The organism is Streptomyces sp. NPDC027185, assembly GCF_055567035.1.
The window spans coordinates 230687-287136 of sequence record NZ_JBVHRF010000007.1 but is presented as its reverse complement, the minus strand read 5'-3'; the positions used below and the strand labels follow the sequence as shown (position 1 = coordinate 287136).

At 73.9% G+C, this 56450-nt stretch carries 49 protein-coding genes and 1 tRNA gene (2 of these 50 running past the window's edge); 17 read left to right on the top strand and 33 right to left on the bottom strand.

All coding sequences use genetic code 11. The annotated features are described in order from the left end of the window. A protein-coding gene (locus tag ACZ4M8_RS23725; protein ID WP_467610427.1) for a cryptochrome/photolyase family protein crosses the window boundary here: on the bottom strand, window positions 1-137 show its start. It extends 1264 nt beyond the left edge of the window; the window shows 137 of its 1401 coding nt (coding positions 1-137); the start codon lies at window positions 135-137; the stop codon falls past the left edge of the window. A gap of 241 nt (window positions 138-378) precedes the next feature. Further along, complete coding sequence (locus ACZ4M8_RS23720; RefSeq protein ID WP_467610624.1) at window positions 379-1410, bottom strand: DUF1266 domain-containing protein; 1032 nt, start codon at window positions 1408-1410, stop codon at window positions 379-381. Window positions 1411-1552: 142 nt separating this feature from the next. Between ACZ4M8_RS23720 and ACZ4M8_RS23715 the strand changes: the two genes are divergently transcribed. The 3 genes from ACZ4M8_RS23715 (at window position 1553) to ACZ4M8_RS23705 (ending at window position 4547) form a co-directional block, all read left to right on the top strand. Then, window positions 1553-2536: a class I SAM-dependent methyltransferase gene (locus tag ACZ4M8_RS23715; RefSeq protein ID WP_467610426.1), complete on the top strand. Its 984-nt coding sequence runs from the start codon at window positions 1553-1555 to the stop codon at window positions 2534-2536. Window positions 2537-2793: 257 nt separating this feature from the next. After that, window positions 2794-3243: a hypothetical protein gene (locus ACZ4M8_RS23710; protein WP_467610424.1), complete on the top strand. Its 450-nt coding sequence runs from the start codon at window positions 2794-2796 to the stop codon at window positions 3241-3243. A 542-nt stretch (window positions 3244-3785) separates the two neighbouring features. Next, window positions 3786-4547, top strand: a complete 762-nt coding sequence (locus ACZ4M8_RS23705; protein ID WP_467610422.1) for a DUF2637 domain-containing protein — start codon at window positions 3786-3788, stop codon at window positions 4545-4547. 75 nt (window positions 4548-4622) lie between these two features. On the opposite strand, the gene ACZ4M8_RS23700 is transcribed toward ACZ4M8_RS23705, so the two are convergent. From ACZ4M8_RS23700 to ACZ4M8_RS23690, 3 genes are all read right to left on the bottom strand, one after another. After that, window positions 4623-5456 carry an aldo/keto reductase gene (locus tag ACZ4M8_RS23700; RefSeq protein WP_467610420.1) on the bottom strand — a complete coding sequence of 278 codons (834 nt, stop codon included), beginning with the start codon at window positions 5454-5456 and terminating at the stop codon, window positions 4623-4625. A 165-nt stretch (window positions 5457-5621) separates the two neighbouring features. Then, a complete protein-coding gene (locus ACZ4M8_RS23695) occupies window positions 5622-7448 on the bottom strand; it encodes an AMP-dependent synthetase/ligase (RefSeq protein ID WP_467610418.1) in 1827 nt (608 codons plus the stop codon). A 272-nt stretch (window positions 7449-7720) separates the two neighbouring features. Beyond that, window positions 7721-8587 (bottom strand): LysR family transcriptional regulator, encoded by an 867-nt coding sequence (locus ACZ4M8_RS23690; RefSeq protein WP_467610622.1) that lies wholly within the window; start codon window positions 8585-8587, stop codon window positions 7721-7723. 209 nt (window positions 8588-8796) lie between these two features. On the opposite strand from ACZ4M8_RS23690, the gene ACZ4M8_RS23685 reads away from it, so the two are divergent. Continuing rightward, complete coding sequence (locus ACZ4M8_RS23685) at window positions 8797-9882, top strand: bile acid:sodium symporter family protein (protein WP_467610416.1); 1086 nt, start codon at window positions 8797-8799, stop codon at window positions 9880-9882. Between the two features lie 27 nt (window positions 9883-9909). Here the strand turns inward: ACZ4M8_RS23685 and ACZ4M8_RS23680 are convergent, their stop codons facing one another. Together ACZ4M8_RS23680 and ACZ4M8_RS23675 are read right to left on the bottom strand one after the other, a co-directional pair. Continuing rightward, the gene (locus ACZ4M8_RS23680; RefSeq protein WP_467610414.1) at window positions 9910-11841 is read right to left on the bottom strand and encodes an exo-alpha-sialidase; all 1932 of its coding nucleotides are present in this window, start codon (window positions 11839-11841) and stop codon (window positions 9910-9912) included. Between the two features lie 319 nt (window positions 11842-12160). Then, a complete protein-coding gene (locus ACZ4M8_RS23675) occupies window positions 12161-13135 on the bottom strand; it encodes a quinone oxidoreductase family protein (RefSeq protein ID WP_467610412.1) in 975 nt (324 codons plus the stop codon). 132 nt (window positions 13136-13267) lie between these two features. Between ACZ4M8_RS23675 and ACZ4M8_RS23670 the strand changes: the two genes are divergently transcribed. Further along, window positions 13268-13741: a MarR family winged helix-turn-helix transcriptional regulator gene (locus ACZ4M8_RS23670; RefSeq protein WP_467610410.1), complete on the top strand. Its 474-nt coding sequence runs from the start codon at window positions 13268-13270 to the stop codon at window positions 13739-13741. A 29-nt stretch (window positions 13742-13770) separates the two neighbouring features. On the opposite strand, the gene fdhD is transcribed toward ACZ4M8_RS23670, so the two are convergent. Further along, window positions 13771-14625, bottom strand: a complete 855-nt coding sequence (gene fdhD / locus ACZ4M8_RS23665) for a formate dehydrogenase accessory sulfurtransferase FdhD (protein ID WP_467610408.1) — start codon at window positions 14623-14625, stop codon at window positions 13771-13773. Between the two features lie 202 nt (window positions 14626-14827). Between fdhD and ACZ4M8_RS23660 the strand changes: the two genes are divergently transcribed. Together ACZ4M8_RS23660 and ACZ4M8_RS23655 are read left to right on the top strand one after the other, a co-directional pair. After that, window positions 14828-15529, top strand: a complete 702-nt coding sequence (locus tag ACZ4M8_RS23660) for a GntR family transcriptional regulator (protein ID WP_467610406.1) — start codon at window positions 14828-14830, stop codon at window positions 15527-15529. Between the two features lie 256 nt (window positions 15530-15785). Continuing rightward, the gene (locus ACZ4M8_RS23655; RefSeq protein ID WP_467610404.1) at window positions 15786-16154 is read left to right on the top strand and encodes a chorismate mutase; all 369 of its coding nucleotides are present in this window, start codon (window positions 15786-15788) and stop codon (window positions 16152-16154) included. A 53-nt stretch (window positions 16155-16207) separates the two neighbouring features. Here ACZ4M8_RS23655 and ACZ4M8_RS23650 read toward each other — a convergent pair whose 3' ends face one another. The 4 genes from ACZ4M8_RS23650 to ACZ4M8_RS23635 all read right to left on the bottom strand — a co-directional run bounded on the left by ACZ4M8_RS23650 (window position 16208) and on the right by ACZ4M8_RS23635 (window position 22824). Next, window positions 16208-17578: an OFA family MFS transporter gene (locus ACZ4M8_RS23650; RefSeq protein WP_467610620.1), complete on the bottom strand. Its 1371-nt coding sequence runs from the start codon at window positions 17576-17578 to the stop codon at window positions 16208-16210. A gap of 171 nt (window positions 17579-17749) precedes the next feature. After that, window positions 17750-19900, bottom strand: a complete 2151-nt coding sequence (locus ACZ4M8_RS23645; protein ID WP_467610402.1) for an acetate--CoA ligase family protein — start codon at window positions 19898-19900, stop codon at window positions 17750-17752. Next, window positions 19900-21129: a formyl-CoA transferase gene (gene frc, locus ACZ4M8_RS23640; protein WP_467610400.1), complete on the bottom strand. Its 1230-nt coding sequence runs from the start codon at window positions 21127-21129 to the stop codon at window positions 19900-19902. The genes ACZ4M8_RS23645 and frc overlap by 1 nt, the downstream gene beginning before the upstream one ends. A 12-nt stretch (window positions 21130-21141) precedes the next feature. Next, the gene (locus ACZ4M8_RS23635; protein WP_467610398.1) at window positions 21142-22824 is read right to left on the bottom strand and encodes a thiamine pyrophosphate-binding protein; all 1683 of its coding nucleotides are present in this window, start codon (window positions 22822-22824) and stop codon (window positions 21142-21144) included. 394 nt (window positions 22825-23218) lie between these two features. Between ACZ4M8_RS23635 and ACZ4M8_RS23630 the strand changes: the two genes are divergently transcribed. Next, a tRNA-Leu gene (locus ACZ4M8_RS23630) sits at window positions 23219-23303 on the top strand. A 96-nt stretch (window positions 23304-23399) separates the two neighbouring features. On the opposite strand, the gene ACZ4M8_RS23625 is transcribed toward ACZ4M8_RS23630, so the two are convergent. Together ACZ4M8_RS23625 and ACZ4M8_RS23620 are read right to left on the bottom strand one after the other, a co-directional pair. Beyond that, entirely contained in the window at window positions 23400-24944 is a 1545-nt protein-coding gene (locus tag ACZ4M8_RS23625) for an APC family permease (RefSeq protein WP_467610618.1), read from the bottom strand. Then, window positions 24932-26401, bottom strand: a complete 1470-nt coding sequence (locus tag ACZ4M8_RS23620) for an aldehyde dehydrogenase family protein (protein ID WP_467610396.1) — start codon at window positions 26399-26401, stop codon at window positions 24932-24934. The genes ACZ4M8_RS23625 and ACZ4M8_RS23620 overlap by 13 nt, the downstream gene beginning before the upstream one ends. A 373-nt stretch (window positions 26402-26774) precedes the next feature. On the opposite strand from ACZ4M8_RS23620, the gene ACZ4M8_RS23615 reads away from it, so the two are divergent. After that, window positions 26775-27269 (top strand): DUF6314 family protein, encoded by a 495-nt coding sequence (locus tag ACZ4M8_RS23615; RefSeq protein WP_467610394.1) that lies wholly within the window; start codon window positions 26775-26777, stop codon window positions 27267-27269. A gap of 60 nt (window positions 27270-27329) precedes the next feature. Here the strand turns inward: ACZ4M8_RS23615 and ACZ4M8_RS23610 are convergent, their stop codons facing one another. Then, entirely contained in the window at window positions 27330-28208 is an 879-nt protein-coding gene (locus ACZ4M8_RS23610) for a class I SAM-dependent methyltransferase (protein WP_467610392.1), read from the bottom strand. A 175-nt stretch (window positions 28209-28383) separates the two neighbouring features. Here ACZ4M8_RS23610 and ACZ4M8_RS23605 point away from each other — a divergent pair, with 175 nt between their 5' ends. Then, window positions 28384-28845 carry an SCP2 sterol-binding domain-containing protein gene (locus tag ACZ4M8_RS23605; RefSeq protein WP_467610390.1) on the top strand — a complete coding sequence of 154 codons (462 nt, stop codon included), beginning with the start codon at window positions 28384-28386 and terminating at the stop codon, window positions 28843-28845. 510 nt (window positions 28846-29355) lie between these two features. Then, window positions 29356-30171 (top strand): SAM-dependent methyltransferase, encoded by an 816-nt coding sequence (locus tag ACZ4M8_RS23600; RefSeq protein ID WP_467610388.1) that lies wholly within the window; start codon window positions 29356-29358, stop codon window positions 30169-30171. A gap of 71 nt (window positions 30172-30242) precedes the next feature. On the opposite strand, the gene ACZ4M8_RS23595 is transcribed toward ACZ4M8_RS23600, so the two are convergent. Further along, window positions 30243-31151 (bottom strand): helix-turn-helix domain-containing protein, encoded by a 909-nt coding sequence (locus tag ACZ4M8_RS23595; RefSeq protein ID WP_399083540.1) that lies wholly within the window; start codon window positions 31149-31151, stop codon window positions 30243-30245. Window positions 31152-31241: 90 nt separating this feature from the next. Then, window positions 31242-31484 (bottom strand): DUF397 domain-containing protein, encoded by a 243-nt coding sequence (locus ACZ4M8_RS23590; protein WP_467610386.1) that lies wholly within the window; start codon window positions 31482-31484, stop codon window positions 31242-31244. Window positions 31485-31680: 196 nt separating this feature from the next. Between ACZ4M8_RS23590 and ACZ4M8_RS23585 the strand changes: the two genes are divergently transcribed. Further along, complete coding sequence (locus tag ACZ4M8_RS23585) at window positions 31681-32190, top strand: ATP-binding protein (protein ID WP_467610384.1); 510 nt, start codon at window positions 31681-31683, stop codon at window positions 32188-32190. Between the two features lie 112 nt (window positions 32191-32302). On the opposite strand, the gene meaB is transcribed toward ACZ4M8_RS23585, so the two are convergent. The 7 genes from meaB to ACZ4M8_RS23550 all read right to left on the bottom strand — a co-directional run bounded on the left by meaB (window position 32303) and on the right by ACZ4M8_RS23550 (window position 41098). Continuing rightward, entirely contained in the window at window positions 32303-33301 is a 999-nt protein-coding gene (meaB, locus tag ACZ4M8_RS23580; RefSeq protein ID WP_467610383.1) for a methylmalonyl Co-A mutase-associated GTPase MeaB, read from the bottom strand. A 7-nt stretch (window positions 33302-33308) separates the two neighbouring features. Further along, complete coding sequence (scpA, locus tag ACZ4M8_RS23575) at window positions 33309-35537, bottom strand: methylmalonyl-CoA mutase (protein ID WP_467610382.1); 2229 nt, start codon at window positions 35535-35537, stop codon at window positions 33309-33311. Continuing rightward, the gene (locus tag ACZ4M8_RS23570) at window positions 35537-37426 is read right to left on the bottom strand and encodes a methylmalonyl-CoA mutase family protein (protein WP_467610380.1); all 1890 of its coding nucleotides are present in this window, start codon (window positions 37424-37426) and stop codon (window positions 35537-35539) included. Before ACZ4M8_RS23570 ends, scpA begins: the two co-directional genes overlap by 1 nt. Before the next feature lie 244 nt (window positions 37427-37670). Further along, the gene (locus tag ACZ4M8_RS23565) at window positions 37671-38072 is read right to left on the bottom strand and encodes a DnaJ family domain-containing protein (RefSeq protein WP_467610378.1); all 402 of its coding nucleotides are present in this window, start codon (window positions 38070-38072) and stop codon (window positions 37671-37673) included. Window positions 38073-38220: 148 nt separating this feature from the next. Then, entirely contained in the window at window positions 38221-38787 is a 567-nt protein-coding gene (locus ACZ4M8_RS23560; protein WP_467610376.1) for a GerMN domain-containing protein, read from the bottom strand. Beyond that, on the bottom strand, window positions 38784-40400 hold the full coding sequence (locus ACZ4M8_RS23555; RefSeq protein ID WP_467610375.1) for an ATP-binding protein: 1617 nt from the start codon (window positions 40398-40400) through the stop codon (window positions 38784-38786). The genes ACZ4M8_RS23560 and ACZ4M8_RS23555 overlap by 4 nt, the downstream gene beginning before the upstream one ends. Further along, a complete protein-coding gene (locus tag ACZ4M8_RS23550) occupies window positions 40397-41098 on the bottom strand; it encodes a response regulator (protein WP_467610373.1) in 702 nt (233 codons plus the stop codon). The genes ACZ4M8_RS23555 and ACZ4M8_RS23550 overlap by 4 nt, the downstream gene beginning before the upstream one ends. Window positions 41099-41248: 150 nt before the next feature. Here ACZ4M8_RS23550 and ACZ4M8_RS23545 point away from each other — a divergent pair, with 150 nt between their 5' ends. Continuing rightward, window positions 41249-42016: a polysaccharide deacetylase family protein gene (locus ACZ4M8_RS23545; RefSeq protein WP_467610371.1), complete on the top strand. Its 768-nt coding sequence runs from the start codon at window positions 41249-41251 to the stop codon at window positions 42014-42016. A gap of 85 nt (window positions 42017-42101) precedes the next feature. Here the strand turns inward: ACZ4M8_RS23545 and ssgD are convergent, their stop codons facing one another. The 3 genes from ssgD to ACZ4M8_RS23530 all read right to left on the bottom strand — a co-directional run bounded on the left by ssgD (window position 42102) and on the right by ACZ4M8_RS23530 (window position 44763). Then, entirely contained in the window at window positions 42102-42515 is a 414-nt protein-coding gene (gene ssgD, locus ACZ4M8_RS23540; RefSeq protein WP_467610369.1) for a spore wall synthesis regulator SsgD, read from the bottom strand. 185 nt (window positions 42516-42700) lie between these two features. Further along, on the bottom strand, window positions 42701-44233 hold the full coding sequence (locus tag ACZ4M8_RS23535) for a PH domain-containing protein (protein WP_467610366.1): 1533 nt from the start codon (window positions 44231-44233) through the stop codon (window positions 42701-42703). Next, on the bottom strand, window positions 44230-44763 hold the full coding sequence (locus ACZ4M8_RS23530; protein ID WP_467610363.1) for a PH domain-containing protein: 534 nt from the start codon (window positions 44761-44763) through the stop codon (window positions 44230-44232). Before ACZ4M8_RS23530 ends, ACZ4M8_RS23535 begins: the two co-directional genes overlap by 4 nt. Window positions 44764-44874: 111 nt before the next feature. Between ACZ4M8_RS23530 and ACZ4M8_RS23525 the strand changes: the two genes are divergently transcribed. Both ACZ4M8_RS23525 and ACZ4M8_RS23520 read left to right on the top strand, forming a co-directional pair. After that, window positions 44875-45498, top strand: a complete 624-nt coding sequence (locus tag ACZ4M8_RS23525) for a TetR/AcrR family transcriptional regulator (RefSeq protein ID WP_467610360.1) — start codon at window positions 44875-44877, stop codon at window positions 45496-45498. 339 nt (window positions 45499-45837) lie between these two features. Then, window positions 45838-47340, top strand: a complete 1503-nt coding sequence (locus ACZ4M8_RS23520; protein WP_467610357.1) for a sigma factor — start codon at window positions 45838-45840, stop codon at window positions 47338-47340. Window positions 47341-47672: 332 nt separating this feature from the next. Here ACZ4M8_RS23520 and ACZ4M8_RS23515 read toward each other — a convergent pair whose 3' ends face one another. The 6 genes from ACZ4M8_RS23515 to ACZ4M8_RS23490 all read right to left on the bottom strand — a co-directional run bounded on the left by ACZ4M8_RS23515 (window position 47673) and on the right by ACZ4M8_RS23490 (window position 54219). Further along, window positions 47673-48179: a MarR family winged helix-turn-helix transcriptional regulator gene (locus ACZ4M8_RS23515; RefSeq protein ID WP_467610355.1), complete on the bottom strand. Its 507-nt coding sequence runs from the start codon at window positions 48177-48179 to the stop codon at window positions 47673-47675. 44 nt (window positions 48180-48223) lie between these two features. Next, complete coding sequence (locus ACZ4M8_RS23510; protein ID WP_467610352.1) at window positions 48224-50434, bottom strand: FUSC family protein; 2211 nt, start codon at window positions 50432-50434, stop codon at window positions 48224-48226. A gap of 537 nt (window positions 50435-50971) precedes the next feature. Further along, entirely contained in the window at window positions 50972-51283 is a 312-nt protein-coding gene (locus tag ACZ4M8_RS23505) for a hypothetical protein (RefSeq protein ID WP_399083487.1), read from the bottom strand. A 255-nt stretch (window positions 51284-51538) separates the two neighbouring features. Next, window positions 51539-52342, bottom strand: coding sequence for a DeoR/GlpR family DNA-binding transcription regulator (locus ACZ4M8_RS23500; RefSeq protein WP_467610350.1), 804 nt, complete (start codon window positions 52340-52342; stop codon window positions 51539-51541). Window positions 52343-52381: 39 nt separating this feature from the next. Beyond that, complete coding sequence (locus ACZ4M8_RS23495; RefSeq protein WP_467610347.1) at window positions 52382-53266, bottom strand: class II fructose-bisphosphate aldolase; 885 nt, start codon at window positions 53264-53266, stop codon at window positions 52382-52384. A 47-nt stretch (window positions 53267-53313) separates the two neighbouring features. Beyond that, window positions 53314-54219, bottom strand: coding sequence for an SIS domain-containing protein (locus tag ACZ4M8_RS23490; protein WP_467610344.1), 906 nt, complete (start codon window positions 54217-54219; stop codon window positions 53314-53316). Between the two features lie 295 nt (window positions 54220-54514). Here ACZ4M8_RS23490 and ACZ4M8_RS23485 point away from each other — a divergent pair, with 295 nt between their 5' ends. After that, complete coding sequence (locus ACZ4M8_RS23485) at window positions 54515-55951, top strand: sugar porter family MFS transporter (protein WP_467610342.1); 1437 nt, start codon at window positions 54515-54517, stop codon at window positions 55949-55951. 76 nt (window positions 55952-56027) lie between these two features. Next, on the top strand, window positions 56028-56450 hold the 5' portion of the coding sequence (locus ACZ4M8_RS23480) for an endonuclease V (protein WP_467610339.1). 294 nt of this gene lie beyond the right edge of the window; only the first 423 of its 717 coding nucleotides appear in the window; its start codon is at window positions 56028-56030; its stop codon lies off the right edge, out of view.

The following is a 56450-nucleotide window of genomic DNA, read 5'->3' as shown; positions in this document are numbered from 1 at the left end:
ACGAACCCGGCCGCCGCCACCCCCGCGTCCACGACGAACAGCGGCACCACCCGCTCCGCGGCGCGCACCGCCGCCCGCAGCACCGGCTGATCGTGGACCCGGAGGTCGGAGGTGAAGAGACATACGGCGGTATCCATACGCCCACTCTGGCCGATCCGCCGAGCGGTGCCGGAGCGCCGCCACGCCGCCCCGCGTGCCGCCGCCCCGCGTGCCGCCGGACCGCCGCCCGGCCCGCTTCCTGCCCGCCCGTCATCGGCCGGGCGGTCCGGTCCGGCCCGTCCGGTCACCGGATCCGGCCGACGCGGGCGGAGGCCGATGCCCGCCGCGTACCGCCCGCCTCACCCGCCCCGGCCGAAGTCCCCAGCTCACGCCCCGCCCTCAGCCGAACGCCAGCCCCCGCCAGGGCGACGCCGGGTCCTGGGTGAGCACCCGGTGCACATGCAGCGTCCCGGCGTACGCGGGGCCGAACCAGCCGTTGTCGAAGGCGAGCAGCCGGCCCAGCGTGTACCCGGCCGCGTACCCCTCCCAGGAGTCGTACGCCTCCCGGGCCACCGCCCCGGCCCGCCGTACCGCCTCCTCGGCCTGCGGCGGGGCGCACAGCCGCGCGCTCAGGCCCCGCCGGACGAGATCCACCGCGTGGGCGAGGTCCAGCGCCAGCACCGAGGCCACCTGCCCGTCCGCCGCCAGAACCCCCTCCGTACGCAGCCGCTCCTCGTACCGCGTCACCAGCTCGGGCACCTCGCCGCCGGCCGCCCCGCCGCCGGCGTCGCCCCGGCGGGCGCGGAGGGCCGCCTCGGTGTCCGCGGGCAGGAAGTGGCCGCCGAGCAGCTGCTCCAGCCGCTCCTGCCAGGACGCCGGATCGGTCACCGACCACTGCTCGCGCAGCGTCTGCGCGTCCGTGGCGTGGTCGAGGACGAGGGTGCCCAGCTCGTTCCACGGCACGCTGTGGTGGACCGCGAGCGGCGCCCCGCAGGCCAGGCCCTGCGCCGACGGCCCGTGCAGCGGCCCGGCGGCGAGCGTGGTCAGCAGCCCGCCGGGGCGGACGCCGACGTGGGCGCGCGCCTGGAGCCAGCCCGTACGGTGCGCGGGCGTCGCCGGGAGGTACGCGGCCGCCGGCGTCCCCGGGTTGACCGCCAGTCGCCACTTGTCGTTCGGCCAGTCCTGCGCCAGCTCTTCGACCGAGACCCGGTCGAAGAACTGCTGCGGCTGCCAGGGCGGCAGCATGCCCCGCGTCAGCACCGGCAGACACGTCCCGCCGGCCACCGGGTCGTCGTAGACCGGCAGCGGATCCTGGCCCGGCTGCGGCGCCGCCAGGTAGAGATCCTCGCCCGCCACGGCCGCGACCTGAGCCTGCAGATCGCCCCGCGCCGTCGCCTCACACAGCCGCCGCTCGGTGTCCGTCGGCGGCATCCATACCGGAGTTCCCATCCGGCCGACCCTATGGCGTCCGCCCCGGACCGCCGCCACCAGGGAGTATCTTCCCGCCACCGGCGGCCTTGCCGGACCGGCAACGAAGCTTGCCTCCCCTCGGCGACCGGTCCAGGCTCACCCCATGACGCACGACGACGCCCCCGGCACCGCCCACCCGCACACCCCCGCGCACGGCCACGGCGGGCACGCCCCCGGACACCGCCACGGCGACGCCGACATGGACTGGGAGGTGATGGGCCCGCTCCTGGAGAGCGGCGCCGAACTCCACTCCGCCGTCTTCGAACAGGCCGCCGCGTGGCTGCGCACCCTCACCCCGCAGGACGCCCCCGTCCGCCGCGTCCTCGACGTCGGCAGCGGCCCCGGCGTCGCCACCTGCCTGCTGGCCCGCGCGTTCCCGGAGGCGGAGGTCGTCGCGATCGACCCGACGCCCGCCCTGCTGGACCGCGCCCGCGCCCGAGCCGCCGCCCTCGGCCTCACCGGCCGCGTCACCACCCACCGCGCCGAACTCCCCGACGGCCTGGACGGCCCGCCCGGCGACGCGCCCGCCGACCCCGGCGGCCACCCGACCGGACCCGTGGGCGACGCCGACCTCATCTGGACCAGCCGGACCCTGCACCACGTCGGCGACCAGCGGCGCGCCGTCGCCGCTCTCGCCCGCCACCTGCGTCCCGGCGGCGTCCTCGCCGTCTCCGAAGGCGGCCTGCCGCAGCGCTTCCTGCCCCGCGACATCGGACTGGGCCGCCCGGGACTCCAGGCACGGCTGGAGGCGGCGAACGAGGAGTGGTTCGCCCGGATGCGGGCCTCGCTGCCCGGCGCCGAGAACACCGTCGAGGACTGGCCGGCCTTCCTCACCGACGCCGGACTCACCACCCCGCACAGCCGCAGCTTCCTCGTCGACCTGCCCGCCCCGCTCTCCGCCGAGGGCCGCGCGTACGTGAGCACCGGACTGGCCCGCGCCGCCGAGGCGTTCGGCGAGGACCTCGCCCCCGACGACCTCGCCGCCGTCACCCGCCTCCTCGACCCCGACGACCCGGCCGGCCTCGCCCGCCGCCCCGACGTCTTCCTCCTCGCCGCCCAGACCGTGCACGCGGCCCGCGCACGGTAGGGGCACCCCTCCGGCTCACCGGTGCCGCACCGCACGGCGGCCCGCCGCCCCGTCCGCGGACGGCCCGCACCGGACGCCACGGCCCCACGAGGAACGGAGAACCCCGGCCGCCGCCCCGCGCCCCGGAACGCCGCCCGCCCGGCGACCGGGGCGCACGGCCGCCCCCGAACGCCGCCCGGCACCGGTGGCATGGCAGCCCCGGCGGCCCCTGGTTACGCTCGACCGGGGGACCGACGACCCGATCCAGGGAGGCTTCGATGAAGCTGGTGCCCGAACCACGTGACGTCGCCCCGCGCCTGGCCACCGGCGCGTTCCTCCTCAACTCCGGCCTGGGCAAACTGAAGGCCGACGAGGAGACCGCCGCCGGGATCCACGGCATGGCCTGCACCGCGTACCCGTTCCTGGAGAAGCTCGAACCGGGCACCTTCGTCCGGCTGCTGGCCTGGACGGAGGTGGCCGTCGGCAGCGCGCTGCTGGTCCCCGCCGTCCCCAGCCGCCTCGCCGGACTCGGCCTCACCGGCTTCTCCGCCGGTCTCGTCGGCCTCTACCTCCGCACCCCCGGCATGCGCGAGCCCGGCAGCCTGCGCCCCACCCAGAACGGCATCCCGCTCGCCAAGGACAGCTGGATGCTCGGCATCGGGCTGGGCCTCCTGGGCTCCGGCGCACGCTGGGGCTGCTGCCGCCGGCGCCGCCGCTGCCGCCGCTGAACCACCCGCCGGGCACCACCCGACGGCCCCCGCGGCCGTTCGGCCGGACGACGCGCGTGCGACACGGCGCGCTCCGCCGACCGGCCGAACCCGTTCGCGATTCCGTGTGCACCCGCATCACTCGAATGCAGCATGTACGACTGGCCGGTTTGTTCGTTGGTCCGGGCGTGACGTCAGCACGCGCCAGTGACCGCGCGCGGCCGGGAGGCCCCGCCGCGCGCCGAGCCGCCGGACCCGGCGGGCCGCCCCGCCGCCGTCCCGCCGGCCGCCGCGGTGCCTGCGCGGGCCCGCCGCCCGCCCGCCGTACGTCCGCCCGGTCCCGGCGTATACGCGGGCGCCACCGAGCCGGCACACGTCCCCGGGCGTCCGGCGCCGCGGCCCGGGGGCGGCCCGGCACCGCGCTCCGCCCGTGAACGTCCCCCGCGAACCACGTCCCTCACCCGACCCGGCCCCGCCCCCGCGGGCCCGCCCCGGCGCAGGCCGCCGGAGCGGGCCCGCGGCGCACGCGCGTCCCGGCCGGGCCTTCTCCCGAAAGACATGACGTGCACGAGACCCAGACCTACATCCCGGCACAGCAGACCGATGAATTCGTGCCGAGCCACGGCGCCTTCTCCCGTACGGTCCGGGACGCCGAACCCCAGGTCGGCATCCCGCTGTTCGCACCCCAGCCGGACCCCTACGGGTTCGAGGCGGTCGCCTGGGAGAACGTCCCGGTGTGGGAGACCGACGGACCGGCGCCCCACGACCCGCACACGGGCGCCGGATATCCGGCGCCGCCACCCGCCGGGCCCGCCATCAGCCATGCGCGCACCCGGCAGCACCGGCCCGGTGTCCACCGCGCCGACGGCGCCCGGCTGCGGTCCTGGGCGCGGCGGGTGAGCGCCGCCGTCGCCGCGCTGACCGCCGTGATGATCAGCGTGCTGGGCGCCATGGTCTGCTACGCGCCGCTGCGCGCCCTCGCCTCCCAGGGCGCCTCCGGCGGCCTCGCCGACCTGTGGCCGCTGCTGATCTACGGCCCCTGGATGGTCGCGTCCATCGCCATCCTGCGCGCCTCCGTCAACGGCCGCCGCGTCGCGCACTCGTGGTGCGTGGTGATCCTCTTCTCCGCGCTCGCCGTCGTGCTGTGCGTCGCGCACGCCCCGCTGACGCTCTCCGCCATCAGCGTCGCCGGACTGCCGCCGATCACCGCGCTGCTCTCGTTCCACCAGCTGGTGCGCCAGATCGAGCCGCCCGCGCCGCCGCGCCCCGCCCCGGCGGAGGAACCGGGCAGCGGCCACCACCGCAAACCGCCGGCCTGCCCGTAGGCCACACCGTCCGCACCGCGAGCGCGCCGCCGCCCGGCAGACCGGGGCGGCGGCGCCCTCGCGCGCCCGGCGGGCTCAGACCACGTCGAACGTGGCCGGGTCCGGGCCGAGGCGGGTGCCGTTGTCGAGACCGGCGAGGGCCGCGAGGTCGGCGTCGTCCAGCGTGAAGCCGAAGACGTCGATGTTGGCGGCGATCCGCGACGGCGTGACCGACTTCGGGATGACGACGTTGCCGAGCTGGAGGTGCCAGCGCAGCACCACCTTGGCGGGCGTCACACCGTGCTTCGCCGCGATCTCTGCGAGGACCGGCTCGGACAGCAGCTCCTTGCCCTGGCCCAGCGGCGACCACGCCTCCGTCGCGATGCCGTGCCGGGCGTGCACCGCGCGGGCCTCGGCCTGCGGGAAGTACGGGTGCAGCTCGATCTGGTTGACCGCCGGGACGACGGAGGTCTCGCCCAGCAGCCGCTCCAGGTGGGCGGGGAGGAAGTTGGAGACGCCGATGGCGCGGGCGCGGCCCTCCTCGTAGATCTTCTCGAAGGCGCGGTAGGTGTCGACGTAGGTGTCCTTGGCCGGCAGCGGCCAGTGGATCAGGTAGAGGTCGACGTGGTCCAGCCCCAGCTTGTCCAGGGAGGCGTCGAAGGCGCGCAGCGTGGCGTCGTAGCCCTGCTCGGCGTTCCACAGCTTGGTGGTGACGAACAGCTCGTCACGGGGGATGCCGGAGGCGGCGAGCGCCTTGCCGGTGCCCTCTTCGTTGCCGTAGATCGCGGCGGTGTCGATGCTGCGGTAGCCCGCCTCCAGGGCGTGGCCCACGGCGACGGTCGCTTCGTCGTCCGGCACCTGCCAGACGCCGAACCCGAGCTGCGGCATCGCGACGCCGTTGTTGAGCGTGATGGTGGGGACCTGGCTCACAGGGATCGATCCTTACGTTGCGGGGGAGGTGGTGCGGAAGGAAGAACGATCTTCCGCCGCCGCGCATTCCCCACGGAGCAGAAAAATTCCGCCCGGCGGCCTCGTCCCCCCCCCGCCGGTCCGGTCACCGGCCCGCTGCCCGCCCGACCCCGCCGGGCTGGGACCTCAGCCCCGGTAGAGCGCCTCCACCTCGGCCGTGTACGCCGCCTCTATGGCCTTCCGCTTCAGCTTCAGCGACGGCGTCAGCAGCCCCTGCGCCTCGCTGAACTGATGGGCCAGTATCCGGAACGTCCGGATCGACTCGGCCTGCGACACCAGGGTGTTCGCGGCGACCACGGCGCGCCGGATCTCCGTCTCCAGATCCGGGTCCCGCACCAGCTCCACCGGGCGCATATCGGGTTTGCCGCGCATCGTCAGCCAGTGGCTCACGGCCTCCGGGTCCAGCGTCACCAGCGCCGCGACGAACGGCCGGTCGTTGCCGACGACGAGGCACTGCGCCACCAGGGGATGCGCCCGGACCCGGTCCTCCAGGACCACCGGTGAGAGGGTCTTGCCGCCGGAGGTGACCAGCACCTCCTTCTTGCGGCCGGTGATCGTCAGGTAGCCGTCCTCGTCGAGGGCGCCGAGGTCACCCGTGGCGAACCAGCCGTTGTGCAGGACGGCGCCGGAGCCCTGCGGATCACCCAGGTACCCCTGGAAGATCTGGTCACCGCGCAGCCAGATCTCCCCGTCGTCCGCCACATGGACGGTGATACCGGGGACGGGGATGCCGACGGTGCCGAACCGCGTCCGCTCGGGCGGATTGGCGATCGCGGCGGCGGTCGACTCCGTCAGGCCGTACCCCTCGAAGATGCGGACCCCGGCGCCGGCGAAGAACAGGCCGAGGCGGCGCTCCATACGGGAGCCGCCGGACATCGCGTTCCGCACCCGGCCGCCCAGCGCCTCCCGGACCTTGCTGTAGACGACCTTGTCGAAGAACTGGTGCTGCATCCGCAGGGCGGCGCCCGGCCCGGGGCCGGTGCCGAACGCCTTGCGCTCCAGGGCCTCGGCGTAGCGGACCGCGACATCGACGGCCTTGTCGAACGGCCCCTCCCGGCCCTCGGCCTCCGCCTGCCGCCGGGCCGCCGCGAAGACCTTCTCGAAGACGTACGGCACGGCCAGGATGAAGGTGGGCCGGAAGGTCCGCAGGTCGGGCAGGAGGGCGCGGGCGCTCAGCTCCGGCTGGTGGGCCAGCTTGACCTTGCCGCGCAGGGCGGCGACCTCGACCATCCGGCCGAAGACGTGCGACAGCGGCAGGAACAGCAGGGTGGACGCCTCGTCGCCGGGCCGGGAGTGGAACGCCGCCTCGTACCGCTCGATGATGTTGTCCGCCTCGGCCATGAAGTTGGCGTGGGTCAGCACGCAGCCCTTGGGGCGGCCGGTGGTGCCCGAGGTGTAGATGACGGTGGCGATGGCGTCCGGGGTGACGGCCATCCGGTGGCGGTGCACCACGTCGTCGTCGAGGTGCGCGCCGGCCGCGGTCAGTTCGGCCACCGGGTCCGCGTCCAGCTGCCACAGGCGGCGCAGCCGCGGCAGCCGGCCGATGACCGAGCCGACGGTCATCGCGTGGTCCTCGTGCTCCACCAGACAGGCGGTCACGCCCGCGTCGTGCAGCATCCAGAAGACCTGCTCGGCGGAGGACGTCGGGTACAGCGGTACGGACTGGCCGCCGATCGACCAGACGGCGAAGTCGAAGACGGTCCATTCGTAGCGGGTGCGGGACATGATGCCGACCCGGTCGCCGAAGCGGACGCCCTGGGCGAGCAGCCCCTTGGCGAGCGCCATGACCTCGTCCCGGAAGCGTGCGGCGCTGACGTCCTGCCAGCGCCCCTCGGCGTCCTTACGGGCGAGCACGATCCGCTCCGGATCGCGTGCCGCCTGGTCGAAGACGCTGTCCGCCAGCCCGCCGACCCGGGGCCCGGTCGCCAACGGCTCCACGGTGAACTCGCGCAATGACCCGCTCCTTGTGGTACTCCTCACACGGCCGCGACCGTACCCCACGGCATCGCTCCGCGACAGGGCGTTACCGTCCTCCGAGCGGGCCGGGCCGCCCGGCGGACCTCCGGAGGAATCGGACCACTCCCCGGAAGAGCGGACATGCACCGGTCGTCTCCCTGCGGAACGATCACGACCCCGGGACCGTATCTGCACCGAATCTCTGCACCGCGAGGGTGAATCCGCGGTCGCCGGACGGGCCGGAAGCCGGGGCCTTGGGTGACCGTCCGTCACGGCAGCTGCAACCGGTCGCCCCCGGCCAGGATCGCGTCGGCCAGCGCCTCGGCGGGGCCACGGGCGGCGGCGGTGGCGCGCCGCCCGTGCAGCAGGACGAAGTCCACCCCGCCCAGCTCCGGCAGGCCCGCCCGGGGTGTCATCCGCACCAGGCCCGGCGGGATCATGCCGCGGGTGTGTGCCATCACGCCGAGCCCGGCGCGGGCGGCGGCGACCAGTCCGTTGAGGCTGCCGCTGGTGCAGGTGATGCGCCAGGGGCGGCCGTGCTCCTCCAGGCGCTCCAGCGCCCGTGCGCGGGTGACCGCGGGCGGCGGGAAGACGACCAGCGGCACCGGGCGCTGCGGATCGAGCCGCAGCCGGTCGCTGCCGACCCACACCAGCCGGTCCCGCCACACCAGCCGGCCCCCGGGCCCCTCCGGGCGCCGCTTGGCCAGGACGAGGTCGAGCCGCCCGGCCGCCAGCAGTTCGTGGAGGGTGCCGGAGAGTTCGACGGTCAGCTCCAGATCGACCTCGGGGTGGTCGCGGCGGAACCCTTCCAGGACCTCCGGCAGCCGCGTCAGGACGAAGTCCTCGGACGCGCCGAACCGCAGCCGCCCGCGCAGCCGGGTGCCGGTGAAGAAGCCGGCGGCGCGCTCGTTCGCCTCCAGGATCGTGCGGGCGAAGCCGAGCATCGCCTCGCCGTCCTCGGTCAGCTCCACACCGTGGGTGTCCCGCGCGAACAGCCGCCGGCCGGCGGCCTCCTCCAGCTTCCGCACGTGCTGGCTGACGGTGGACTGCCGCAGCCCCATACGGTGCGCGGCCTGGGTGAAGCTCAGGGTCTGCGCGACGGTCAGGAACGTACGCAGCTGCGCGGGGTCGAACACGGGCACCTCGGGTGGGTGGCGATCCGGCCACCGGGGGCCGCGATGCGGGGGAGCGGTGTGGCCGGAACGGGCCGGTGGGATCATGGTAATCACGTTCCGGCATCACAGTGAGCGCGGCGAACGGGGTTCCCGATATCCGTGGGCCCCGGCACGCTGGAGAGGGCACCGTCCATGCCGCCGTCCGAATGTCACCGACCCGAAGTGAGACCATGCGCCGCCCTGCCCTCGCCCTTCCTTCCTGGCTCCCCGTGGACGGATACATCCTGGCGCTCCTCGCCACCGTCGGGATCGCCGCGCTGTGGCCGGCCACCGGCGCGGGCGCCACCGTCGCCGACTTCGCCGCCACCGGAGCCGTCTCCTTCCTCTTCTTCCTCTACGGAGCCCGGCTCTCCACCGCCGAGGCGATGGCGGGCCTGCGCCACTGGCGGCTCCATCTGACCGTCCTGGCCTGCACGTTCGTGCTCTTCCCGCTGCTCGGTCTGGCCGCCCGCGGGCTGGTGCCCTACGTGCTGCCGGGCGGGCTGTACACCGGGGTGCTCTTCCTGTGCCTGGTGCCGTCCACGATCCAGTCGTCGATCGCGTTCACCTCCATCGCGCGCGGCAACGTCGCGGCGGCGATCTGCGCCGGATCGTTCTCCAGCCTCGTCGGCATCGTCGTCACCCCGCTGCTCGCCGCGCTCGTCCTGGACGGTGAGGGGCCCGGTGTCTCCGGTGGCGCGCTGGTCTCGATCGTCTGCCAGCTGCTGCTGCCGTTCGTGGCGGGGCAGGTGCTGCGCCGCTGGATCAGCGGGTTCCTCACCCGGCACAAGAAGGTCCTCGGCTTCGTCGACCGCGGCTCGATCCTGCTGGTCGTCTACAGCGCCTTCAGCGCCGGGGTGAGCGCCGGGATCTGGCACCAGGTCTCGCCGCTGCGGCTGCTGGTCCTCCTCGGTGTCCTCGGGCTGCTGCTCGCGATCATGCTGACCCTGACGTCGTACGGCTCCCGGAAGCTGGGCTTCGGGCGGGCCGACCGGATCGCGATCACCTTCGCCGGTTCGAAGAAGAGCCTGGCCGCCGGGTTGCCGATGGCCAGCGTCCTCTTCGGCGCCCAGGCGGGCCTGGCGGTGTTGCCGCTGATGCTCTTCCACCAGATGCAGCTGATGGTCTGCGCGGTGCTGGCGAAGCGGTACGCGGCACGGGCGGAGGCGGACGGGCCGGTGGACTCCCCGGAGGGGCCGGCGGCGGACTCCCCGGGGGATTCCCCGGCGGGCGGCTCACCGGCCGGTGAGCCGGTCGGCGCCGGGGAGTCCCGGTAGGGCCGCCGCCGACGCGGCCCGCTTCCGTCAGGGCGTCGTCACCCGGTCCAGGGCGAGGCCGAGCACGAGGGGGCCGGACGGTGCGCGGCCGGTGGTGCGCAGGGCGGTCAGGTCGGCGTCGGACAGGGCCCGGCGGTACACGGCCACCGCGTCCAGGGCGCCGGTGAGGTGGGCGCGGCCGTCGAGGCGCGTGCCGAGGCGGACGCCGAAGGACGAGCCGCGGCTGACCGAACCCGGCACGTCCGGTGCGGCCGTCGTTGTGGCGTCCACCGTCAGCAGCAGCCGGCCGCCGGTGCGGCGCAGCGCCAGCAGATGCCAGCGGCCGTCGTTGTACGCGCCCGCCGTCGCCACCGTCGCGGTGGCCGGCGGCGCGGCGCCCGCGACGGCGGTCACGGTCGCCGTGATCCGGTCGCGGGCCGGGTCGCCGACAAGGGTGACCTGCGGGGACCGGCCGCCCGAACCGCCCATCCACAGCAGCGGCTGCTCCCCGCCGCTCGCCTCGTAGCGGAACCACAAGGCGCAGGTGAACGCCGCGTCGTCCAGCGGCAGTGAGGTGCGGAAGGGGACGCGGACCGCGTCGTCGGCGCCGTCGAAGGCCAGCGCCCGGCCGAGGACGCCCGGTGTGGTACGGGCCCCGCCGAGGACGGTGGCCGGGCGGGCGCCGGGGGCGCGGTCCTCGGTGGTGGGGCCGGGCGGGCGGCGTGGCCCGAGCCAGGCGTCGGTGAAGCGGGCGAACCGCATCTCGTCGCGGGCGTCGGCGGTGCCCGCCTCGTAGAACAGCCCGGTCAGGCCGGGGGCGACGGGGACCAGGTCGGAGTAGCCGGACCAGTCGCCGGTGATGCGGACGCCCTCGTCGGCCTCCTCCCAGGTGCGGCCCTCGTCGTACGAGGAGCGGAGCGTCATGGCGCGGCGGCGGTCCGGGTCGGCGGGGGCGGCGAGGAGGGTGCGGCGGCTGCCGCCGGGGGCGGGCAGCCGGAGCACCGACGCCTGCACCATCGGCGCGAGGAAGCCGGGCAGCGTCCGGAACGGGTGCGTGAAGGACGCGCCGCCGTCGCGGCTGACCGCCTCGGTGCGGTTGCCGAGGTCCGTGCCGTCCTGTTCGCGGGCGTTGACGTAGACCGCGCCGTCGGCGCGCTCCAGCAGCGTCATCTCGGACGGTTTCTGGCGGAATGTGCCGTCGGCGGCGACCGGCCAGGTGTCGGTGGCGCCGACGCGCCAGGTGGTGCCGCCGTCGTCGCTGTGGACCAGCGCGGCGTGGTTGGCGGTGATCCGGCCGTCGGCGTAGCTCTCGGCGTTGACCCCCAGGACGAGCCGTCCGGCGTGGCGGCCCCGGGTGAGCTGGATGCCGTGCACCGGGCCCGTCGCGTACCAGGCGTTCCAGCGTGCGGGGCGCAGGGAGCGGCTCAGGTCGCGCGGCGCCGACCAGGTGGCGCCGTCGTCGTCGCTGTACTGCAGGTGCGGGGTGCGTTCGCACGGCATCGTGCAGTTCAGGCCGTCGGTGCGGCCCTTGTTGTACGTCTCGGCGAGGACGATGCGGCCGGTACGGCGGTCCACGACCGGCGCCGGATTGCCGTGGGTGTCGCCGCCGCCTTCGTTGACCACCTGGAGCGGGCCCCAGGTGCGGCCGCCGTCGGCGGAGCGTTTGAGGACGAGGTCGATGTCCCCGGCGTCGCCGCAGTCGTGCACCCGGCCCTCGGCGAAGGCGAGCAGGGTGCCCCGGACGGAGCGGACGACCGCCGGGATACGGAAGCAGGCGTAGCCCGGGTCCTGGGCCGCGCTGAAGAGGGTCCGCTGGTCGAAGCCGCCGGGCGGGGGCGCGGCCCGGTCGGTGGCGGCGCCCGCGGGGGCGGCGGGGAGCAGCGCGAGCGCGAGGACCGCCAGCGTGGTGAGGGCGGCGAGGGCGCGGCGCCGCCGGGGTCTGCGGTGGGGGATGGAGTGTGCGCGCAGGAGTGACGTCATGATCCGGCCTGCCCTTCGAGGCATCGGCGTCATCCACAGGACATCCCACGTCCCATGTCGTGTGACGGAACGTACTGCCGTCGCTACAGAGCGACAAGGAGGGTGCGGTCGTTCCTTCGCGGGCCCGGCGAATTCACCCGTACGGGCCGACGATCGCCGCGTCGCCCGGGGCTCATGCGGCTCCCGCGCCGGGCGGTGCCGGGGCCGGAGTCCCGGCCGGTGTGCCGCCGTGCCGGAGGGCGGGAGCCGGCCCCGCCTCCCGGCGCCGGGCCTGACGGGCTCCACGTCCCGGCGTCCGGCAGTCCCTCTCCCCGGGCTGTCACCCCGCCGCGCCGGAGTCCCCCGCCGTGTCGAAGCCCCGCGCCGCGTCGGGCCGGAGCACGACCTTCCCCAGGTTCGCGCGCGCTTCGATCAGGCGGTGGGCCGCCGCCGCTTCGCCCAGTGGCAGTTCGGTGTGGATCGCGGCCCGCAGGCGGCCGGACGCCGCCAGCTCCCAGAGCCGCGCGCGGTGCTCCGCGTACCGCTCCGGCCGGGTGGTGGCGAAGTGATGCATCGTCATCCCGGTCACGGTCTTCGCCCCGGCCAGCAGGTCATGCGCGGGGAGGGTGCCGCCGCCGGAGCTGAAGTAGATCAGGCGGCCGCCCGGTGCCAGTGCGCCGAGCGCGCGCGGCAGCAACTCGCCGCCGGCGCCGTCCAGGACGACATCGACCGGCGGGCCCCAGGACTCCCGGTCGTAGGTGACGGCCTCGTCGGCGCCGAGCGCCCGGACGAACGCCGCCTTCTCGGGGGTGCCGACGGCGGCGACGACGCGGGAGGCGCCCTGGAGCTTGGCGAGTTGGACGGCGAGGTGGCCGGTGGCGCCCGCCGCGGCGGTGATCAGCACCGACTCGCCGCCCCGGAGCGCCGCGGTGTCGAGCGCGGCCAGTGCCACATGTCCGCCCCGGATCAGCGCGACGGCCTGTGCGGCGTCCACCCCGTCGGGGACGCGGGAGGCCATCCGGGCCGGGGCGAGGGCGAGTTCGGCGTACGCGCCGGGGTGGCCGAGGGCGGCGACGCGGTCCCCGACGGCGAAGCCGGAGGTTTCCGGGCCGAGCGCGACGACCTCCCCGGCCAACTCGTCGCCGGGCAGTCCGGGCAGCGGCCCGCCGCCGCGCACCCGGCGCACCATCGGCAGGGTCACGCCGATCGCCTCGGGTCGGACCAGCAGGTCGCCGGGGCCCGGCACCGGAGGCTCGGCCTCCTCGACGCGCAGGACCTCGGGGCCGCCGTGGGAGTGGAAGCGGACGCGGCGCATACGGGTACCTCCAGGAAGGCGGAAGGGGCGGAAGGGGAGCGCAACGTTGGGTGGCCCAACAGTAGGCGAAATCGTGGGTAGCGCCAACGGTTTTCCGTTGGGGAGCCCACGGAACGGCGCTACCGTGGAGGCATGGCCGACACTCCGTACGTCCCACGTCGCATCCGCGCGCTGCCGAGCTGGCTGCTGGGCCGGGCCGCCGCCCGCGGGCACCGGCTGGTCGCCGAGGCGCTCGCCGCCGAGGGCATGCGGATGATGCACCACGCCGTGCTCAGCGCCGTCGCCGAACTGGGCCCGGTCTCCCAGGCGGAGCTGGGGCGCACCCTGGGCATCGACCCGAAGGACATGGTCACGGCCGTCGGCGACCTGCAACGCGACGGGTTGGTCACCCGCACGCCCGACCCCCGCGACCGGCGGAAGAACGCCGTCGAGGTCTCCGCGGAGGGGCTGCGCCGACTGCGCCGCACTCAGCGGCTCGGTGACCGGGCCAACGCCGAACTGACCGCCGCCCTGACCCCGGCCGAACGCGAGCAGCTGATCGACCTGCTCACCCGGATCGTCCGCCCGGCCGACGGCGCCGCCGCGGAAGGAAAGGGCAGCGGCTGACGGTCCGCCGCTGGCGGACCCGCCCCGCCTCAGCCCCCGGCGACCGCCTCGCCGAGGCCGAGCCGGTGGGCGCCCGCGTAGACGTTCATCGAGCTGCCGCGGAGGAAGCCGACCAGCGTCAGGTCCGTCTCAGTGGCCAGATCGACGGCGAGGGACGACGGCGCGGAGACGGCGGCGAGGACGGGGATCCCGGCCATCACCGCCTTCTGCGCCAGCTCGAAGGAGGCCCGGCCGGAGACCATCAGCACACACGACGACAGCGGCAGCCGGTCGTCCTGGAGCGCCCGCCCGACGACCTTGTCCACCGCGTTGTGCCGCCCGACGTCCTCGCGTACGTCCAGCAGTTCGCCGTCCGCGGTGAACAGCGCCGCCGCGTGCAGCCCGCCCGTGCGGTCGAAGACCCGCTGGGCGGCGCGCAACCGGTCGGGGAAGGTGCTCAGTGTCGCCGGAGTGAGGCGGACCCCGGGGCCCGGGAGGCTGTCCGGCGCCCAGCGCGCGGTGGTCCGCACCGACTCCAGGCTCGCCTTGCCGCACAGTCCGCACGACGACGAGGTGTAGACATTCCGCTCCAGGGAGATGTCCGGCACCGGGACACCGGGCGCGAGGCGGACGTCGACGACGTTGTAGGTGTTCGCGCCGTCGTCGGTGGCGCCCGCGCAGTAGACGATGTTCGCCAGCTCCGCGGCGGAGGCCAGGACGCCCTCGCTGACCAGGAAACCGGCCGCGAGCGCGAAGTCGTCGCCCGGGGTGCGCATGGTGATCGCCAGCGGGTTGCCGTTCAGCCGGATCTCCAGCGGCTCCTCGACGACCAGGGTGTCCGGCCGGGTGCCGGTGGCCCCCTCCCGTACGCGGATGACGCGGCGCCGTTCGGTGACCCGTCCCATGTCTGCCTCCACCCGTCGTGCTGCGGCCCGGCCGTACGTCCCGCGCCCCGTGCCCGGGGGCGCTCCCCGGGGCGGGCCGCCGGTTGCCGGTACGGCGGGACGGGTACAACCGGGCAACGTACTCGGTAAACTGTAGACGATAGCCAATAGGCCGTCAGGCGCCTCCCGGAGGCACGCCCGGCCACCACACCAAGGGGGACCGATGCTGTCCAGCGGACTGCCGCACGGAGCCGTCCCGAAGCTCGAACGGCCCGGCCCGCTGCGCGAGCGGGTCTACGAGACGCTGCTCGAACTCATCACCACCCGCGCCCTGCGCCCCGGGGCCCACCTGGTGGAGAGCGAACTCGCCGGGCACCTCGGCGTCTCCCGGCAGCCGGTCCGGGAGGCGCTCCAGCGGCTCAACACCGACGGCTGGGTCGATCTGCGGCCCGCCCAGGGCGCGTTCGTCCACGAGCCGACCGAGGAGGAGGCCGACCAGCTGCTGACGGTCCGTACGCTGCTGGAGGCCGAGGCCGCCCGGCTGGCCGCCGCGCACACCGGATCGCCCGGTATCGCCGCGCTGGAGGAGCTGTGCGTCACCGGTGAGCGGGCGGTGCGTGAGGACGACGTGGACGGCGCGGTGGCGGCAAACGCCGCGTTCCACGCCAAGGTGATGGAGCTGGCCGGCAACACCGTCCTCGCCGAGCTGGCCGAGCAGGTCGGCCGCCGGGTGCGCTGGTACTACACCCCGGTGGCCCGGCAGCGCGGCGCCCAGTCCTGGATCGAGCACCGTGAGCTGATCGCCGCCATCGCCGACCGCGACGAGGCCCGCGCCACCGCCGTGATGCGCGCCCACACCGAGCACACCCGCCGTACGTACCACGAGCGGGAGCGGGAGAGCGGGCCGGACGGGCACCGCGGCTGACCGTCTGACCGCCTGAACGGCTGACCGGCGGGCCCGGGGCCCCGGCCCGCCCCGGTGCGTCTCCCGGCCCTGGGGCGTCCGGCCCGCGCCGGGCCCCGGCCCCGCCGCCGCCCGGAAGCCCCACCCCCGCCGTTCCGGGGCGTCGTCCCACGTCACCCCGGCCGTTCCGGTCCCCGAGACACCCCGACCGGTGGGCGCGGCGGACCGGTAATCTGCATCCGATCACGCACCACCGATGACGAATGGCGAGAGACGTATGAGCGAGGAGAGCGCACCCGAGACCGGCGAGGCGGCGGCCGTCTCCGACCGGGCGGCCCGGGAGCGGCTGCTCCACCTGCGCAGCAGCATCGACAATCTCGACGCCGCGCTGGTGCATCTGCTCGCCGAGCGGTTCAAGTGCACCCAGCAGGTCGGCGAGTTGAAGGCCCGGCACAGTCTGCCGCCCGCCGACCCGACCCGTGAGGCCGCCCAGATCGAGCGGCTGCGCCGGCTCGCCACCGACGCCCGCCTCGACCCGGCGTTCGCCGAGAAGTTCCTCAACTTCATCATCAGCGAGGTGGTCCGCCACCACCGCGCCATCGCCGAGGGCACCCACGAGGCGCCGGCCACCCCCGCCGACGGCTGACCGGAGCGGGCGGCGCCCCTCGGCACCGCCCGCCCCCGTACGCCGGGTCCGTCTCAGATCAGCTCGCGGCTGACGGCCCGCCCGCCGGCGACCGCCGCCCCCGGGCGTGTCCGGCCCGGCTGCCGGAGCAGCAGCGTGCAGCCGGCCGCCAGCAGCGAGACCCCGCCGGCCAGCGCGTAGGCGCCGTCGTACCCCCAGGCGCCCACCACCATCGAGCCGAGCCCGCCGCCGAACAGTCCGCTGATCAGCTTGCCGCTGTAGACCAGGCCGTAGTTGGTGGCGTTGTAGTTCTCGCCGAAGTAGTCCGGGGTCAGCGTCGCGAACAGCGGGTAGAACGCGCCGCCGCCGAAGCCGGAGAGGAAGGCGAAGAGGAGGAACAGCCACTGGCTGTGGATGTGCCCCGCCCAGATCACCCCGAACTGCGCCAGCCCGAGGACGACGATGACGGCGACCAGCGTCGTCCTGCGGCCCCACAGGTCCGACAGCCATCCCACGACGGCCCGCCCGACGCCGTTGACGACGGACATCACCCCCATCGACGACGCCGCCACCAGCGGCCCGAAGCCGACCTCGCGGGCGTAGTCCACCTGGAACGAGATCCCGAAGATCGACACCCCGGCGGTCAGCACGACCGCCAGCCACATCAGCGGCAGCATCCCGCTGCGCAGCGCCTCCTTCGGCGTGAACTGCCGTACCGCGGGCGGGTTCTTCGCCAGACTCGCCGCGCTCCGCCGGTCGCCGGCCACCGGCACGGCGCCCTCCGGCGCCCCGGTCGGCGGTGCGATGTGCGCCGGCCACCAGTTGGGCGGCGGATCCCGGAAGAACCACGCACAGGCCGCCACCACGACCAGGACGTACACCCCGATGAGGTCCAGCACCTCGACGTAGTCGGAGGTGTCGAAGGCGTAGTTGAAGAGGAAGATGAACGGCAGCGCGCCGTAGGCGAAGCCGCCGTTGACGAAGCCGGTCTTCGCGCCCCGCCGCTCCGGGAACCACTTGCCGACCATGTTGATGCAGGTCGCGTAGATCAGCCCGGAGCCCAGCCCGCCGACCACCCCGAAACCGCAGAGCGCCAGCGCCACACTGTCCAGATGGGCCAGCGCCGTGAAGCCCACCAGGCACAGCGCCGAGCCGAGATACATCGCCCACCGCGCGGTGAGCAGTCCCCGCTCCCGTAACCACCCCGCCGGGAAGGCGATGCCCGCCTGGAAGAACACCCAGACGCTCAGAATCCAGAAGGTGTCGCTCTGCGACCAGCCGTGCGCCCGCGAGAGGGTGTCCTCGGCGGAGCCGTAGGCGTACTCCGACACGCTGATCGCCATCATCGCGATCCACGGCAGATACACCATCAGTTTGCGCGAGTGGCCCAGCAGCTCCCGGTCGCTCTCGCCGATCCGGTAGACGCGCCCTTCGCCGTCCGTCACGTCGCGGTACCGGATCCGCCGGCCGGACCCGCTCTTGTCGCCCCCGTTCCCGCCTGTGCCGTCCTCGTTGCCGTCCCGTTCCGTCTCCGTGCTCATCGTCCGTCCCCTGCCCGTCGCATGGCTGCCGTCAGCTCCCCCCTGTCCGTGCTCCGTCCGCCCCCGTGGCCGCGTTCACGGGAGTTTCCCCGCGGCCCGCGCCCAGCGGTACTTCGCCCCGAGCACCGCCACCGGCTTCTCCGTCGTGTACGGGTACGCCACCACGCCCCGCGCGAAGAGATACGCGCACGCCTCCTCGACCTCGGTGTCCCCGGCCAGCGACGCCACCACCGGCTTCTCGATCCCGCGCGCCCGGAACTCCGCGACCAGCCGCGCCGTCAGCTCGGCGAAGACCATCGGCGGGGTGACGAGCGTGTGCCAGTAGCCGAGCACCAGCGCATGGATACGCGGGTCCGCAAGGCCCAGCCGGATCGTCGCCTCGTACGTCGACGGCGGCTCGCCGCCCGTGATGTCCACCGGGTTCCCGGCCGCCCCGAACGGCGGGATGAACCGCCGGAACGCCGCGTCGAGATCGGCGGGGATGTCCATCAGCCGCAGCCCGTTGTCGACGATCGCGTCCGACAGCAGCACCCCGGAACCGCCCGCGCCGGTGATCACCACGACGTTGTCCCCGGCGGGCGCGGGCAGCACCGGCAGCGCCCGCGCGTACTCCAGCATCTCCGCCAGGCCCGGCGCCCGGATCACGCCCGCCTGCCGCAGGATGTCGTCGTACACCGCGTCGTCCCCGGCCAGCGCCCCGGTGTGGGAACCGGCGGCCCGCGCGCCCGCGCCGGTCCGCCCCGCCTTCAGCACCACCACCGGTTTGTGCGGCACCGTCGCCCGCGCCGCCGCCACGAACGCCCGGCCGTCCTTCAGATCCTCCAGATGCATCGCCACACAGTCGGTGCGCTCGTCCTGGGCGAAGTAGGTGAGCAGATCGTCCTCGTCGACATCCGCCTTGTTGCCGAGGCCGACGATGGCCGACACGCCCGTCCCGGTGGCCCGCGCGAAGCCCAGGATCGCCATCCCGATCCCGCCGGACTGCGAGGTCAGCGCCGTCCCGCCGCGTACGTCGTACGGGGTGCAGAAGGTGGCGCAGAGGTCCTGCCAGGTGGAGTAGTAGCCGTAGATGTTCGGGCCCAGCAGCCGGATGCCGTACTTCTCGCCGATCGCGACCAGCCGTTCCTGGAGGGCGTGTTCGCCGGTCTCGGCGAAGCCGGACGGGATCAGCACGGCGTTCGGGATGCCCTTGCGGCCGGCCTCCTCCAGGGCCGCGGGCACCAGCGGCGCCGGTATCGCGAACACCGCCACATCGACCTCACCGGGCACCTCCCGCACCGAGCGGTACGCCTTGCGGCCCAGGATGTCGTCGGCCTTCGGGTGCACCGGGTGGATCTCGCCGGGGAAACCGCCGTCGATGAGGTTGCGCATCACCGAGTTCCCGATCTTGCCGGGCGCCGCCGACGCCCCGATCACCGCCACCGACCGCGGCCGCATCAACCGCTCCATCGCGGTCAGGATCTCCTCCCGCGAACGCCGCGGCCGCTCCACCGGCGGGCTCTGTGCCAGCAGGATCCGCACATCGGCGGCGCACACCCCGTCCGCCGCCGCGAACACCGGGTTGAGGTCGATCTCCGCGATCTCCGGGAAGTCCGCGGCGAGTTCGGACGTCCGCACGATCAGGTCGGTCAGCGCCGCGCGGTCCACCGGCGGCGCGCCCCGCACCCCGCGCAGCACCTTCGCCGCCCGGATCGAGTCCAGCATCGACGCGGCGTCCGCTCCGCTCGCGGGCGCCAGCCGGAACGTGACATCGCCCAGCGCCTCCACCAGCACCCCGCCGAGCCCGAACGCCACCACCTTCCCGAACGTCGGATCCGTCACCGCCCCGACGATCACCTCCTGGCCCCCGGTGACCATCTCCTGGACCAGCACCCCGTCGATCCGCGCCCTTGGGGAGTGCGCCGTCGCGCTCCGCACGATGTCGCAGAAGGCGGCGCGCACCTCGGCGGCGGACGCCAGCGCGGTCCGTACCCCGCCCGCCTCCGTCTTGTGCACGATGTCCGGCGAGACGATCTTCAACGCCACCGGGAATCCGATCCGGTCCGCCAGCGCCACCGCGTCGTCCGCGGTCTTTGCCAGCCCCTCCGCCGGGGTCGCGATGCCGTACGCGCCGGCCACCCGCCGGCCCTCGGGCGCCGTCAGCGCCGTACGCCCCTCGGCCCGCGCCGCGGCCAGCACCGCCCGCACCGTCTCCGCCCGGCCCGTGGCTTCCTCACGCTCCGCCATCAGATCACTCCGTTCGCCTTGAGCAGCCGCAGTTCCTCGTCGGCGAGCCCCAACTCGCCGCCGTACACCTCCTGGTTGTGCTCGCCCAGCAGCGGCGAACGGTCGATCTCGACGGGGGAGTCGGACAGCTTCAGCGGGGAGCCGACGGTGGTGAACGTGCCGCGCTCGGGATGGTCGACGCGCACCACCATCCCGTCGGCGACCAGCGACGCGTCCTCGATCAGCTCCTTCGGCGAGAGCACCGGACCGCACGGGACGTTGCGGGCGTTGAGCCGCTCCAGCACCTCCCACTTGGGCAGCGTGGCGCTCCACTCCTCGATCAGCTGGAACATCTTCGCCAGTTTCGGCAGCCGCGCCTCGGGCGTCGCCCACTCCGGATCGTCCGCCAGCTCCGGACGGCCGATCAGCTCGGTCAGCGGCCGCCAGCCGACCGGCTGCACGATCACGTACACGTAGTCGTTGGGCCCGCCCGGCGCGCATCGCACCGCCCAGCCGGGCTGCCCGCCGCCGCTGGCGTTCCCGCTGCGGGGCACGGTGTCGCCGAAGCTCTCGTTCGGGTACTCGGCCAGCGCACCGTGCGCCAGCCGCTGCTGATCGCGGAGCTTGACCCGGCACAGGTTCAACACCGCGTGCTGCATCGCGACGTTCACCCGCTGCCCGCGCCCGGTGCGTTCGCGCTGGTAGAGCGCGGCGAGGATGCCCGCGACGCAGTGCACACCGGTCCCGGAGTCGCCGATCTGCGCCCCGGTCGCCAGCGGCGGCCCGTCCTCGAACCCGGTCGTCGCCATCGCCCCGCCCATCGCCTGCGCCACCACCTCGTACGCCTTGTACGCGGTGTACGGGCCGTCGCCGAAGCCCTTGATGGAGGCGTAGATCAGCCGCGGGTTGATCTCCTTCACGCGCTCCCAGGGGAAGCCCATCCGGTCGACGGCGCCGGGGCCGAAGTTCTCCACCAGGACGTCGCTGCGGGCGATCAGTTCGGTGAGCAGCTCCTTGCCGCGCGGGCTCTTGGTGTTGAGGGTGATGCTCCGCTTGTTGCAGTTGAGCATCGTGAAGTACAGGGAGTCGGCGTCCGGCACATCGCGCAGCTGCCGCCGCGTGATGTCCCCACCGGTCGCCTCCAGCTTGACCACGTCCGCACCGAGCCAGGCCAGCAGCTGCGTGGCGGAGGGCCCGGACTGCACATGCGTCATGTCGAGGACGCGGACGCCCTCAAGTGCCTTGGTCACGACGGGTTCACCTCACTTGTACATCGTCTGGTTCATCGTTCCGGGGGCGTAGGCGTCCGGATCCACCCACACATTGATCAGCGACGGCTTGCCGCTCTCCCGCGCCCGCTGGAGCGCCGGCCGGATCTGCGCCGGATCGCGCACCTCCTCGCCGTAGCCGCCGAGCATCCGCGCGAACTTGTCGTACGGCACATCGCCGAGGGTGTTGCCGACGCGCTCCCGCGCGTCGCCGTACTTGGCGCGCTGGCCGTAACGGATCTGGTTCATCGAGGAGTTGTTGCCGACGATCCCGACGAACGGCAGGTCGAAGCGGACCAGCGTCTCGAAGTCCCAGCCGGTCAGCGAGAACGCGCCGTCCCCGAAGAGCGCCACGACCTCCTTCTCCGGCCGCGCCTGCTTCGCCGCCATCACGAACGGCACCCCGACGCCGAGCGTCCCCAGCGGCCCCGGGTCCATCCAGTGCCCCGGCGCCTTCGGCTGCACCACCTGCCCGGAGAAGGTGACGATGTCGCCGCCGTCCCCGATGTAGACCGAGTCCTCGGTCAGAAAGTCGTTGATCTCGCTGACCAGCCGGTACGGGTGGATCGGATGCGCGTTGGAGCGCAGCTGCGGCAGCCGCTTCTCCACCGCGGCGCGCTCGACCGCCCGCAGCTCCTCCAGCCACTCCTTGCGCCGGACGGAGCCGCCCGCCGTCTGCCCGGATGCGGCCTCGGCGACGGCGGTGAGCACCAGCCCCGCATCGCCCACGATCCCCAGATCCACATCGCGGTTCTTGCCGACGGTCCGGTAGTCCAGATCGATCTGTACGACGGTCGCGTCCGGCGACAGCCGCTTGCCGTACCCCATCCGGAAGTCGAACGGCGTCCCGACGATCACGATCACATCGGCCCGTGAGAAGGCGTGCCGCCGTGACAGCTGGAAGTGGTGCGGATCCCCGGGCGGCAGCGTCCCGCGCCCGGCACCGTTCATGTACGCGGGAACGTTCAGCGCCCGCACCAGTGCGACGGCGGCGTCGGTGGCCCGCGTCGTCCAGACCTGGCTGCCCAGCAAGATCGCCGGCCGCTCGGCCCGCGCCAGCAGGTCGGCGAGCTTCTGCACATCGTCCGGATCGCCCGGCGACCGCGTCGAGGCCCGGTACCGCCCCGCCTCCGGCACCCGCGCCCGCTCCCGGGGCACTTCGGCATCGAGCACGTCCCGCGGGATCTCCAGGAACGACGGTCCGGGGGCGCCGTGGTAGCACTCGCGGAACGCCATCGAGACCATGTCGGCGGCGCGCGCGGTGTCCGGCACGGTCGCCGCGAACTTGGTGATCGGCGCCATCATGTCGACGTGCGGCAGGTCCTGGAGCGACCCCATCTTGTGCTGGGTGCGCGCCCCCTGCCCGCCGATCAGCAGCATCGGCGACTCCGCCCGGAAGGCGTTGGCGACCCCCGTGACGGCGTCGGTGGTCCCGGGCCCGGCGGTGACCACCGCACACCCGGGCTTCCCGGTGATCCGCGCGTACCCGTCGGCGGCGTGCGCGGCGACCTGCTCATGGCGTACGTCGATGACGTCGATGCCCTCATCGACGCAGCCGTCGTAGATATCGATGATGTGCCCGCCGCAGAGGGTGTAGACGACGTCCACCCCTTCCGCCTTGAGCGCCTTCGCGACCAGGTGCCCGCCGGAGATGAGTTCCCGCGCGTCCTCGGGCATGGGGCATCGCTCCCTTTCGCGGGGCCGCCCGCGGACGGCCCCCGACGTGGTCGGACGTAGATTGCATACAGTCGACGAATACTGTATGAACCCGTTATCCCGCATCGCCCGTCCGCTGTCCAGGGGGCAATGAGCCGCGATCGCACCAAGGATTGGTCATGCCCGGGTCGCCGCCGGGGAAAGGCGCGGCCGGCGCCGTCGAGCGGTACGGGGCCGGGAGGTGCCACCTGTGACGCCTGAGGCGGACGAGGTCGCCAACCCTCCGCGAACGTTACGTCCCTTCCATGCCGCTCTGCGCCGATCTATCCAGCGGATACGCAGGTGAAAGGCGCTCCGAAACCTTGGTATTGTTGTCCATGTCGCCGCGGGGAACACCCCGCGAAGACCACACCTTGTCCGGGTGGCGGAATGGCAGACGCGCTAGCTTGAGGTGCTAGTGCCCTTTATCGGGCGTGGGGGTTCAAGTCCCCCCTCGGACACAGCTGAAGGCCCCAGTCGTGAGACTGGGGCCTTCTCTTCGTTTCACCGTGCGGAGGGACCGGCGCCGGGGAGCCCGGCGCGGCGGGGAGTCGTGGTCACGACCCCGCCGCATGGCCCTCCAGCACCCCCGTGCGTTTGCGTTGGACGAGCCAGTAGTAGAGGAAGCCGCCGCCGGCGACGATGCCGATGAAGAGGAAGGCGCCCCAGCGGAGGTACCAGTGCTGGGGGCCCGTCGCGTTGTAGACGGCGGCGCGGGGCCAGGCGAGGTTCACGGACATCGCCAGGCCCCAGAGGACGGCGAGGATGTTGACGGGGAGGCCGAAGCGGCCCAGGGAGAACTTGCCCTCGGCCGGGGTCCAGCGGCCCCGGAGGCGCTGGATCAGCATCGGGACGGTCACCATCAGATACGCCAGGTAGATCATGATGATCGCGATGCTGGTGATCACCGAGAAGATCTGCGGTTGGTTGACGTTGATCAGCAGGATCGCGACGCCCACCAGGCCGATCACGATCGCCGGCAGGACCGGGGTCTGGAACCGCGGACTGACCTTCGCCAGCAGGGACGCGGCGGGGAGATTGTTGTCGCGGGCCATGGCGAAGGCGAGGCGGATACCCGCGGTGTGCACCGCCAGTTCGCAGACGGTGATCGCGATGACCACGCACCACAGGACGATCTGGCCCATCGTCGAGCCCAGCGTGGAGAGCACCACGTACTGGAGGCCGTCCACGGACAGCTCCTCGGCGCGCAGATCGGGCACGGCGAGAAGGGCGAAGAGGAGGATCAGACCGCCGATGAGGAACGAGGCGGTCAGTGCCCGGAGGATGGCCCGGGGGGCGTTGCGGCCGGGGTCCTTGGACTCCTCGCCCAGCGAGGACGCGGTGTCGAAGCCGTACATGACGTACGCGGAGGCGAGTGACGCGGTCAGGAAGGCGCCGAAATAGCCGAGGTTCTCCCCGGCGCCCCTGCCGAAGGTGTTGGTCACCGCGGCCGGACCGCGGGTGATGTGCGCGGCGAGCAGGACGATCAGCACGATCGCCGCGATCAGTTCGATGGCGACACCGGCGGAGTTGATGCGCGCCATCAGCTTGACGCCGAAGGCGTTCACCAGCGTGGTGAAGAGGATGAGGATGCTGCCCAGCAGCACGGCGTTGGCGGCGGCGTCGGTCTTGCCGGTGCCGTCACCGATGAACTGGAACCACGAGGAGATCTGCGGCAGCGTCACCTGATACGCCAGCGCCACCGCGGCCAGCGACACCATGGTGGCGGTGAGCATCATCCAGCCGCCGAGCCAGCCCGCGTGCGGACCGCCGAGCCGCTTCGCCCAGTTGTAGATCGATCCGGCCACCGGATAGCGCGCGGCCAGCTCGCAGAAGCACAGGGCGACCATCAGCTGCCCGCAGAACACCATCGGCCACGACCACCAGTACGCCGGGCCGCCGTGGCTGACGCCGAAGTAGAACAGCTGGAAAGTGCCGGTGAGGATGGAGATGTAGCTGATACCGGCGGCGAAGGTGTGGAAGTTGCCGAGGGTCCGCTTCAGCTCCGGTTTGTAGCCGAACTCGGCAAGTGAGTCGTCGTCATGTGTGCCGTCGTCCCGGGTGCCGGGGCGCGGCGAACCCGCCTCGCTCACTCGAACCACCTCTGCGGCCGGGGCGCGGTGTTCCGCCACACGTGCTTGGCCTCCTGATACTCGGCGAGACCCGCGGGCCCCAGCTCCCGTCCGACACCGGACTGCTTCATGCCGCCCCATTCGGCCTGCGGGACGTACGGATGGAAATCGTTGATCCAGACCGTGCCGGCCCGTAGCCGGCCGGCCACACGGTGAGCCTTCCCGGCGTCCTGCGTCCAGACCGCGCCGGCCAGGCCGTACACCGTGTCGTTGGCGAGCCGGACCGCCTCGTCCTCGTCACGGAACCGCTCGACGGTCAGCACCGGCCCGAACGACTCGTCGTGGATCACCGACATGTCGGGGGTGCATTCGTCCAGCACCGTCGGCAGGTAGTAGAAGCCGTCGCGCAGCGCCGGGTCCTGCGGTGGCCCGCCGCCGCAGCGCAGCACGGCGCCCTCGGAGAGCCCCGTGGCGACGTACGCCGCGACCTTGTCGCGGTGCGCCGCGGAGATCAGCGGGCCGGTACGGGCGTGCTCGTCGAAGGGGCCGCCGAGCGGGATCCGCCGGGCGCGGACCACCAATTCGTCGACGAAACGGTCGTGCAGGCTGTTCTCGACGAGGAGCCGGGCGCCCGCCGAACAGACCTGGCCGGAGTGGAGGAAGACCGCGGTCAGCGCGTGGTCCACCGCGGTGTCGAACTCGGCGTCGGCGAAGACGATGTTGGGGTTCTTGCCGCCCAGCTCCAGGGCGATCTTCTTGACGGTGGGGGCGGCCGCGGCCATGATCCGGCGCCCGGTGACCAGACCGCCGGTGAAGGACACCAGGTCCACCCGGGGGTCCTCGGTCAGCGGGGCGCCGACGAGCGGGCCGGTGCCCAGGACGAGGTTGGCCGCGCCGTCCGGCAGCCCCGCCTCGGCCAGCAGCCGCATCAGATGGACCGCGGTGTGCGGCGTCAGCTCGCTGGGCTTGAGGACGAAGGTGTTCCCGGCACCCAGCGCGGGGGCGACCTTCCACGCCGTCTGGAGCAGCGGGTAGTTCCACGGGGTGATCAGCGCGCAGACACCGACCGGCTCATGGCGGACGGTGCTCTCGATCTCCGGCTGTCCGGTGTCCACCACCCGGTCGGGGGAGCCCGACGCCGTGAGGTTGCCGAAGTAGCGGAAGCAGTTGGCGATGTCGCCCATGTCGTAGACGCTCTCCACCAGCCGTTTGCCGGTGTCCAGCGATTCGGCGCGGGCCAGCGCCTCGGTGTCGCGCACCAGCAGATCGGCGACGCGCAGCAGCAGCGCGCCGCGCTCGGCGGCGGGCGTGCCCGGCCAGGGACCGTCGTCGAACGCGGTGCGGGCGGCGCCGACGGCGGCGGCCGCGTCCTTGGGGCCGCCTTCGTCGACGGTCGCGACCAGGGTGCCGTCCGCCGGGCAGCGGATCTCGCGCCGCCGGCCGTCGGCCGCTGCTCGCCAGCGGCCGCCGATGAACAGGTCCGGCATGGGGATGCCTCCGGTCTCCGGTTGTCGCGCCAGGCCGGCGGCGGGCGGGGCACCGCCTGCCGCCGGGGTACGGCCGCCGCCCACCGCGGCCCGGCGGTCCGCACCCGGGTGATGATCTCGGTACCGAGCGTAGGCGCGGCGGTGCCGCTCCGCACGGCACGGCACCCCCGGCTTTCCCCTGAGCGCCGTGGCGGCAACCCGTAGGGGGACCGGGCCGCCCGACCGGCCCGCCCCGGGGCGCGCCGGTCACCTGGGGCCCGCGCCGCCCCGCCCGCCCCGCGATTCCCGGGCCCGCCGCCCCGCGCGCCCCGTGAGGCAGCCACCCGGCGGCCCGTAGGGGACGGGCACGCGGCGGGCGGGGGAGAATCGGGCCATGCCCACCGCTCCCGGCAACCGGCCGCAGCCCTCGCCCGCCCCGTCCCCCACCGCCTCCGCCTGCCGTCCGGTCCCCGATGTCGTGGCCTACCTCACCGGCCGCTGGAGCATCGAACGCCGTGTCCTGGACGTACGCGCCGGGGCCGAGGGCAGCTTCCGGGGCATCGCGGAGTTCCGGCCCGAAGGCGTGGACGGCGCTCTGCTGCACGTCGAGGAGGGCGAACTGACCTGGGCGGACGCGGTCCACCCGGCCGGGCGCACGCTGTGGCTGCGGCCCCGGCCCGACGGCACGGCCGAGGTGGAGTTCGCCGATGGCCGGCCCTTCCACGACCTCGACCTGCGGACCGGACACTGGCACACCGTCCATCCGTGCGCCGCCGACCGCTACGCCGGCACGTTCACCGTGACCGGACCGGACGTCTGGCGGCTGGAGTGGCGGATCGACGGCCCGGCCAAGGAGGCGGTGCTGCGTTCGGTCTACCGCCGCCGGTAGACCGGACGCCGCACGCGCGGCCCGGCACGCAACCCGTCCGCGCGCGCCCGGCACGCGCTCTCAGCCCTTCGTGGCGCGCAGCGCGTAGAGCATCGGGACGATCGGTTCCGAGGGCGGCAGCCGCCACCAGCCGTTGTCGCCGGGCACCATCGTGTCGAACCGCTTCCACGGGACCTGCTCGGTCTCCCGCAGCACATCGACGCGGAGCCCGGCGGCGGAGACCGCCGAGACGACCTCGCCGAGGCCGTGCCGCCATTCGTAGCTCGTCGCCCCCTCGTCGGCGAGCGGTGGGCCGTCGGTGTACGTGTGCGGACTGTCGCTGCGCAGCGGACCGCGTCCGGCGAGGTAGTCGTGGCGCAGCAGCAGGTCCTGGTTGCCGGGGTCCGGGGTGGGGCCGAGCGCGTCGAGCAGCGGATGGAACTCGACGAGGTAGAGCATGCCGCCGGGGCGCAGCAGCGAGGCGATGATCCGGGCCCAGACGGTGAGGTCGGGGAGGTAGCACAGGGCGCCCTTGCCGGTGTAGATCACGTCGAAGCGGCGGTCGCCGAGCGCTTCGGGTGCGCGGTGGACGTCGGAGTGGACGAAGGTGACGTCCCGGCCGCTGTCGGCGGCGAGCCGGCGCGCCTCGGTCAGGGCGGCGGCGGAGAAGTCGAGGCCGGTGGCGCGGGCGCCGCGGTCGGCGAAGGCGGCGGTCTCGGTGCCGAGGTGGCACTGGAGGTGGAGGAGGTCGCGGCCCCGCAGGTCGCCCAGGTCCTGCCATTCGAAGGGGGCGAACCAGTCCTCGGCGGTCCGGGAACCGTCCAGCCCGTAGAACTCGCTGGCGACGTGGACGGGGGTGCGGGCGTCCCAGTTGGCCTCGTTGGCCTTCACCATGTCCGCGACGGTCGGCCCGTCCTGCGGCGTTCCGCTCTGCTCCGGTTCGCGCATCTGTGTGGTCATGGGGGACTGCCTACCCGGTGCGGCGGGTGGGATGACAGCAGGCGGCGAGGCGGCGGGCGCTTCCCCGGCCGGTGGCGGCGCCACCCGCTGTGACCAGGGGCGTTCTTGCCTGCCGTGCTTCCGGCACCGTAATCTCGCGTATCGGTGGATTTTACCGATTGGTAGGGAGTTTTCCGTGGTCGAGGACGTCCGGGGCCGGTTGGCGGAGCTGGACTTCGCGGGGGTCACGCCCGAGGAGTTCGCCGGGATCGTCAAAGGGCTCAGCGCCCGCCAGATCACCGAGATCGCCACGGGAGAGCTGCGCGCCCGGGTGCTGGGCGAGATCTTCGGGCGGATGGGGGAGCAGTTCCGCCCCGCGGCCGCCGGGGAGCTGCGGGCGCTGATCCGGTGGCGGATCACCGGCGAGTCCGAGGCGGTCTACGAGACCGTCATCGCCGACGGCCGCTGCACGGTCACCGAGGGCCGCTCGGCCGCCGACGCCCGGCTGACCCTGGTGATGGGCGACGCCGCCTTCCTCAAGCTGGTCTCCGGCAACGGCAATCCGGTGACGATGTTCCTCACCCGCAAGATCGCGGCCAGCGGCGATCTGGCCCTCGCCGCCGGGATGCACCGCTACTTCGACATCCCCGTTGCCTGACCCGCCCCGGCGGCCGCCCGTCCGGACGCGCAGGTGTAGGACGCGCCGGACGTGGTAGGCGCCCGGTGCGCGCTCCCTCGCGGGGCGGCGGGTCTTCGGGTGACCGGCCGCCGCCGGGAGCCGGTGCGGATCAGGTGTTGCCCCGCGGGGCCGGTCCGCGCCACGGGGCGCACCCGGCACGGGTGACGCCGGGACAGGGATCGGGCCGCCGCCCCTGAGTGGCGTGGCGGCGGCCCGCCCCCGAACGGGGGGACGATTCCCGGCCACGCTCAGCCACGGGTTCTGCCCGCGCCGTCCCGCTCACGCGCCGTCCGGACCGTACGGACGTCCGCCGTACCCGACAGGCCGTCAACTGCCTCTCCCAGCAGTCTTCCTGGGAGATCAACCCCGCCTCCCAACTGCAACAACCGCACATCCGTAGGTATGTTGGGGACGAGCCCGGCCCGGCCGTCCGTTCGCACGGCGGCCGCAGAACGATGCCGGTGGCGCCGAACGACGGGAACGTAAGTCATGAGCCAAGAGCCCCAGCCGCTGTCCACTGTCGTCGATGTCAGCATCCCGAGCGTGGCCCGGATGTACGACCACTACCTCGGCGGCAAGGACAACTACGCCGTGGACCGCGAGGCGTGCGAGGAGCTGGACAAGGTCGCGCCCAGCACCAAGGCGCTGGCCATCAACAACCGCCGCTTCCTCCAGCGGGCGGTGCGCTGGCTCGCGCAGGAACACGGCATCCGCCAGTTCATCGACCACGGCTCCGGCCTGCCGACCCAGGACAACGTCCACCAGGTCGCCCAGGCCATCGACCCGGACTCCCGCGTCGTCTACGTCGACAACGACCCGATCGTCCTCGCGCACGGCCGGGCGCTGCTGGAGGAGGACGAGCGCACCGCCGTGATCCAGGCGGACATGCGGGACACCGACGGCATCCTGGGCAGCCCCGAGGTCGAGCGGCTCATCGACTTCGACCAGCCCGTCGCCGCGCTCTTCGTCTCCGTCCTGCACTGCATCCCGGACGAGGACGACCCCAAGGCGCTCATAACCCGGGTCGCCGAACGGCTCTGCCCCGGCAGCTTCCTGGTGGTCTGCCATCTGGTCAGCGAGGACAAGGCGACGCGGGACTTCGTCACGGAGTTCATGCGGGTCTCCACCCAGGGGAACTGGGGCCGGGTGCGCCGGGCGGCCGAACTGGAGGCGTTCCTGGAGGATCTGGAGGTCCTGGAGCCCGGACTCGTCGAGGTCTCCACCTGGAAGCCGGACGGCACCATGGGCCCGAAGCAGGCGACCATGGAGTGGATCGAGTACGGCGGCGTGGCGCGGAAGAACTGAGCCCGCCGTACACATGAGGGAGGCGGGGCCCGGTGGCCCCGCCTCCCTCATGCCGCCTGCCGTCCGGCGGCTCAGCCCAGCTCGCGCAGCAGCCCTTCGAGGAGCGCCAGCGAACCGCGCGGCGATTCGGCCTGGGCGCTCAGCCGGTCCATCACGGCGAGGTAGTGGTCCACGTCATCGCGCTTGTCCAGGTAGAGCGAGCTGGTCAGCTGCTCCAGGTAGACGATGTCCGGCAGGTCCGGCTCCAGGAACCGCAGGATGGTGATCGGCCCACCGGCCGCCGCGAGCCCGCCGAGGGCGAACGGCGCGATCTGCAACGTGACGTTGGGCAGTTTCGACATCTCCAGCAGATGCCGCAACTGCTCGGCCATCACCTCCGCACTGCCCAGCGGGCGCCGCAGGGACGCCTCGTCTATCACCGCCCACAACCGCGGCGCGTGCGGCGCCGTCAGCAGCTTCTGCCGCTGCACGCGCAGCGCCACCCGCCGCTCGATGTCCTCGGCGGACGCCCGCGGATGACCGAGCCGGGCCACCGCGCGGGCGTACTCCGGTGTCTGCAGCAGACCGGGGACGAACTGCACCTCGTACGTACGGATCACCGACGCCGCCTCTTCGAGACCGATGTGGGTCTCGAACCAGCTGGGCAGTACATCGCTGTACTGGTGCCACCAGCCCGGGGTGCTGGTGCGGCGGGCGAGTGCGAGGAAGTCGGCGCGCTCCGATTCGGCGGTGACGCCGTAGAGGGTCAGCAGATCGGAGATGTCACGTTCCTTGCAGCTCACCCGGCCCAGCTCCAGGCGGCTGATCTTGGCGTGGGAGCCGCGGATCGCGTCTCCCGCCGCCTCCCGGGAGACGCCGGCGGCCTCCCGCAGCCGTCGCAGCTGGGTGCCGAGGACGATGCGCAGCACCGTCGGCCCGCCGCGCGGGTTGTCGAGGTAATGGCGCAGTGAGGGTTCGCGGCTCGGCTGCGCGGCGGTCATGCTGACTCCCCTGGGTGGTTGGGCGAGCGCTCAGTGTCCCATCGTGGCAAGGATACGTACAGCGAACCGATTATCCGGATGACATATGCGTCAGCCACGGCCGATCAGGTCGTCGAAGTCGCCGTCCTTGGCGCCCTGGACGAACGCCGCGATCTCGTCGCGGGTGTAGACCAGGGCCGGCCCGGCGATGTGCCGGGAGTTGCGCACCGCGACCCCGCCGTCCGAAAGAACCGCCAGCTCAACGCAGTTGCCGCTCGGGTTGCTGCGGCGGCTCTTGCGCCACTGCGCCTGCTCGATACGGGTCGACTGGATGCCGTTGGGCACCGTCTCCATCACTGTCGCTCCCTTGCTGGAGGCGTGGCCTCCTACCGTTCCCGGGCCGTCGTCCACGGTGGCGTGAACAAGCCCCTGTGTGACCGTCCTTGCCGATGTAATTGCAGATGCACTTGCAGCGGGGGGCGGCTGACGAGGATATTAGCTGTCCCGAGCACGACAGCCCAGACCAGAAGCGCCCCTTCGCGGAGACGTGATGACGACACATCCGGCAGAGACCGTGTACGCAACACCGCGCAAGGAGCCGCGCGACGACGGCTGGTGGGTGCCCGGCCCCGACTCCTTCGCCGCCTGCGCGCTGAGCGCCTCCGCCCGCACCGTCGCCGACGCCCGGCGCTTCACCCTCTCCACCCTCCGGGGCTGGCGGATATGCGCGGCGCTGGCCGACGACGCCACCCTGATCGTCTCCGAACTCGTCAGCAACGCCCTGCGCTACGGCGTCCGCGACACCTGTGACGCGACGGACGACCGGGTGGCGGGCCCCGTCGTCACGCCCGCCTGGCTCGCCCTGACCCGGCGCGACGGCGGTGTCATGTGCGCGGTCTCCGACGGCGGCGCGAGCACCCCGCAGCTCGGCGCCCCCGATCCGCTCGCCGAGTCCGGCCGGGGTCTGCGCATCGTCGAACAGCTCAGTGACGACTGGGGATGGACCCTGCCGGACCGTTCCGGCAAGACCGTCTGGGCCACCCTCTCGCCCCGCGCCTGACCGGGCGCCGGCGACCGGCGCGGTACGGCGGCCCGGACACGGCGATGCCCGGACGGGCCCTAGCCGGCCGTCCGGGCACCGCCGCGGGCCTTCTTCTCAAGGCCCCTTCTGCTCAGGGACCTTCGGGAGGCAGCCCGAAGGCTGTCAGGAGGCGTTCGGCGGCCAGCGTCGCGGTGAGCGTGCCCGACCGGACCTCCCGTTCGACGTCCGGAGCGATCCGGCGGACCTCCGGATCGTGCCGCAGCCGGTCCACGAGCTGGTCGCGGACCATCGTCCACACCCACTCCACCTGCTGCGCACGGCGCCGCTCGGTGAGCGCGCCGGTCGACTCCAGCAGCGCGCGGTGCTGCTCCACGCGCTCCCACAGCTCTTCGAGGCCCGTGCCCTCCCGGGCGCTGCAGGTGAGCACCGGCGGCGTCCACACCGCGTCCGGTGGCTGCAGCAGCCGCAGCGCGCCGGACAGCTCCCGGGCCGCCGCGCGGGCGTCGCGCTCGTGCGGACCGTCGGCCTTGTTGACGGACACCAGGTCCGCCAGCTCCAGTACGCCCTTCTTGATGCCCTGGAGCTGATCGCCGGTCCGCGCCAGCGTCAGCAGCACGAACGTGTCGACCATGTCGGCGACGGTGGTCTCGGACTGCCCGACACCCACCGTCTCGACCAGCACGACGTCGTACCCGGCCGCCTCCATCACGATGATCGACTCCCGGGTCGCCCGCGCCACCCCGCCCAGCGTCCCGGAGGTGGGGGAGGGCCGCACGAACGCCGCCGGGTCCGTCGCCAGCCGCGCCATCCGGGTCTTGTCACCCAGGATGGAGCCGCCGGTACGGGAGGACGACGGGTCGACGGCGAGCACCGCGACCCGGTGCCCGGCGCCCGTCAGCCGCGAGCCGAGCGCGTCGATGAACGTCGACTTGCCGACGCCGGGCACCCCGCTGATCCCCACCCGCCGCGCCGCCCCGGCGTGCGGCAGCAGCGCGACGAGCAGTCGCTGGGCCGCCGCGCGGTGGTCGGCGCGGGTGGACTCCACCAGCGTCACGGCCCGCGCGATCCAGGCCCGGGAGCCGGCCCGGACCCCCTCCGCGTACCGTTCGACATCGATCCTCGCGGGCATCAGCGCCTCACAGTTCGTGGCCGAGGGCCCGTGCGAGGTCCCGGACCAAGTCGTACGCGGCGTCCGGGATGACCGTGCCGGGCGGGAAGACCGCGGCGGCGCCCATGTCCCGGAGGGTCTGCACGTCCTGCGGGGGGATCACCCCGCCCACCACGACCGTGATGTCCTCCCGGCCCTCGGCCGCCAGCGCCTCGCGCAGCGCGGGCACCAGCGTCAGATGGCCGGCCGCCAGCGAGGAGACGCCGACGATGTGCACATCGGCCTCCACCGCCTGCCGTGCCACCTCGGCCGGGGTCTGGAACAGCGGGCCGACATCGACGTCGAAGCCCAGGTCGGCGAAGGCCGTGGCGATCACCTTCTGTCCGCGGTCATGGCCGTCCTGGCCCATCTTGGCCACCAGGATGCGCGGCCGGCGCCCCTCGGCGCGTTCGAACTCGGCCACCAGATCCCGGGTGCGGCCGACACCGGAGGAGGGGCCCGCTTCGTCTCGGTACACACCGGAGATCGTACGGATCTGCCCGGAGTGCCGGCCGTAGACCTCCTCCAGGGCGTCGGAGATCTCGCCGACCGTCGCCATCGCGCGCGCCGCGTCCACCGCCAGCGCGAGCAGATTGCGCTCCAGGCCCTCGCCGGGGCCGGCCTTCGCCGCGTCGGTCAGCGCGCGCAGCGCCGCCCGGCAGGCGTCCTCGTCCCGCTCGGCCCGCAGCCGCTTCAGCTTCTCGATCTGCTGCGCCCGCACCGCGGAGTTGTCGACCTTGAGGACCTCGATCTCCTCGTCGGTCTCCACCCGGTACTTGTTCACGCCGATCAGCGCCTGCCGCCCGGAGTCGATCCGCGCCTGCGTACGGGCCGCGGCCTCCTCCACCCGGAGCTTGGGGATGCCCGCGTCGATCGCCTTCGCCATCCCGCCGGCCGCCTCCACCTCCTCGATGTGCTGCCAGGCCCGGTACGCCAGGTCCTGCGTCAGCTTCTCGACGTACGCGCTGCCGCCCCACGGGTCGATGACCCGGCAGGTCCCCGACTCCTGCTGGAGGAAGAGCTGGGTGTTGCGGGCGATGCGGGCGGAGAAGTCGGTGGGCAGCGCCAGCGCCTCGTCCAGCGCGTTGGTGTGCAGCGACTGGGTGTGGCCCTGGGTCGCCGCCATCGCCTCGACGCAGGTGCGCGTCACGTTGTTGAAGACGTCCTGCGCCGTCAGTGACCAGCCCGACGTCTGCGAATGGGTGCGCAGCGACAGCGACTTGGGGTTCGCCGGCTCGAACTGCTGGACCAGCTTGGCCCACAGCAGCCGGGCCGCCCGCAGCTTGGCGATCTCCATGAAGAAGTTCATGCCGATCGCCCAGAAGAAGGAGAGCCGCGGCGCGAACGCGTCCACGTCCATCCCCGCCGCCATGCCCGCGCGCAGGTACTCCACCCCGTCGGCCAGCGTGTACGCCAGCTCCAGATCGGCCGTCGCCCCCGCCTCCTGGATGTGGTAACCGGAGATCGAGATGGAGTTGTACCGCGGCATCTTCTGCGAGGTGTACGCGAAGATGTCGGAGATGATCCGCATCGACGGCTGCGGCGGATAGATGTAGGTGTTGCGGACCATGAACTCCTTGAGGATGTCGTTCTGGATGGTCCCGGCCAGCTTCTCGGGCGGTACGCCCTGCTCCTCGGCGGCCACGATGTAGAGGGCGAGGACCGGCAGCACCGCGCCGTTCATCGTCATCGACACCGTCATCCGATCCAGCGGGATGCCCTCGAAGAGCTGGCGCATGTCGTAGATCGAGTTGATCGCCACGCCCGCCATGCCGACGTCGCCCGTCACCCGCGGGTGGTCGCTGTCGTAGCCGCGGTGGGTGGGCAGGTCGAAGGCGACGGACAGGCCCTTCTGGCCGGCCGCGAGGTTACGCCGGTAGAAGGCGTTGGACTCCTCGGCGGTGGAGAACCCGGCGTACTGCCGGATCGTCCACGGCTGGTTGACGTACATCGTCGGGTACGGACCGCGCAGATACGGCGTGATGCCCGGGTACGTCCGCAGGAAGTCCACCCCGTCGAGGTCGGCGCCGGTGTAGAGCGGTTTGACGCCGATGCCCTCGGGGGTCTCCCACGTGAGGTCGGCGACGCCCGTACCGGTGGCCCGCTCGACGGCCTCGGCCCACCGTGCCGGGTCGGCGCCGGCCGCGCCGCCGTCCAGCGGGACGCCGCTGAAATCGGGGACGGTGCCCGGCCCGTCGGTCCGCCGTGTCCCGGCCATCACGCCACCTCCATGACATCGAGGGCCGAGGCGAGGGCCCCGGCCGCGTCGCAGCCGGTGAAGACGTACGCGTCCACCCCCGCCTGCTCGAACTCCGCGCGCCGCTCACCGGGCGCGCCCGCCAGATACACCCGCACCGCACCGGCCGCCTTCAGCGCCGCCGCGACCTGGGCCGCCTGCTCCGCGTAGAGCGTGTCGCTGCCGCACAGGCAGGCGATCCGCGCGCTGCTCGCCGCGAAGGCCGCGGCCACCGTGTCCGCGTCCACCGACGCGGGCTCGTGCACCGTCTCCACGCCGCCGGCCTGGAAGAGGTTGGCGGCGAACGTCACCCGCGCGGTGTGCGCGGCGGCCGGGCCCAGCGCCGCCAGGAACACCTTCGGGCGGGCGCCGGTCGCCGCCAGATGCGCGTCCGACCTGGCCCGCAGCGTCTCGTACGCATCGTCCCGCCGGACCTGCGGCAGCCCGCCGCCGGTCGGGGCCGGTGCGGCCTCACGGCGCACCGGGGCCTCCGCGAGGTACGGGAACTCGCTGACGCCGGTGATCGGTTCGCGGCGGGTGGCCAGGTCACGGGAGCGGCGCTCCCAGGTGGCGGCGAGGCGGCCGGCGATCAGTCCGCAGTCCAGCGCGGCGGCCTGGCCGCCCGCGCCCTCGATCTCCTGGAACCACGCCCAGGCGGCCCGCGCCAGCTCGTCGGTCAGCTCCTCGACGTACCAGGAGCCGCCCGCCGGGTCGATCACCTTCGACAGATGCGACTCCTCCAGCAGCACCGCCTGGGTGTTGCGGGCGATCCGGCGGGCGAACGCGTCCGGCAGTCCGAGCGCCGCGTCGAACGGCAGCACCGTCACCGCGTCCGCGCCGCCGACCCCGGCCGACAGCCCGGCGACCGTGGTGCGCAGCATGTTCACCCACGGATCGCGGCGGGTCATCATCACCGGTGACGTCACCGCGTGCTGGCGCTGCGCCCGCGCCTGGGGCGAGGCGCCGCACACCTCGGTGACCCGCGCCCACAGGCGGCGCGCGGCGCGCAGTGTGGCGATGGTCAGGAACTGGTCGGCGGTGGCGGCGTACCGGAACTCCAGCTGGCCGCAGGCGGTGTCGATGTCCAGCCCGGCGGCGGTCAGCGCCCGCAGGTACGCGACGCCGGTGGCCAGCGCGCAGCCCAGCTCCTCGGCGGCCGAACCGCCCGCCTCGTGGTACGGCAGCGCGTCCACGGTCAGTGCCCGCAGCCCCGGCGCCTGCTTCGCGCACCGCGCGGCCAGCGCCGCGGCGGCCGTCAGCCGGGCGCCGAGCGCGGTGGCGTCGCCGCTCCGGGCGACGAGCGCCAGCGGGTCGGCGCCGAGCGTGCCGGTCAGCGCGGCCGGGGCCACGCCGGTGGCGGCGGCCAGCGCGAACAGCTCCTCGGCCGCCGCGCCGAACTCCGCGCCCGCGTCGAGTGCGACGGCGGCGAGGTCCAGATGGACGCCGGCCAGCGCCCGCGGCAGCGAACCGGGCGGCACGCCGCCCTCGCCGACGGCCAGCCACAACGAGGTGACGCCGTTCTCCAGGTCGGCCAGGGCCGCTTCGTTGACCCGCTCCGGATCGGGATACGCCTGGCGCTGGCGTACGTCCCAGCCGGCGACGGTGGCGCCCTCGGGGCGGGAGCCGCGGACGAACGGCGGGAAGCCGGGGAGCCCGGCGGCGTCCGCGCCGGCCGGGGCGTCGTCGGCGGTGTAGAGGGGACGGACGCGGATGCCGTCGGGGAGGCCGGTGGCGAGCGCGTCCTCGGGGGAGTCCGCCGCCGGGGTGGCGCCCGACTTGCGCAACACACCCGCGACGAGGTGCTGCCACTGCGCGCGGTCGGCGTCCGGGAACGCGGCGGCCAGGGGGAGTTCGGGGGACTGGGCGGTCATGGCAGCAGGCTAGGCGAACGACCGTTAGCTGGAGCAGGGGCTCCCGCTGTGACCTTGCCCTCGTTGATCCGAGCGGGCGTACGGGCCGGGCGGCGTACTCCCGTGCCCCGCCCGGGGCCTGACGGCGGGCCCGGGACGCGGCAGCCGGCGGCCGGGGCGCGGCGGGTCCGGCCGGGGGCCGCCGCGCCGGGCGCTCCGGTCCGCGGGCGCCGGGGGTGTCGCACCGGCGCCCGCGGGCGGGGCGTCAGCGGGCGTGTTCCCGGCGCCATTGCCGGGCCTGTTCCTCGATGTCGAACGGGGCAAGGCCCAGTGGCGGCCCTTCGAGCGGGGCGCGCAGGGCGGCGCGGATCTTGTTGTTGACGGCGGTCAGGATGCGGCGCAGCGCCGCCTCGCTCGGCGCGTCGGCCGCCGCCCGCTCCGCCTCCTCGGCCTCCTTGCGCAGGGCGAGCGACGGCGGCAGGTAGGAGAGGTCCTCGCGGGCCATCTTGTCCTTGACCCACCACAGTTCGTCGTACGGCTTGTCGAGGCCGGGGAGCGGTTTACCGGCGCCGGGCAGTGCGGCGAAGTCACCCCGCTCCTGGGCCTCGCGGATCTGCTTGTCGATCCAGGATTCGAAGTCGACGCCGGGGGGTTTGCGCTCGGTCATCGGAACATGCCTCTCGCGGGATGCGGGGCCGGGGCCTGCCGTCACCTTCCCGTCGGCGGGCCCGGCCGGGCCGGGGTGCCGCCCCGCGCGGTCCGGCGCGCGGGGGCGCTCTCCCACGGTAGCCCGCCGCCCGGCGCGGGCGGCGGGCTCAGTGCGGTGTCGCCACCGAGGACGGCTGGACCACCGGGAAGGCGGTGTCGCCGCCGCAGACCATCGGGCCGACGCGGGAGCCGGAGCCGGTCAGGGTGACCCGTACCGAGGAGGGCGGGTGGCCGCCGGGGACCTCGGCGTTGGCCGCGGTGCAGACCAGCTGGCTGAGGGCGGCGGTGTCCAGCTTCTTCGGCGGGACGGGCAGCTCGATGTCGACCCGGCCCTCGTCCGCGCGGGCCCGCAGCGGACCGGTCGGCGAGGGCAGCGCGCTGGACAGCCCGCGCTGCCGTTCGGCGTGGTCGGGGCCGTCGAGCAGCAGGTCCAAGGCGGTCTGCGGATCGGCCGGCGCCTTGGCCGGGCGGGTCGCGGAGCGCAGGCCGGACGGTCCGTAGAAGAAGAGCTGGACGCCGGTCTCCGGGCGGCCGGGGGCCTTCACCCCGGACGCCGGGGCGCCCGCGTCGATCACATCGCTGGGCTCGATGCCGCAGCCGGCCGGGACGGCCGCGGCGGCGCAGGCCAGCGCGGCGACCAGTACCCGGACGGCGCGGGGGCGGGGCACACTCATGCGGCGCGCTCCTTGCCGCAGCCGGAGCCGGAGCCGGAGCCGCGTGGGGCCGGGGCGTCCGGGGCGCGGTCCTCGGGACAGTCCGGGGCCGCTGCCGTGCCGGAGGCGTCCTCCGGTGCGTCCGGGCCCGGGGCGTCGGGGCCGTCCGGCCCGGCCCCGGCACCGCCCGGCGGGCGGACCGGCAGTTCCACGGTGAACACCGCGCCGCCGTCGGGCGCGTTGGCGGCGCGGACGGTGCCGCCGTGCAGCCGGACGTTCTCCTGGGCGATGGCGAGGCCGAGACCGCTGCCCTCGGAGCGGGCGCGCGCCGAATCCGCCTTGTAGAAGCGGTCGAAGACGTGCGGCAGTACCTGCGGGTCGATGCCCGGACCGCTGTCGCGGACCTCCAGCCGCAGCCGGCCGGAGTCCGGGCCGGGAGCCTGGAGCCGGACGCGGACCGGCCGCCCGCCGTGGTGCAGGGCGTTGCCGACGAGGTTGGCGACGACGACGTCCAGCCGCCGCGGGTCGAGCCGGGCGCGGACGCCGTCGGGCAGCTCCGCGCCGACCTCGTCCTGCCAGGCGCGGGCCTGGAGCGTCTTGCGGACGGCCTCGGCGACGTCCACCTCGTCGAGGTGGAGCGCGGCGGCGCCCGCGTCGAACCGGGAGACCTCCATCAGGTCCTCCACCATGCGCGTCAGCTTTCCGGTCTCCTGGCTGATCAGACGCACGGCGGACGCGGTGTCCGGGTCGAGCGCCGCGGCGTCCTCGTCGAGTACGTCGGTGACGGCGGTCATCGCGGCGAGCGGGGTGCGCAGTTCGTGCGAGACGTCCGCGGCGAACCGGCGGGCGTTGGCCTCCAGCCGCCGCAGCTCCGCCACGCTGGCCTCCAGCTCCTCCGCCATGTCGTTGAACGACCGGGAGAGACCGGCGAGTTCGTCGGTGCCCTTGACCTCCAGCCGGGTGTCGAGCTTCCCCTCGGCGATCCGCCCGGCCGCCTGCCGCAGCCGCCGCACCGGCCGCAGCACACCCCGGGCGGCGAGCAGCGCCGGCAGCACCGACAGCGCCAGCACCGGCAGCGCCCCCCGCTGCGCCGCGCTGACCAGCGCCTCGACGTTGGCCTCCTCGGCCCGCAGGGGGAGTTGGGCGTACACGGAGAGGGCGGACGGCGCACCGTCGGACTGGCGGACCGGCATGCCGATCAGCAGCCACGGATCGCCGTCGCGCACCACCCGCTGGAAGGCCGGGACGTGGCGCTGCTCGACGGAGCGCTCCAGCTCCTGCGGCAGGGGCACCGGCGCGCCGGACGGGGCGTCGTCCCCGCCGGGCATCCCGCGGTAGCGGACCCGGACGTCCCAGTCCCGGGCGGCACCGGACCGCTCCAGCTGGGCGCGGAAGGCGTCCAGGTCGGTGTGGGTCGGCGGCACGGTCAGCTCCGGGGCGAGCGAGTTGACCTGGGTACGCAGATCGTTGACGGCCGTGTCCTGGGAGCGCTGGAGGATGGCGTTACGGGCCTCGCGGTACGTCAGTCCGGCGGTGGTCAGCGCGCTGACCGCGGCGACCAGCAGGAACGCCACGACGAGCCGGGCCCGCAGCCCGCGCAGCCGCCCCGGAGGGCGCAGGTGCCGGCGCCTCACAAGGGGCCGAAGCGGTAGCCGAATCCGCGCACCGTCTGGACGAAGCGGGGGCTGCGCGGGGTGTCCTCTATCTTCGTGCGCAGCCGCATCACACAGGCGTCCACCAGCCGGGCGTCCCCGTGGTAGCTGTGCTCCCAGACGTGCTCCAGCAGTTGCTGGCGGCTGAAGACCTGCCCCGGCGTGGCCGACAGGAACAGCAGCAGCTTCATCTCCGAGGGCGCGAGCGCGAGATCCCGGCCGTCCTTGGCGACGACGAGCCCGGCGCGGTCGATGGCGAGCGGCCCGTACGCCTCGACGGGCGCGGGCCCGGGGTCGGCCGCCGTACCGTCGGCGGGCGGCGCGGTGCGGCGCAGCACCGCGCGGATCCGGGCCTCCAGCACCTCGCCGCGGGCCGGTTTGACGATGTAGTCGTCGGCGCCCGCCTCCAGGCCGAGGACCACGTCGAGGTCGTCGCCGCGGGCGGTGAGCATGATGATCGGCAGTTGCCGTTCGGCCCGGATCAGGCGGCAGACCTCGAAGCCGTCCTTGCCCGGCAGCATCAGGTCGAGGAGCACGATGTCCGGCCGGAAGCCGGGCAGCATGTCGAGCCCCGCCTCGCCGCTCTCCGCCGCCGCGACCTCGTGGCCGCGCCGCCGCAGGGCGAGGGACACCCCGTCGCGTACGGCGGCGTCGTCCTCGATGAGAAGTACACGTGGCATGGGACCAGTATCAAGAACTTTCATGATGGATCGGTAACAGCCGGATCCTGATCGTTTTTCTTCGCGTCTGTGGGGGTGTGGCCGGGCGCCGTAAAACGCCCGGACCGGACGGAAGCGACACAGGACCACGGCACAGCGCGGGGGACGGACATGAACACGGCAGGGCGCTCCGGGAGCGGACGCGGCATCCTCAAGGCGGTCACCGCGGCGGCGGTGGCCCTCGGCGCCGCCGGGGCGCTGGCCCTGGCCTGGCCCGGCGGCCCGGCGAGCGCCGAGGCGGACACCCCCGCCGCGAGCCGGCCGGCCGCCACGCGCCCGGTGGACCCGTCGATCGTGCACGCCTCGGACCGCGCCGGTCGCAGCCTCAACCTCACCATCGACGACGGACCGGACCCGGTCTGGACCCCGAAGGTCCTCGACGTGCTGGAGCGCCACCACGTCAAGGCGGTCTTCTGCATGATCGGACCGCAGGCCGCCGCCCACCCCGACCTCGTACGACGGGTCGTCGCCGCCGGGCACCGGCTCTGCAACCACACGGTCAGCCACGACACCGGCATGGACCACCGGCCGGAGCGCTACCAGGAGGACCAGATCCTCCCCGCGCAGCGGATGATCGAGCGGGCCGGGGGCGCGCCGGTGCTCTACTACCGGGCGCCCGGCGGCGCGTTCACGCCGTACAGCCGGGCGCTCGCGGCCCGGCACGGGATGCGGCCGCTGGGCTGGAACATCGACAGCAAGGACTTCGAGGGCGGCTCCGTCGCCGCCATCGAGGCGACCGTCCGCGGCGAGCTGGACAACGGCCCGACCGTCCTCTTCCACGACGGCGGCGGCGACCGCGCCCGTACCGTCGAGGCACTGGACCGGCTGCTGCCGTCGCTGCGGCAGCAGGGCTACGGGTTCGGCTTCCCGCAGCACTGAGACGACCGGGCCACGGGCGGGCACGGTCCGGTGCCCGCCCGTGGCCCGATGGCGGCAGGGGGGCGGCGCGGTGGCCGCCGGAGGCTCAGGCCGCGCCGAACAGCGCGGCGAGATCGCGGTCGACATCGAGGTGGGCCGGCTCCTGACCGGCGGGCACCGCCGCGTACGACCGGGCGAGGAAGCGCCGCACATCCGCCGTCCGCAGCTGCACCATCGCCACCCCCTCGTCGGCGTGGAACTCCATCACCGTCCGCTCGGGCCCGGCCGGACGCACCCGCACATCGCCCCGGCCCGCGGCGCCGTGCACCCCCTCCGCCAGCAGCTCGCGCGCGAACGCCCAGTCCACCGCGGCTCCGTCGAGGGAGATCTCCGGCGGGAACGACATCCGCACCGCCAGCGGATCGGCGGGGTGGTACCGGAGCACGGCGGGCACCGTGTGCGGCCCGGGAGCCGTCGCGAGGAGGCGGACCTGAACGGCGTGGTCGATGGCGGCGGGCATCGCGGCGGCTCCTCACAGCGGTCGGTTCACGTGGCGGTTCACGTCGGTTCACGGCGTCACTCACCCCCTAGGACGAACGACGGGCCCCGGTCGTGCACGCCCAGGGGGTGTGATCTGCGTCATGGTGCGCATCGGTGGTGTGAGAACGGGTACCCGCCGGAGTCGGACCCCGGAGCCCGAGGCGGTCACCGGCCTGTCGCGGGACCGCCGCCACCCGCCGTCACCAGGAACTCCTCGACGATGCCCGGCGCGGCGGCCGCGGCGAACGCCGGCGCCCGCGCCGCCGCCAGATCCGGGATCCGGTGACGGCCCTCGCCCGCGGCGAACGCGGCGGTCAGCGTCGTCAGACCGGCCCGGCGGCCGAACGGCGTGCTGGAGAACGTCCACGCCGCGACTGCCGACCGCTCCAGCGCCAGCGTGTCCCGGCCGAACACCCCCGACCGCACCACGAGATGGCCCCCGCACAGCCCGTGCCCCAGCGCCCGGTACGCCGACCGCGCCGCCCACCACACCACCGCCGCCGACACCACCGCGTACGCCCCCGCCCACGGCAGCAGCACCGGCGTGAGGACCGCCCCGCAACCGGCCAGGGCCGCCGTGCCCGGCACCGTCACCCACCCCAGTCCGCGCAGCAGCCGCCTGCGCAGCGCCGCCCGGGGGTGGCGCGCCAGGGCGTCCGGAGTGTCCCGCCCCGGGAGCGGCGGATCGGGGAACGGCGCGCGCAGCACCCCGCCGGCGACCCGTACCGCCACCGTGCGCGGCGCGGGCGGCAGCAGCGCGGAGCGGGCGCGGTTCTCGTCGCGGTCGCCGAGCCCGCCGGCCACCGCCCGCACCGCGGCCCCGCCGCCCGCCCGCAGCAGCAGCGGCTCCCGGAGCAGCACACCGCGCAGCCGGGCCCGGTCGATCGTGACCGTACGGGTGGTGAACAGGCCGCGCCGCACCCGCAGGGTCGAGGCGTCGGTCCACTCCAGGCGGTGGTGCCACCAGTTCTCCGCGTACAGCACCACCGCGCCGACCGACCCGGCGGCCAGGAGCGCGAGGAGCGCCGCCGGGACCGCCACCCACGGCGATACGGCGCCGGACGCCGCGAACAGCCGCCGGACGAAGCCCAGTTCCCAGAAGTCGACGCCCATGCCGTGCAGGACGCGGTGGACCGTGCCCGCCGCGATCAGTACCCCGCCGGCCACCCGGAACGTCAGCGGCGCGTACCGCAGCCAGCGCGGCGAGAAGCGCGCCAGGACCGGATCGTTCGCCGCCGCGCCGGACGCCGCGCGGGCGAGCAGCTCACCGCGCAGCCGCCCGGCCTCGGCGACCGGCAGCGCGTCCAGCGCCGGGACGCCGTCCCCGCCGCCCGCGGTCCCGGCGCGCAACGCCGTCAGCCGCAGCACCCGGTGGAGCGGCGTCGCCGTGAGATCGACGGTACGGATCCGGTCCAGCGGCACGGTGCGCAGCCGCCGGGTCAGCACCCCCGTCCGCAACTCCAGCGCGGCATCGGTGACCCGGAACTCCGTCCGCGCCCAGCGCACCGCGCCGACCGCGGTGAGCACGGCGAACGTCACGGTGAGCGCGGCCAGGGTGATCCAGGTGCCCGGCGGGATCCGCCCGCCGGTCACCACGGCCGCCCCCGCGAGGGAGGCCAGCGGCGGCAGCGGCCAGGCGGCGTGGACCAGGAGGGTACGCGGATGGGTGCGGCGCCACCCGGGGGCGGAGTGCGTCATACCGCGTCCCCCGGAACCAGCTGCGCCGCCGCGCCGATCCGCCGGGACAGCGCGTCCGCCGCCGCGTCGGACAGCCCGCGGATCCTGATGTCGCCCGCGGTCGAGGCGGTGGTGACGGTGACCGTCGCCAGCCCGAACCGGCGCTCCAGCGGCCCCCGGACGGTGTCGACCGTCTGCACCCGCGACAGCGGGGCGATCCGCCGCCGCTGCCGGTACCAGCCGTCCGACGCGTAGACCGCCCGCTCGCCCACCTCCCAGGCGTGCACCGCGTACCGCACCCGCGGCATCAGCGCGGTGTGGACGAGCGCCGCGACGGCGAGCGCGGCCAGCGGCGGGACCAGCCAGGGGAGCGCCGGCGGCAGGAGGAGCAGGGCGCAGAGCGTGAGCGCCGCCGCGGCCAGCAGTACCGGTCCGCTCACCATCAGCAGTGCCCGCGCCGTCCACCAGCGGCGGGCCCGCGGATCGACGCGGTGCCGCGGTGGCCGCAGCGCGGCGGTGGGCGACGGAGGCGCGGTTGTGGATCCGGGCATGACGATCCCCCCGTTTGCAAGTCAACTGTATTGGAAGTGGGTACGTTATACCGTACAAGTGACTTGTGAAAACGGGCCGTGCCGGACGGCCCGACGACGGAAGGCCGGAGCGTGCCCAAGAAGGTCGATCACGAGGCCCGACGGGAGCGGATCGCGGAAGCGCTCTGGCGGATCGCGAGCACCCGGGGGCTGGACGGCGCCGGACTGCGCGACGTCGCCGCCGAAGCCGGCATCTCCCTCGGCCAGCTCCAGCACTACTTCCGCAGCAAGGACGACATGCTCGCCTTCGCCCTGCGCCACATCAACGCCCTCGCCGACCGCCGCATCCGCGACCGCATCGGGGACCTGGGCGGGGAGCCCGCCCCCCGCGACGTGCTGCGCACCTGCCTGACCGGCATGCTGCCGCTGGACGCCCACAGCCGCACCGGAGTCCTCGTCGGCGCCGCCTACTTCGTCCGCGCCGTGCACGACGCGGACCTGCGCTCCGAGGCGAGGAACGGCATCCCCCGCCTCCGCGACTTCTTCACCGGACAGCTGCGCCGCGCCGCCGACCGCGGCGAACTCCCGCCCGCCCGCGCCACGGACGACGAAGCGATGCTCCTCATCAGCCTCGCCGACGGCCTCGCCACCTACCTCCTGCTGGAGGTCCACACCCCCGCCCAGGCCCTCCGCCTGCTCGACCTCCACCTGGAGCAACTCTTCGGCGGACGGCCGGAGGGCGGCGGGATGGAGTGACCGCCCGCCTCCGGGGCCGAACTGACGGCGCGTGGCGCCCCGGACGCCGCCGGGTGCCCCACTGAGGGCAATTCAAGGAGATTGCCCCCACCTGTCCTTGTCCGCCCCGCCTGCCCATGACTGCCGCTTCCGGGCGGGGGCGCCCGCGCGTTTTCCGGGGCGCGCGGGAGCGCATCGTGACCCCTTTCACCAAAGCCACGTCCCGGTCATGGCCCGACAGATGGGAGAATCAGCCCTCCTAGGCGGACGAACTCCTCCCGGCCCGCCCGGACCGAACCTCCCCGGGACACGCGGCCCCGCCGTCCCGCCCCGGGGCGAACACCGAAGGTTGCTCCCCCCATGTCTGAAGCCCCCGCGGACTCCGCGCGGCCGGCGGACCGGCTCACCCCCACCGTGTCGGTCCCCGCCCAGGCCGGCGCCCCCGAGGAATCCGCCGCCTCCGCCGCCTCCGCCGTCGACGTCTATGCCGAGCTGTACGCCGAGGAACACCCGCGGCTGGTCGGCTACGCCCGCTCGCTGATCGCCAACGCCTGGCTGGCCGAGGACGTGGTGGCCGAGGCGCACTTCCGGGTCTGGCGCCGCATCCACGGCGGCCACCACATCGACAACGTCCCCGCGTACCTGCGGACCACCATCCGCCACCTCGCCTCCACCGCCGGGACGGACGCCGCCCGCGAGGTTCCCCGCGACCCCGAGGACGGCCTGACCTGGCCCGAGACCGCCACTGTCGGCGGCGCCGCCCCGCCGGAGGACCCGGCGCAGCGCGTCGCCTACGTCGACCAGCTCGCCCGCGTCCTCGACCAGCTCCCGCACCGCTGGGTGAAGGCGCTCTGGCTCGCCGAGGCCGAGGGACAGCCGCTGGAGGCCGTCGGCAAGGCGATCGGCGCCGGCAAGGGCGCCACCGCCGTCCTCCTGCACCGCGCCCGCGAAGGCATGCGCCAGGCGTTCCTGCGCGGACTGCCCGGCAGCCCCGAGGCGGCCGCGTGCGCCACCCACTGGGAGCGGATGCCCGCCTATCTGCGCGGTGAGGCCACCGCCCGGCAGGCCGACGGCCTCGGCCGGCACCTCCCGGACTGCGCCGACTGCCGCGACCGGCTCGCCCTGCTCACCCGCGCCAACCACCGGCTGCCCGCGCTCACCGGCCCCGCACTGCTGGTGTTCCTGGCCGGCGGATCGGCGAAGTTCCTGCTCCCGCTGCTCGGTGCCGGCGCCGGTGCGGGGGCGGCCGCCGCGGCCTCGTCCGGTGCCACCCCGGCCCCCGGCAGCGTCCTGGCCGCCCTGCGCCGTCTGCTGCGCCCGCGCTCCGGTCCGGCCGCCGCGACGGCCGCCGGCGTCGCGGTCGTCGCCATTGCCGGAGCCGCGATGGCCGCCGGTTACGTCCTCACCGACGACACCCCCGCCCCCGAACCCCGCCCCCGCGCCACGGTCGCCGCTCCCCGGACCCCCGCCGCCCCGGCCCCCTCCGCCGCCCCCCACCACAAGACACCGCCCCCGGCGTCCCCGGGCCCGGCGTCGCCCTCGACGTCCCCCTCGTCCCCCGCCCCGGCCGTGCCTCCGGCGCCGTCCCCGACACCCACGCCCACGCCCCCGGGCCCGTCGGCGACGCCGAGCCCGACCCCCACCCCGACGACATCACCGACGCCGAGCCCCACGCCGACGCCCACCCCCACCCCGACACCCACCCCTACGGAATCGCCGACGCCGACGCCCACTCCGACCCCGACGCCGACACCGACCCCCACGTTCACGCCGCCCACCGCCTCGCCCAGCCCGTCGCCGACCTCCCACTGCGGCTGGCACCGCGAAGGCCCGCGGTGGGTCTGGAACTGTTCGCGGAACTAGAGGTGCCGGGAGCCCCGCTGCCTGCCTGAGCCGTTGGACGTCGCAGGCCGGGCGGGCCGCGCGGACGTGTAGAGATGCCCTGGCCAGGGCGCGTACACGGGGATGGTCGCGTACGGAAGGGGGAGTCGGGAGCGGCGGTGCGGGGGTGGGGAACGGAGAGCGCCGGGCCGAACGCCGGAGGCGGGGCCGGGGCCGTTCAGCGCCCGGCCGTTGAGGGCCGGTCACCGCAACAGGCGCGCATCCGTGAGCGACGGCACGGGCAACCGTGAAAGGCCGGTGAACGGCTGTCCGGCCACCCGTCCGGACCTTGCTTTCCGCCCCGGTCGCCGCCCTCAGTCCAGCAGGCTGCCCAACCGGCCTTCCAGGACGACGAGGAGTTCGCCCAGTCCTTCGGAGAGGTCCTCGCGACGGCTCTCGCCGACCCCGTCGAGCAACGTGGCCTCGTACGCCAGCTGTTCCGGCAGGATCCGGTCGATCAGCGCGCGGCCCTCGTCGGTGAGGGAGAGGTGGGCGACGCGGCGGTCGCGGTCGTCCACGCGCCGGCTGATCAGCCCGCGCGTCTCCAGTTGCCGCAGCCGTTTGGTGACCGCGGCGCCCGACGCGAACGTCTCCCGGGCCACCCGGCCCGGCGTCAGCTCCCGGTCCATCCGGCGCAGCGTGCCCAGGATGTCGAACTCCGGACGGGACAGCCCCGCCCGCCGCAACGGCGCGTCGGCGGCCTGCTGCAACAGCGCCGAACAGCGGTTGAGCCGCCCGATCAACGCCATCGGGCCGGTGTCGAGCCCCGGATGCACCTGCTGCCACTGACGCAGCACACCCGCGACGATGTCCTCGGCCACCCGGCTCTCCTCTCGGCCCCGTACCGGCTCAGCTCACCGCCGTATCACCGTCGTACGCCGTCAATTGTGCCTGCCGCGGCCACCTGCTCCGGCACGGGGCGGACGGGCGGCGCAGCGCCGGCCAGCCGTCGCGCGAGCAGCGCCAGGGTGCGGTGGCCGTGCCGCTCGGCCCGTGTCACCCGCTCCTCCGGCAGCGCCCGCTGCCACCACTCGCCCGAGGCCACGTCGACGGCCTCCCGCAGTTCGGCCAGCGCCCCGGCCAGCCGGTCGCGCGCCCAGCCGGTCTCCTGCGCGTGCGTCGCGCCGGGCGCCGCATCGGCCGCCAGCAGCCGTCCGGCCGCGATCTGTGCCGCGGCGGTCCGCTCCAGTGCCGTGCCGATACGGTCACCGGCCCGCCGGTTGGTCACCAGGACGCAGCAGAGGAGGCCCAGGGCGGCGCCCACCACCGTGTCGATCCACCGGTCGGCGACGAGCACCCGGGCCGGCAGCGGATTGCCGAACTCCGTCAGCAGCAGCGCCATCGGCGTCACGCACACCGACCCGAGCCAGTAATTCCGCGTGATCCACGCCTCCGCGCCGAACTGGAAGACCAACGCCAGCGCGATCATCGCCGGATGACCGGTGTGGATCACCGGCAGCAGCGCGGTGAACACCACCAGCCCCAGCAGATTCCCCACCGAACGCTGCAACGCCCGCTGCCAGGACAGCGTCGTGTTGGCCTGGAACACCGACGCCGCCGTCACGACGGCCCAGTACGGATGCCCGACCCCGAGCCCCATCGAGACCCACCCGGCCAGCGCACACCCCACAGCGGTCCGCAGCCCCACCGGCAACAACGGCGAACCGGGCCGGAACGCGGCCCCCACGGCCCGCCACCCCCGCACCCGCCCGGGTGCCGGACGCCGCGGCCACCCGTGCCCGGGGAGCCCGGCGCCGGACGCCGTCTGCGGCCCGGAGCGGTCGGCTCCGGACGCCGTCTGTGCTTCGGAGAGGCTCTTGCCGGTACCGCTGTCCGGAGCCTGCCCGATCTCTCCGGCGGAACCGTCGAGCGGGTCCACCCGGGGCCGTTCACCGGTGCGGAGCTGCTGTTCCCCGCTGTGTACGTCCGGCTGTGCGCCGGGGCCGAGGTCCACCCCGGGCCGTTCCTCGTCGCAGGTCGGCTGCCCGTTCTCCCCAGTCCGGTCGATGTGCCGACGCTCCCATTCGACGCCGTCCAGCTCCGCCCGCTGCGCCGGGGTGAGCGCCACGACGGGAAGCTCCCCGCCGCCCCGGGCCGCCCGCGCCCACCACCCGAACCGCTCCGCCTCGGCGAGCAGCACGGCGACCGGAGCGGACGCCGACCGCGCCGCCGCGGGGGAGGAGGGGACGGCGGGCGGCGGCATGCTGTCGTCGCCGGTGTCTCCGGCCTCGTTCCCGCCGTGCTCCCCGCCCGTCGCCCCGTCCAGCGCGGCCTCGGCCCGGATCAGCAGCCGTTCCAGCCCGGCCCGCGCCTCGGCCTTCGCGGGCGTACGCGCGGGGACCAGGAAAACCGTGTGCCAGGCGGCGTTCACCGCGCCCGCCGTCGCCTGCCGGGCGCGGGCCACCGCCGCCTCGGCCGCCCCGGGTGCCGCACCATGGGCCGTCGCCTCGGCCCGCAACTGCGCCGACGCGGCCTCCAGCGCGCGGGCGGTGGCTATCCGCTCCGGCCCCCGCGGCCGCACCACCGAGGGCGCCATCCCCACCAGCCATGCCACCGCGCCACCCGCGAGCGCCAACGCCAGATGCGCCGGCACCTCCCCGAGCCGCTGCGGTACGAAGAACGCCGACGCCGCGATGAACGTGAAGATGAGATTCCCCGGCGGCCCGATCCGCGTCGCCTCGCAGACCACCTTGTGCACCGCGGCGAGCACCGCGGCCAACGCCACGAGCACCACGGCGGACGACACCAGCGACGCCGCCGTCAACGCCAGACCCAGGCTCGCCACCATGCCGAGCACCACCCACGGCAAGGTCCTGGCCCGCGCCGCGTACGGAAGCCCGTGCCCGTAGAGGACGCACATCGCCCCGGCCGAGGTGTAGAGCACCAGGTCCATCCGGCCCCACGCCAAGAGCGTGAGGTCCGGTATCGCCAGTGCCACCACCGCGCTCAACGCCGGCTTGTGCCAGATGTCCACCGGCCGCCGCAACCGCACACTGCTCCGCACCGGCAACGGCCGTACTCCACCCCGCAGCCCACCGCCCCCGCGCTTCCCGGCCGCCTTGGCATGCTTTCCCATAAGAGAAGATTAACAGGTGTTTTAGTCGTAAAAGATGAGTCATGGGTGTGTCCCGCCCCGCCAAGGCCGGATGCGCCCGAGGGGAGGGGCGCGTGCGTGACGGGATGGCTAGGGCGGGCTGCGCTCCCGTCGCTGGGGCCCGGGTTCCGGTGGGGAGCTGAGGGCTGGGCCAGGGTGGCGGGGCGATTTCGGCAGGCCAAGGCGCAGGACCGAGCCCTGGGGTGGCCCGGTGGGGCACGGCCGGGGCTACGAGGGCCGCATGGGAGGGCCGCTTACTGCCGCACGGCTCGGGAGCCGGAGGGTGGCATGAGTGGCATGAGCCCGGCGGTCCGCGCTCCGGTACGGCGGGGCGGGTCTGGCGGGCGCCGGGCCTGGCGCCCAGCGCGAACCGGCTCCGGTGCTCACATCGGATACGTCGGCATCGGCGCGGCGGGGGCAGGTGGGGCGGAGACGGCGGCAGAAGCGCGGGTCAGACTTGTCCGCGCCCGACCGGTACCCCCGCCCGCTCCCGCCCGACGGGGGCATCCCCTCGCCGCCTCAACAGCGGGCGTTCTTCACATACACGGCGCGCGCCGACTTCGCCGTGGCATAGCGCACGTTCTTGGTCGTGCCCTTGGTGAGCCGACCCCGGGGATCGGCGTGGTGCGGCACCACGATCACGTAGCACGCCGGACGCCGACTGCACAGGTTCGTCAGCCGCACGTAACGCTGATGGCCCTTCGTGTAGAACTTCCGCACCTTCACACACCGGACGGGCGGCCCGGCAGCCGCCGCCTCAGACGTCGCCGTCAGGCTCAGCGTCCCCCCGCACAACACCACGGCCAACGCTGTGACCAGCAACTTCCGCATCAATCCACTCTCCCCCTGATCAGGCCCGGTACATCTCCCGCCAACGGGCTCAGCTGGCTTCGCCCGCTCACCCCATTCTCCACACCCACCGACAGGTATCAGCACCAGCCATCGAACGCCACCTTCCGGCCACACCCCGCCCGACCGGCACCGCCCTTCGAGGCCACGCACCCGGCCATCCCGTCCAGCTCCCGCGTTCCCCGTGGGCCCGCGCACCGAGGACAGCACCCCGAGCGCCGCCCCCACCGCCCTCGCTCAACCGGCGTCCACGCTCCGTGCCGTCACGACCTTCAGCCCGCGATCGGTGAACTCCCGGAGCATCCCTTCGGGGGCACCGCCGTCCGTGATGAAGGTGTCGAACACGTCCGCTCCGCCGATCCGGGCGAAGCAGCGCTCACCGATCTTTGACGAGTCGGCGACAACGACCGCTCGCCGTGCCCGCTCGGCCATCAAATGGTTGATCCGGGCTTCCGCCTCGTCGTGAACCGTCGCCCCCATCACCGGGTCCATCCCGTTGGCACCGATGAACGCGAGATCCACCGAGATCTGCTGGAGCACCAGCTCGCTGAACGGCCCCACCAGCTCGAAGGAGCGGGAGTGCGCCACGCCGCCGGTCAGCACGATCTTGATCTGGGGGCGTACCGCCAGCTCATTGGCGATGTTGAGGGAGTTGGTCACGATCGTCAGATGAGGCTGGGGCCCCGCTTCGGCGAAGTCCGGACGGACGGCCAGCGCTCTGGCGATGGCCGTGGTGGTGGTGCCTCCGCTCAGACCGACCACATCGCCGCGCTCCACCAGCCGTGCCGCCGCCTGTGCCACCGCCTCCTTCTCCACGGACCGATGCGCGTGCTTGTAGCGGATCGGCAGGTCGTACGCCACCGAGCTGAGCACCGCCCCGCCCCGGGTGCGGGTCAGCAACTGCTGCTCGGCCAGCGCGTCCATGTCGCGCCGCATCGTCGCGGCGGAGACCTCCAGAGCGGTCGCCGCCTCCTCGACGTCCACCCTGCCCCGTTCGCCGAGCAGCTCGAGCAGTGCGTTCATCCGTTCATGGCGCTTCATACGGCGAGCCTAGCCGCGCCACGGGACACTCCCGGCCGGTCACCCCCGCGCCGCCGGCGCCTGCGCCGCGTACTGCTCGGGCAGGTCGGGCGCGGTGTTCACCACCCCCAGCAACCTCGCGGCTTCCTTCGTCACCTCCTCCCTGGCCGGCTTCAGGTACTTGCGTGAGTCGATGAGATCGGCGTCGGCACCCAGCGTCCTCCGGATGGACCGGGTGAAGACCGATACCAGATGCGTCGAGATGTTGATCTTCGTCATTCCGGCGGCGATGGCGCGCTGCAGCTCGGCGTCCGGCACTCCGGAAGACCCGTGCAGCACCAGCGGCACCGGGAGCGTCTCGCGCAAACGGGAGATCAACTCCTTGTCCAGCACCGTCGTCCGCTCCCGCATCGCGTGCGAGGAGCCGACGGCGACCGCCAGCGCGTCGACACCCGTCGCGTCGACGAAGGCCAGCGCCTCGTCCGGATCGGTCCGGGCACCGGGCGCGTGCACCCCGTCCTTCCCGCCGACCTCGCCGAGCTCCGCCTCGACGAAGGCGTCACGCTCATGGCACCAGGCGGTGAGCGCGGCGGTGGTGGCGACGTTCCGTTCGTAGGGGAGAGCCGAGGCGTCCACCATGAAGGAACGCACACCGGCGGCCGCTCCCTGACGGACCAGTTCGGCATCGGTGAGGTGGTCCAGATGCACGGCGACGGCGGCGGACGATTCCTCCGCGAGCGCGAGGGTGGCCAGGGTGATCGGCCGCAGGCCGCCGTGATAGCGGATGCAGTTCTCGCTGATCTGCAGGATCAGCGGGGCTTCGGCCCGCTCGGCGGCGGTGACCAGCGCCTCGGCGGTCTCCAGATGAATGACGTTGAAGGCTGCCGCGCCGACGCCGTTCACCCGGGCGGCGTCGATGAGCGAGGAGGTGGAAACGAGGGGCATGGGCGCTGACTCCCTTGTGTGCGGGGCGTGGCGGGGTGGAGGGCCGGCTACCGGGCCGCCGGCACGGTGAGCATCACCGACCGGGTCAGGCTGCGGGGACTGTCGGGGTCGAGGCCCCGGGCGCGGGCCCGCTCCAGGGCCACCCGCTGCACCAGCACCAGGTCGGCGAGCGGGTCGCGGTCGTGGCGGACGAAGCGGGCGCCGGTACGGGCCACCTCCGCCTCCAGGCCCGCGGGGGCTGCGCCGAAGAGCCAGGTCACCCGGTTGGGAGCGGCTATCGAGATCGGGCCGTGGCGGTACTCCATCGCCGGGTAGGACTCCGTCCAGCTCTGGGACGCCTCCCGCATTTTGAGTGCCGCTTCGTTGGCCAGGCCGAAGGTCCATCCCGTGCCGAGGAACGTGAACTGCTCGGCCTCCACCCACTCCTGCTCGACCGGAGAGGTGAGCGCGGCGCGTGCGTCGTCGATCGCCTTGGTGGTGTCCTCGCCCAGGTGCGCGCGGAGCAGGGTCAGGGCGGTGGTGGCGAAGCGGGTCTGCACCACGGAGCGCTCATCGGCGAAGGGCAGGGTGACCGTCGCGTCCGAGAGCTCCGTCGCGGGGGTGGCGGGGTCTCCCAGGATGGTCACCGTGGGGATGCGTCCCTGGACGGCTTCCAGGACGCGCAGGACTTCGGTCGTGGTGCCGGAGCGGGTGATCGCCACCACCGCGTCGTAGCCACGCGCGGCGCCGAGGAAAGCCTCCGAGGCGGCGAAGGCGTCGGTCACCCCGGCCCCGGCGCTCTCGCGGAGTGCCGCGTACGACTGCGCCATGAACCAGGAGGTGCCGCAGCCGACGACCGCCACCCGCTGCCCCGGCTCCGCCAGCGGGCCGCCCGCCGCACCGATCCCGGCGGCCTCGGTCCAGGTCTCCGGCTGACTGCGGAGCTCCCGCTCCATGTGGGACGTCTCGCTCATGGCACACCTTTCGTGAACGGTGGGGGTGATCCTCATTCTGCGCGAAGAGTGAGTGAATCTGCATTCTTCTCGGAAGTTGCAATCAACTCTACGCATGGAATTCCGCTCGGGCCATCCCTCGCGCGGGTGAAGTGTTCGAAGGGAGTGGAGCGGGGTGTCGCCCGACTGGACCCTTCCGGCCGGTGTGCGAGCGGTAAACGGGGTCTACTGGGAGTTGTTGACAGTTGCGCGAAAGGACTTCGATACTTGCAAGATCAGTCATGAGTAGGTCAGCACGCTGAGCGAAGGGCCCGCCATGTCCACTCCCACGCTCCCCGAGACGCCCCCGCCCCCGCCGCCCGGAAAGTCCTGCCGCACGGGGCGGCTCTTCGCACTGACCGGCGCCTTCGTCGGCGTCATCTACGGCTACGACTCCGGCAGCATCTCCGGCGCGCTGGTGTTCCTCAGCCGGGACTTCCACCTCACCGAAGCGGAGAAGGGCCTGGTCAACAGCATCCTCGTGGGCGGCTGCATCGTCGGGGCACTGCTCGGCGGCAAGCTCGCCGACGCCTTCGGCCGCAAGGCCGCGATGCTGATCGTCGCGGGTTCCTACGCCCTCTTCGTCACGCTCTCCGCGCTCGCGCCCAATGTCGTCGTGCTGGACACGGTGCGCTTCCTGCTCGGTGTGGCGATCGGCATCTCCATCGTCGCCGCCCCGCTGTACATAGCGGAGTCGACGCCCGCGCGGATCCGCGGTGCGTCCGTCGCGGCCTACCAGGTCGCGACCGTGACCGGCATCGTCCTCACGTACTTCGTCAACTGGGGCCTGTCCGGCGGCGGTCACTGGCGCTGGATGCTGGGGGCGTCGGCGGTCCCCGCGGCGCTGGTCATGATCCCGCTGTTCCGGCTGCCGGACACGCCCCGGTGGTACGTCCTCAAGGGCCGGACCGAGCGCGCGGTCGAGGTCATGGCGATGACGGATCCGGACGTCGACGCGCGCACGGAGGTGGCGGCGGTCGGCGCGGCGCTGGCCGCGGAGAGCGGCGGCTCCGCGCGCTCCCTGCTGCACAAGCCCTACGTCCGCGCCACGTTCTTCGTCATCGGTCTCGGCTTCTTCTGCCAGATCACCGGCATCAACGCCGTGACCTACTACAGCCCGCAGATCTTCGCGCAGATGGGATTCAGCGGCGACGGTCTGAACTTCCTGCTGCCCTCGTTCGTGCAACTCGCCTCGCTGGCCGCCACCGTGGTGGCGATACTCATCATCGACCGGCTGGGCCGCCGGATGGTCCTGCTGACCGGTATCGGCACGATGGTCGTCATGCTCGCCGTGCTCACCGCCGTCTTCGCCGTGGGGGATCCGCACGGCGCCATGACCTGGGTCGGCTTCGGCGCGATTCTGCTGTTCACCGCGGCCTTCAACTTCGGCTTCGGCTCGTTGATATGGGTCTACGCCGGCGAGGCGTTCCCCGCGCAGCTCCGGTCGACGGGCGCGTCGGTGATGCTCACCGCCGATCTCGTCGCCAACCTCCTCATCGCGCAGTTCTTCCCGACGCTGATGGCCTGGGCCGGGGCCTCCTGGACGTTCGCCGGTCTGGGGCTGCTGGCGCTGGGCGCGCTGGTCTTCGCCTCCTTCACCGCGCCCGAGACCAAGGGGCGCCACCTGGAGGAGATCCAGAGCTACTGGAGCAACGGAGGCCGCTGGCCCACCGCGCCGTCCGCCCCCGCTCCCGCCCCGGAGGTGGTGCGGTGACCTGCGGGCCCGGCCCGCGCCCGCCCTCGCCGGCGGTGGGGCACGGGCCCGCCCGTTCGATACCGTGGGCGTCATCATGGACAACTCCAGCCCCGTCTCCCTCGACGACGAACTGCGGAACTGGCCGGCCGACGAGGCCGAGGCGCGCGCGGTCCAGGACCGGCTGCGGCGCCATGTGCGCCTCGACGGGCCGGGCCCGCCACCGGACTTCGAGGGCACCGTCGTCGGTGTGGACGTGGCGTACGACGACGAGCGGGACGTGGTCGCGGCAGCGGCCGTGGCGCTGGACGCCCGCACCCTGGAGGTCGTGGACGAGGCCACCGCGGTGGGCCGAGTCTCCTTCCCGTACGTGCCGGGACTGCTGGCCTTCCGGGAGATCCCCACGGTCATCGACGCGCTGGCAGGTCTCGCGCGGACGCCCTCTCTGGTGGTGTGCGACGGCTACGGACGGGCGCACCCGCGGCGCTTCGGCCTCGCCAGCCATCTCGGCGTCCTGACC

Excerpts from the sequence above, each read along its gene's own strand:
- ssgD (WP_467610369.1), bottom strand. The coding sequence starts at position 42,515 with ATGCCCGCCGCCATCGACCACGCCGTTCAGGTCCGCCTCCTCGCGACG.
- ACZ4M8_RS23510 (WP_467610352.1), bottom strand. The coding sequence starts at position 50,434 with ATGGGAAAGCATGCCAAGGCGGCCGGGAAGCGCGGGGGCGGTGGGCTG.
- ACZ4M8_RS23660 (WP_467610406.1), top strand. The coding sequence starts at position 14,828 with ATGCTGTCCAGCGGACTGCCGCACGGAGCCGTCCCGAAGCTCGAACGG.
- ACZ4M8_RS23635 (WP_467610398.1), bottom strand. The coding sequence starts at position 22,824 with ATGCCCGAGGACGCGCGGGAACTCATCTCCGGCGGGCACCTGGTCGCG.
- ACZ4M8_RS23655 (WP_467610404.1), top strand. The coding sequence starts at position 15,786 with ATGAGCGAGGAGAGCGCACCCGAGACCGGCGAGGCGGCGGCCGTCTCC.
- meaB (WP_467610383.1), bottom strand. The coding sequence starts at position 33,301 with ATGCCCGCGAGGATCGATGTCGAACGGTACGCGGAGGGGGTCCGGGCC.
- ACZ4M8_RS23485 (WP_467610342.1), top strand. The coding sequence starts at position 54,515 with ATGTCCACTCCCACGCTCCCCGAGACGCCCCCGCCCCCGCCGCCCGGA.
- ACZ4M8_RS23715 (WP_467610426.1), top strand. The coding sequence starts at position 1,553 with ATGACGCACGACGACGCCCCCGGCACCGCCCACCCGCACACCCCCGCG.
- ACZ4M8_RS23550 (WP_467610373.1), bottom strand. The coding sequence starts at position 41,098 with ATGCCACGTGTACTTCTCATCGAGGACGACGCCGCCGTACGCGACGGG.
- ACZ4M8_RS23710 (WP_467610424.1), top strand. The coding sequence starts at position 2,794 with ATGAAGCTGGTGCCCGAACCACGTGACGTCGCCCCGCGCCTGGCCACC.
- ACZ4M8_RS23535 (WP_467610366.1), bottom strand. The coding sequence starts at position 44,233 with ATGACGCACTCCGCCCCCGGGTGGCGCCGCACCCATCCGCGTACCCTC.
- fdhD (WP_467610408.1), bottom strand. The coding sequence starts at position 14,625 with ATGGGACGGGTCACCGAACGGCGCCGCGTCATCCGCGTACGGGAGGGG.
- ACZ4M8_RS23610 (WP_467610392.1), bottom strand. The coding sequence starts at position 28,208 with ATGACCACACAGATGCGCGAACCGGAGCAGAGCGGAACGCCGCAGGAC.
- ACZ4M8_RS23570 (WP_467610380.1), bottom strand. The coding sequence starts at position 37,426 with ATGACCGCCCAGTCCCCCGAACTCCCCCTGGCCGCCGCGTTCCCGGAC.
- ACZ4M8_RS23560 (WP_467610376.1), bottom strand. The coding sequence starts at position 38,787 with ATGAGTGTGCCCCGCCCCCGCGCCGTCCGGGTACTGGTCGCCGCGCTG.
- ACZ4M8_RS23600 (WP_467610388.1), top strand. The coding sequence starts at position 29,356 with ATGAGCCAAGAGCCCCAGCCGCTGTCCACTGTCGTCGATGTCAGCATC.
- ACZ4M8_RS23495 (WP_467610347.1), bottom strand. The coding sequence starts at position 53,266 with ATGCCCCTCGTTTCCACCTCCTCGCTCATCGACGCCGCCCGGGTGAAC.
- ACZ4M8_RS23645 (WP_467610402.1), bottom strand. The coding sequence starts at position 19,900 with ATGGCGGAGCGTGAGGAAGCCACGGGCCGGGCGGAGACGGTGCGGGCG.
- ACZ4M8_RS23675 (WP_467610412.1), bottom strand. The coding sequence starts at position 13,135 with ATGCGCCGCGTCCGCTTCCACTCCCACGGCGGCCCCGAGGTCCTGCGC.
- ACZ4M8_RS23500 (WP_467610350.1), bottom strand. The coding sequence starts at position 52,342 with ATGAAGCGCCATGAACGGATGAACGCACTGCTCGAGCTGCTCGGCGAA.
- ACZ4M8_RS23595 (WP_399083540.1), bottom strand. The coding sequence starts at position 31,151 with ATGACCGCCGCGCAGCCGAGCCGCGAACCCTCACTGCGCCATTACCTC.
- ACZ4M8_RS23620 (WP_467610396.1), bottom strand. The coding sequence starts at position 26,401 with ATGCCGGACCTGTTCATCGGCGGCCGCTGGCGAGCAGCGGCCGACGGC.
- ACZ4M8_RS23590 (WP_467610386.1), bottom strand. The coding sequence starts at position 31,484 with ATGGAGACGGTGCCCAACGGCATCCAGTCGACCCGTATCGAGCAGGCG.
- ACZ4M8_RS23530 (WP_467610363.1), bottom strand. The coding sequence starts at position 44,763 with ATGCCCGGATCCACAACCGCGCCTCCGTCGCCCACCGCCGCGCTGCGG.
- ACZ4M8_RS23505 (WP_399083487.1), bottom strand. The coding sequence starts at position 51,283 with ATGCGGAAGTTGCTGGTCACAGCGTTGGCCGTGGTGTTGTGCGGGGGG.
- ACZ4M8_RS23585 (WP_467610384.1), top strand. The coding sequence starts at position 31,681 with ATGACGACACATCCGGCAGAGACCGTGTACGCAACACCGCGCAAGGAG.
- ACZ4M8_RS23520 (WP_467610357.1), top strand. The coding sequence starts at position 45,838 with ATGTCTGAAGCCCCCGCGGACTCCGCGCGGCCGGCGGACCGGCTCACC.
- ACZ4M8_RS23680 (WP_467610414.1), bottom strand. The coding sequence starts at position 11,841 with ATGACGTCACTCCTGCGCGCACACTCCATCCCCCACCGCAGACCCCGG.
- scpA (WP_467610382.1), bottom strand. The coding sequence starts at position 35,537 with ATGGCCGGGACACGGCGGACCGACGGGCCGGGCACCGTCCCCGATTTC.
- ACZ4M8_RS23720 (WP_467610624.1), bottom strand. The coding sequence starts at position 1,410 with ATGCCGCCGACGGACACCGAGCGGCGGCTGTGTGAGGCGACGGCGCGG.
- ACZ4M8_RS23545 (WP_467610371.1), top strand. The coding sequence starts at position 41,249 with ATGAACACGGCAGGGCGCTCCGGGAGCGGACGCGGCATCCTCAAGGCG.
- ACZ4M8_RS23565 (WP_467610378.1), bottom strand. The coding sequence starts at position 38,072 with ATGACCGAGCGCAAACCCCCCGGCGTCGACTTCGAATCCTGGATCGAC.
- ACZ4M8_RS23615 (WP_467610394.1), top strand. The coding sequence starts at position 26,775 with ATGCCCACCGCTCCCGGCAACCGGCCGCAGCCCTCGCCCGCCCCGTCC.
- ACZ4M8_RS23670 (WP_467610410.1), top strand. The coding sequence starts at position 13,268 with ATGGCCGACACTCCGTACGTCCCACGTCGCATCCGCGCGCTGCCGAGC.
- ACZ4M8_RS23490 (WP_467610344.1), bottom strand. The coding sequence starts at position 54,219 with ATGAGCGAGACGTCCCACATGGAGCGGGAGCTCCGCAGTCAGCCGGAG.
- ACZ4M8_RS23685 (WP_467610416.1), top strand. The coding sequence starts at position 8,797 with ATGCGCCGCCCTGCCCTCGCCCTTCCTTCCTGGCTCCCCGTGGACGGA.